This window comes from Rhodovulum viride (genome assembly GCF_003265965.1).
GTDB lineage: Bacteria > Pseudomonadota > Alphaproteobacteria > Rhodobacterales > Rhodobacteraceae > Rhodovulum > Rhodovulum kholense.
This window is the reverse complement of record NZ_MUAV01000006.1, coordinates 1-56,018: the sequence shown is the minus strand read 5'-3', so window position 1 is coordinate 56,018 and position 56,018 is coordinate 1. Positions and strand designations below refer to the sequence as shown.

The window sequence follows — 56,018 nt, the reverse complement described above, 5'->3', positions numbered from 1 at the left end:
CGCCTTTCACAATCAGGCGGGGTTCATCGCGGGGCTGCTGGTGGTCCGGCCCGACGGCGTCTGAGACGGCCGGTCAGGCGTACAGGTCCGCCCAGCGCCTCAGGAAATCCTGCTGAAGCGCGCGCGAGCGCGAGATCCAGGCCTTGCCGCCTGGCGGGCGTTCCATCTCTTCAGGGCCGAGCCGCGCGCGGCGCTCCTCGTCGGCCGAGAACATCGCGAAAGCCATCTGCCGCCCGCCGGGCGCCCCGATATAGCCCGCCAGCGCCGAGACGAAATTCAGCGTGCCGGTCTTGGCCGACACCTCGACCGGATGCCCGGTCTGCGGCCGTCCCGCGTCGTCGCGGATCGGAATGTCCTTCAGAAGCGGCCGCAGCCGCCCTTCGGGCGCGGCGATGGCCAGCGTGCGGACCAGTTCCATCGGCGACAGCCGCGAGGCATCGCCCAGCCCCGAATGATCGACGAACCGCGCCTTTTGCGCGCCCATCCGGGTCTGCATCCACTCGGTCATCGCCTGCCCGGACTCGGCCAGGCTTTGCGGGCGGGCACCGCGCGCGATGGTCGAGGCCAGCCCCACCGCCTCGGCGGTGACATTGGTCGAGTATTTCAGCATCTCGCGCAGGATCTCGGCCAGAGGCGCGCTGTCGATTCGGCCCAGCTGGGTGCCGGCGGGTGCACCGGCCACCTCCTGCGGCGTGTCGAGCACGATGCCATGCGAGCGCGCCAGCGTCTGGAACACCTCGGCACAGTAAAGCGCCGGACGGCGCACCGGCAGCCAGCGCGCGCCCTCGGCCCCAAGCGCGCCCTGGGCCACGGTCCATTCGTCGATGCCCCCGTTCGAGGCATAGGTGTAGACCGGCGTCGCCCGGTCGACGACATGAATGCGCGCCACACCGACCTGGGGCGCATAGCGCCGGGCGCGGGCATCCATCGTCACCGCATAACCGCCCGCCGCGCGGTGCCATTCGAAATGGACCCGGTTGAAGTTGAGGTTCAGCCCCGAAATCGCCGGGTTGTAGCCGACCTGCGGCGGCTGGCCCGGATCGATCGCGGGCAGCCCCGGCAGCGCCCCCGCATGGTAGAGGAACCGCCCCCGCACCTCGGTCACCCCGGCGGCCTTCAGCTGGGCGGCCAGATCGCCCAGAAGGTCGGTATCGAGCGTCGGATCGCCGCCCCCCGCCAGCACCAGATCGCCCTCGAGCCGCCCGCCGGTCACCGGCCCCGTCGCGATCAGCCGCGTGGTAAAGCGAAACTCGGGCCCGAGCGCATCCAGCGCATAAAGCGCCGTGACCGATTTCGCGACCGAGGCCGGGGGCAAGCCCAGAAGTGGCTTGTGCGCCTCCAGCAGCGTGCCTGTCCCGACATCGACAAGGGCGAAGGCGAACTTGCCGGAAAGCCCCGCCGCCTCGATCAGCTGCGCCGCATCGGCCACCCGGCCGCGCAATTCCGGACGTGGCCGCGGCACCGGCGAACGGTCGAGCGGCGCGCCCAGCGCCGAAGCGGCGGGCCCCGCCATGAGACCGGCCAGAAAGAGCCGTCGCGAAAGCTGTGAGAGGGGCGTCGTCATGCGCGGGAGTGAACCAGACCGGCCCGGTTCGGGCAAGGTGGGAAAGGGTTAATCGCCACAACCTCCATGCCTAGCCGCGCCAGTCGCCGCGCGCCCGGATCTCGGAGGACGACAGATCGACCATCGGCATGTTCAGATAGCACCAGGCCGGGGGCTGCCGGTCTGCCAGGCAAGGCGCACGATCGGCCGACAGCCGATAGCGGGCATGGGTGATCGCGGCGCGCGACCGGCGCGCCGCCACCCCCTGCCCCGGCCGGGCCAGCACGCCCACCGGCACGTTGTCGAGGATCCAGCGCCAGCGGTCCCAGCGGTGAAAGTCGATCAGGTTGTCGGCCCCCATCAGCCAGACGAACCGCACCCCGGGATAAAGCGCCATCAGCCGTTTCAGCGTCTGGGCGGTGTAGCGGGTGCCGATCCGGGCCTCCAGATCGGTGATCTCGACCCGCGGGTGATCCATCACCGCCCGTGCCGCCGCGATCCGCCGCGCCATCGGGGCCGGGCCTTCGGACTTCAGCGGATTGCCCGGCGAGACCAGCCACCAGACCCGGTCCAGCCGGAACCGTTTCAGGGCAATGCGCGTGATATGCGCATGCCCCTCATGGGCCGGATCGAAAGACCCGCCCAGAAGCCCGATCCGCATCCCGGCCCGCGCCGTCGGAAGCCCCGCCCGCATTCGCCCGTCCCACCGCCTCATTCGACACAGGGCCGCACGTTAACCTGCCCGTCATTGCCCTTGTCCAGCGGAATCGCTATGTGCAGACACAACTCTTTCCCCTTCTGCACGAGGCGTTCGCGATGGCTTCCTACCAATATGTCTACCACATGGACGGCGTGTCCAAGACCTATCCGGGCGGCAAGAAGTGCTTTGAGAACATCCGCCTGAACTTCCTGCCCGGGGTCAAGATCGGGGTCGTGGGCGTCAACGGCGCCGGCAAATCGACGCTTCTGCGGATCATGGCGGGCTGGGACAAGGACTTCTCGGGCGAGGCCTGGGCGGCCAAGGGCGCCCGCGTCGGCTATCTGCCGCAGGAACCCGAACTCGACCCCGCGCTGACCGTGCGCGAGAACGTCATGCTGGGCGTGGCCGGGAAGAAGGCCAAGATCGACCGGTTCAACGAGATCGCCATGCAGGTCGCCGAGGATTACTCGGACGAGCTGATGGAAGAGATGACGACCCTGCAGGACCAGATCGACGCCGAGAACCTGTGGGATCTCGACAGCCAGATCGACGTCGCGATGGAGGCCCTGCGCTGCCCGCCCGACGATGCGCCGGTCGAAACCCTTTCGGGCGGCGAAAAGCGCCGGGTGGCGCTGTGCAAGCTGCTGCTGGAAGCGCCCGACATGCTGCTGCTGGACGAACCCACCAACCACCTCGACGCCGAGACCATCGCCTGGCTGCAACAGCACCTGATCGAGTACAAGGGCACGATCCTGATCGTCACCCACGACCGCTATTTCCTCGACGACATCACCGGCTGGATCCTCGAACTCGACCGCGGCCGGGGCATTCCCTACGAGGGCAACTATTCGAGCTGGCTGGAACAGAAGGCCAAGCGGCTGGAACAGGAAGCGCGCGAGGACAAGGCCAAGCAGAAACAGCTGGAACGCGAACTGGACTGGATCCGCGCCGGCCAGAAGGCGCGGCAGGCGAAATCCAAGGCCCGGATCCAGGCCTATGAGGAACTGGCCGGCCAGTCCGAACGCGAAAAGCTGGGCCGCGCGCAGATCATCATTCCGAACGGGCCCCGTCTGGGCGGCAAGGTGATCGAGATCGAGGGGCTGAAGAAGGGCTATGGCGACCGGCTGCTGATCGAGGATCTCAGCCTCGCCCTGCCCCCGGGCGGCATCGTCGGCGTGATCGGCCCGAACGGCGCCGGGAAATCGACCCTGTTTCGCATGCTGACGGGCCAGGAAACGCCCGACGCAGGCGCCATCACCTTCGGCGACACCGTCAAGCTGAGCTACGTCGACCAGTCCCGCGACGCGCTCGACCCCAACAAGACGGTCTGGGAAGAAATTTCCGACGGGCTCGACATCGTGGTTCTGGGCGATGCCGAGGTGAACAGCCGCGCCTATTGTTCGTCCTTCAACTTCAAGGGCGGCGACCAGCAGAAGAAGGTGGGGCTGCTGTCGGGCGGCGAGCGCAACCGCGTCCACATGGCCAAGCTGCTGAAATCGGGCGGCAACGTGCTGCTCTTGGACGAACCGACCAACGATCTGGACGTCGAGACCCTGCAGGCGCTGGAAGCGGCGCTTGAGGATTTCGCGGGCTGCGCGGTCATCATCAGCCACGACCGCTTCTTCCTCGACCGGCTCTGCACCCACATCCTGGCCTTCGAGGGCGAGGCCCATGTGGAATGGTTCGAGGGCAACTTCGAGGCCTACGAGGAAGACAAGATCCGCCGTCTGGGCCCGGACTCGGTCGAGCCGAAGCGGGTGAAGTACAAGAAGTTCGCGCGGTAAATCAGGAAAACGCAGCCTGCGTCTAAGCCAACAGCTTAGGCGCAGGTTTCGAACCAGCTACCATTTTCCTCTCTGAAACGGGGAGTATAGTCGCGCATCTCATCGCGTTCTATCGTGTCTTGGATCTTTGCGATCAGTTCCGCCCGCGCTTCCTCGGGCAAAAGACGGAACACGAACAGGAAACGCAGCAGCCTGTCGACCGGTCCTGAGATGCGGCTCTCCCCCTTTTCGTATCGTGCCACGGTCTGGCCATCGATGCCGAGGAGCTTCCCCAGTTCGCTCTGCGTCATGTTCATCTCGACCCTGAGAAAGCGAAAATCGCGCGAACTCAGCGTCTTCTTCATCGAAATGATCCGAAGAGCGATGGCTTCGTGCAGATTGTCGATGTTGTCTATCGAGATGCCTGGCCCGTAGTCTGTCTCCTCACGCACGAAACCATTCAGGAGAATGACATCGTCCAGTCCGGAAATCTTGTAGACATAGGGTTGAGCGTCCCGCGCTTTCCCATCGATAAAAAACTCAGAAGTCATCTCATATCTTCCCATTGCACGGTTATGATGACCAAACGGTCGCGAGCCAGAACCGCAGTGACAACTCCCACATCACGCTTTCCAGGCACACTGCCGGTGACCTTCACGACCCAGTCGCCTACCCGTTTTCCATTCTGCACCTCGCCTGACAGCATCCCGCTTCGGAGCACCTTGAACATCATGGTGCTGGTAATGTCTCTTTGCACCATGCGCTCCTCGGCATGGCAGGTGATCGTCACGTTCGCCGAGTCGGCAGCCAAGAAGCGAACTTTTTCCCGCAGAACTTCCGGCCTAGGTGGCCGCAAATCCTCCGGTCCCTTTTCAAGATTCGCCATGCCACCCCCTTTGACCTATCAATATGATAGTTGCAAGCGACTAATATTTCAATATTTCTGCGTTCGCCTGGCCCCTGCGGGCTACGCACAGCCGCTAAACAGGCGACGGAAAAGCGCGAAACCCTTTGAAAGGTCAAACACGCGGAATCCCGGAACTGTTTGAGATACCTTGCGCTTTCGTCTGACATCGAGGTAGGCACGAGGACATTGGTACGCCGCACTACCGCAAGCAAGAGGCCCCCATGACCGACCCCGCCGCCGAGGCCAAGCGTATCGTCGAGGCCTATCTCGAACGCTCGATGATCCCCGATCCCGAAGGCGCCGCCGCCTTTCTGGCCGAGGATTTCCGGATGAGCTTCACCGGCGGACGGAAATTCGGCGGGCCGGCCGACAGCGCGGGCTTCAACGGCAAGCGCTACGGATGGGTCAAGAAACGGTTCCTTCGGACCGATGCCGTCACCGATCCCGAAACCGGCGAGGTCCGGGTCTACAATACCGGCCATCTCTATGGCGAATGGCCCGACGGCACGCCCTTCGACGGCAACCGCTATATCGACATCTTCACCGTCCGGGACGGCAAGATCGTCTCGACCGACGTCTGGAACGACAGCGCCGAGATCCTGCTGGACCGCGCGGGGCTGGCCGAGGCGCCGCTGTGAGCCTGAAGGTCCACGGCCGCTACGACTACAGCCCGATCACCGACCGGCCCGATTTCACCTGGCCCGGGGCCAAGCGGCTTGCGGTCTATCTGGGCGTGAACCTCGAACATTTCGCCTTTGGCGAGGGGCTCGGGGCAGAGCTGGCGCCCGGCGGGCCGCAGCCCGACATCCTGAATTATGCCTGGCGCGACTATGGCAACCGGGTGGGCGCCTGGCGGCTGATCGAGATGCTCGACGCGCTCGGCCTGCCCGCGACCGTGCTGGCCAATTCGGCGATGTGCGACCACGCGCCCGAATTGATGGCCGCCCATCGCGCCCGGGGCGACGAGATCGCGGGCCATGGGCGCAGCAACAGCGAACGGCAGGGCACCATGGACGAGGCCGCCGAGCGGGCGATGATCCGCGAGGCGACAGAGACGCTCGCCCGCGCGGAGGGCAAGGCGCCGAGGGGCTGGCTCAGCCCCTGGATTTCCGAAAGCCCGGTCACGCCGGACCTGCTGGCCGAAGCGGGCTATGCCTATACGCTGAACTGGTGCATGGACGATCAGCCGGTCTGGATGCGCACCGCCCATGGGCCGCTGCTGGCAGTGCCCTATCCGCAGGAACTGAACGACATTCCCGCCATTGTCGGCCGCAAGGACAGCGCCGAAACCTTCGCCCGGATGATCGTCGACAATTTCGACGAGATGCTGGAGCAGTCGGCGCACCAGTCGCTGGTGATGGGGATCGCGCTGCACCCTTATATCATGGGCCAGCCCTGCCGGCTGAGGGCGTTGCGCGGAGCGCTGGCGCATATCGCCGGGCATCGCGACCGCATCTGGATCACCACCGCAGGCGCCATCTGCGACAGCTTCGCCGTCCAACGCCCCGCCTGACCCATGCGCGCAGCCCCGGCGGGTCTTCGCCCATGGCGCCGTCGCAACCGGGCAACGCTGGCGGGATAAGGCGGCCCGGGGTCAGGAGCCCCCTTGTGGCCGGCTCGAACCCGCCCCATTGAGGGGGCGCACAGAAGACCCAACGTGGAGCGGCACACATGGCCCAGGCAATCATCTCGGAAGACCTGACGATCGAGGGCGATCTCGTCGCCAAGGACAGCGCCGTGATCGTCAATGGCCGGGTCAAGGGCAACATCGCCGCCAAGGCGATCGAGATCAGCGCGACCGGACAGGTCACGGGCTCGCTCTCGGCCGAGACCGTCACCATCAGCGGCGAAATCTCGGGCCGGGTCACCTGCACCGACCTGGCGCTGTCGGCCACGGCGCGGGTTCAGGCCGACCTGACGGCCGAAAGCCTGACCTCGAGCAAGGGCGCGCGGGTTTCGGGCCGGGTCGAGATCACCGGCCGCTGACGCGCAACCTGAACGTCCGGGCGGGTCGTCAGGCCGCGATCGCGGACAGGGCGGGCAGCACCGGCTCGTCGAAACTGAGAAGCCCCAGCATCAGCGTCGCCTGCGCGTGCAGCGTGTCGCGCATATCCTCGACCGCGTCATGCGACCCGGGATGTTCCGACAGAAGCCGCAGATTGGACGACAAGGCCCGCGAGATGGGCTCGCCCGCGTGGCGCCGGGCCGCGATGTCGGCCTGCCAGTCGAGCGTGCGCAACATGTGGACATTGGCCCCCAGAATAAGCTCCAGCGCCCGGGGCGGGGCGGCGGCGTGGCGCAGGCTGCCGGCATGGGGCGTCAGCGCGCCATAGGCCAGAAGTCCCGGTGCCGACAGGATTTCCTCCAGCCGGAACAGATCCTGACGCGCCTCGGCCTCGAGATACCGGCCCGCAAGGCAGACCGGGCGCCCGTCCTCGCCCATGACCACCAGCGCCTCGGCCGGATGCCCGGTGAGCGAGCGTCGCCCGAAAGAGATGAACCGCTTGACGATACCGATGCACTCGCCCACCCGGGCGTCGTGCGCCCTGGGAAACAGATCGGCCAGCAAGGCACTTGCGCGCGCGCTGACCAGTCCGCGCGTCCATGCAAAAGGCACGGGCGCAATTTCTGCGACCTGGGTCATTTCACGTCCTGCTCGATTTTTTATCTGTTATGCAATTCAGGATAGAATTGCTTTAAATTTTCGAGCAAGCAGAAATTTCACGTCCGCGGGATAGACCGAAAGGTGTTGCAGCGGCGCCGCCCCGGCCGAACCGGGGCGGCCCGCCCGATGCCCGGCCTTGCGGCCTGTGGGCCTCAGAGGGCTTCGGGGTCGCGGGCGACCAGGATCGGCCGCGTCAGGTCGGACAGCCGCACGCGCTGCTGCCCGTCGGCGTCGAAATTGCCGGGGTCGAGCCAGGTCTCGTAGGCGGCTTTCAGCGCCGGCCATTCCGCGTCGATGGCGGCGAACCAGGCGGTGTCGCGGTTCCGCCCCTTGACCACCGTCGCCTGCCGGAAGACGCCCTCGTAGCTCAGCCCGTAGCGTTCCGCTGCCCGCCGCGAGGCCCGGTTCAGCGCATTGCATTTCCATTCGAGCCGCCGGTAGCCCAGCGCGAAGGCATGGCCGATCAGCAGCGTGACCGCCTCGGTCGCGGCTGGGCGCCGTTGCAGAGGGGCCGAGAAATTCACATGGCCGATCTCGATCGACCCGGCCTCGGGCGCGATCCTCAGATAACTGAGCACGCCCAGCGCCCGGCCCGACACCGCCTCGCGCACCGCGAAGAACAGCGGGTCCGGGCCCGAGGCGGCCTGCGCGATCCAGTCGGCCAGCGCGGCTTCGTCCGGGAAGGGGCCGTAAGGCAGATAGGTCCAGATCGAGGCATCGGCCTGATTGGCGGCGTGCAGCTCGGCGGCATGGTCGCGCGAGAGCGGCTCGAGCCGACAATAGCGTCCCGAAAGGCTGTCATGGGCGGGCCGGGGCGGCGGCGTCCAGCGGGCAAGCGGTGCGCCGAGGGGCAGGTTCTGGGTCATGGCAGGATCCTTTGCGCTTGCCTCCGGTCTAGCCCGGGCCCCGCGCGGGCAAAAGCCCGGAAACCGCCCCGGCTTTGGGACAGCCCGGCCCGAGTCCCGCCCCATTCGCCCGTTATCGAATTGGTAACGATTGACGACCTAGGATGAAGCATGATGATCGCACGTCTCAAGACGCTGATCGACCAGACCATCTTCTGGGGCGGCGCCACGTCCTTCACCGTGGCCGTCATCGGCACTCTCTGGCCGCTCTGATCCCCCCTGACGGCCGGACCCAAGTCTGAACGCACCACTCACGAAAAAGAAAAGGCCCCGGCAGAAACGCCAGGGCCTTTTCGATCGGCCCCGAGGGGCCTCACTCCTGCGGGATCACACGCAGAGAGAGGTCGCGAAGCTGGTCGTTGCTGGGCTCGGACGGCGCTCCCATCATCAGGTCCTCGGCGCGCTGGTTCATCGGGAACATGATGACCTCGCGGATGTTCAGCTCGTCCGCCAGCAGCATCACGATCCGGTCGATCCCGGCCGCGCAGCCGCCGTGGGGCGGCGGGCCGTAGCGGAAGGCGTTGACAAGGCTCGGGAAGCGCTTGCGCACCTCGTCCTCGGCATAGCCCGCCAGCGCGAAGGCCTTGAACATGATGTCCAGCCGGTGGTTCCGGATCGCGCCCGACACCAGTTCATAGCCGTTGCAGGCCAGGTCGTACTGATAGCCCCGCACCTTGAGCGGGTCGCCCTCCAGCGCCTCGATCCCGCCTTGCGGCATCGAGAAGGGGTTATGCTCGAAGTCGATGGCGCCGGTTTCGGCATCCTGCTCGTACATCGGGAAATCGACGATCCAGCAGAAGGCGAACCGGTCCTTGTCGGTCAGGCCCAGTTCGTCGCCGATGACGGTGCGCGCCTTGCCCGCGACGGTCTGGAAGGCCGAGGGCTTGCCGCCGAGGAAGAAGGCGGCGTCGCCCACGCCAAGGCCCAGCTGCTGGCGGATCGCATCGGTCCGCTCGGGGCCGATATTCTTGGCCAGCGGGCCCGCGGCTTCGGTCTGGCCATCGGTCTCGCGCCAGAAGATGTAGCCCATCCCGGGCAGCCCTTCCTTCTGGGCGAAAGCGTTCATCCGGTCGCAGAACTTGCGGCTGCCGCCGGTGGGCGCGGGAATCGCGCGGATCTCGGTGCCGTCCTGTTCCAGCAGTTTCGCGAAGATCGCGAAGCCCGAGCCGCGGAAATGTTCGCTGACGTCCTGCATCCTGATCGGGTTGCGCAGGTCGGGCTTGTCGGTGCCGTACCAGAGCGCCGCATCGGCATAGGAAATCTGCGGCCAGTCGGTATCGACCTTCCGGCCGCCGCCGAACTCCTCGAAGATGCCCGCGATCACCGGCTGGACGGTGTCGAACACGTCCTGCTGCTGCACGAAGCTCATTTCCAGGTCGAGCTGGTAGAAGTCGGTGGGCGAACGGTCGGCGCGCGGGTCCTCGTCGCGGAAACAGGGCGCGATCTGGAAATAGCGGTCGAAGCCCGAGACCATGATCAGCTGCTTGAAGATCTGCGGCGCCTGCGGCAGCGCGTAGAACTTGCCCGGATGCAGCCGCGAGGGCACCAGGAAGTCGCGCGCGCCCTCGGGGCTGGACGCGGTGATGATCGGCGTCTGGAATTCGCGGAAGCCCTTGTCCCACATCCGCCGCCGGATCGAGGCCACCACGTCCGAGCGCAGCGTCATGTTCGCCTGCATGCTCTCGCGGCGCAGGTCGAGATAGCGGTACCGCAGCCGGGTTTCCTCGGGGTAGTCCTGATCGCCGAACACCATCAGCGGCAGTTCCTCGGCCTGGCCCAGAACCTCCAGCTCGCGCACGAAGACCTCGACCTCGCCGGTCGGGATCTTGGCGTTCACAAGGCTTTCGTCGCGCGCCTTCACCACCCCGTCGATGCGGATGCACCATTCGGACCGCACCTTCTCGACATCGGCGAAAGCCGGGCTGTCGGGATCGGCCAGAACCTGGGTGATGCCGTAATGGTCGCGCAGGTCGATGAACAGGATACCGCCGTGATCTCGCACCCGATGGACCCAGCCCGACAGGCGCACGGTCTCGCCCACATGGGACTTGTTCAGGTCGGCGCAGGTATGGCTGCGATAGGCGTGCATCGGACGGTCCTCGGGGCTCGTGTCTCGGTTCGGGCCGATACACCCCCGATGGCCCCCGAAGTCAAGGGGAGCCGAGACGCAGCCGCCCCGCAGCCGCCGCTTTGTCCGCCCCGAAGCTCTCTGGCCAGCCCCCGGGCCTCGACGTCCGCCTCACGCCGCGCCGCCGCGCAGCGCGGTCCCCGTGAAAGCGCAAAGCGCCCGGCCGGATGGCCGGGCGCTTTGCCGTGTGACAGGCCCGATCTAGGGGCGCGCGATCTCGAACCGGCAAACGGCGCCGCCGCTGGCCGAACAGGTCAGTTCGCGGGTGCGCAGGCGCCGGTCGACGAGGGTCTGGAACAGCCGGTCGAACACCGCCTCATGCCAGACGCAGATCGGGTGCGGCGCGGTCTCGCCCCGGATCAGCGGGTTGTCGGTCAGCTCGAAGACCAGCGGCCGGGTCGACACGACCCGGAAGGCCCCCGACCCCGCGAAGGTCCAGCTGTGCTTGGCGATGGCTTTGGCCAGAACGGGCGCGGCCAGCGCGGGCGGCAGCAGCTTCAGCACCCGCTGTGCCATCGGCGGAATGCGATGGGCCAGGATATAGTCCCCGGTCCGCGCCCCGGCCTCGCGCAGCAACTCGGGCGCGCGGCCGGGCAGACGCTGGCGCAGCGCGCGGTGCATGGCCCCCGCCGGGCCCTCATCCATCAGCCCGGCATCGGACGGAGGGGCCGACAGCCCCGCCGCCCCGAGCATCTCGTCGCGCAGCGCGCCCCCGCCCGCCGCCTCCAGCACAGGCAGAAGCTGGAGCACGGCATTCGGTCCGATCCGGCCGGGACGGCCGGACAGGTCGTCCTTCATCTCAGACTTCTTCCATCTGCTGATCGCCGCCGCCGCAGGCCTTCACCTGCGAGGGATCGTCGGCGGGCATCTTGAAGCTCGTGTCCTTGGACTTGCGCCGGGCCGCGGCCTGGGCCGCGCGGTCGGCGTTAGATTCCCAGTCCTCGATCTGCGCGGCGGCAGGTTTGCGGGACATGTCGAAGTCGAAATGCACCTTGTCCTTCGATTGCGGACCCCAGTAGTTGTTCTTGCCAAGGTCATAGAAGGACCGGCCCACGCCCGCCTTGAGGAACGCCTTGAGGCAGCCCAGCAGATACCGGCGGCGGAAGCCGTTGCCGCGCCACGGGTAGTGGAACAGCGCCTTGCGCATGTAGAACCGGCGGTAGTTGTGCATCACCCGGTCCAGAAGCTGGGCACGGTCCATCGCCTCGGGCTTCATGATCGGGTTCACGAAGTTGTAGCGGCTGTAATCGAAGACCTCGACCTTGTTGTGCAGCTCCTGGAAGAGCGGCGTGAAGGGCCAGGGCGTGTACATCGCCCAGTTGGCGAGGTCAGGCTGCCAGTCCCAGCAGAGCTGGAAGGTCTCTTCCAGGGTTTCCTCGGTCTCGTTGTCCATGCCGACGATGAACTGGGCCTCGGTCAGGATGTCGGCCTCGCGCAGAAGCTGGATCGCGCGCTTGTTGTCCTCGACCCGGGTTTCCTTGTTGAACTGGTCGAGCTTCAGCTGTGCGGCCGCCTCGGTCCCGAGCGAGATATGGACGAGCCCCGCCTTGCGGTAGAAGGGCAGCAGTTCTTCGTCGCGCAGGATGTCGGTCACGCGGGTGTTGATGCCCCATTTGACCTTGTCGGGCAGGCCGCGGTCGATCAGCTCCTGACAGAAGGCGATGAACTTCTTGCGGTTGATGGTGGGTTCCTCGTCGGCGAGGATGAAGAAGCCCACCTTGTGGTTCACGACCAGATCCTCGATCTCGTCGACGACCTTCTTGGGATCGCGGATGCGGTAATCGCGCCAGAACTTCCATTGCGAGCAGAACGAACAGGTGAACGGGCAGCCCCGCGCCATGTTCGGGATCGCGACCCGGCAGTTCAGCGGGATGTAGATGTATTTCTCCCACTCGAGGATGGTCCAGTCGGGCTTGATCGAATCGACGTCCTTGATGGTGGGCGCGGCGGCCGTCGCCACGATCTCGTCGCCGTCAAGGAAGGCCAGGCCCTTGATCTCGCGCCGGTTCTCGGGCCATTTGCCGTCCCGGATCGCGTTCATCAGCTCGACCACGATCTCTTCGCCCTCGCCGCGCACGATGGCGTCGATCCAGGGCGCCTCCGACAGCACCTGCTTGAACATGAAGGTCGCGTGGATGCCGCCGAGGACACGGATCGCGTCGGGGACCTCTTCCTTGGCGATCTCAAGCAGCCGCTCGGCCGCGTAGATCGAGGGCGTGATCGAGGTCGACGCCACCACGTCGGGCTTCAGCGCCTTCAGCTGCTTGCGGATGTCGTCTTCCGAGATGTTGTTGGTCATCGCGTCGATGAACGTGATGTCGTCATATCCCGCAGTCCGCAGCGACCCGGTCAGATACGCGACCCAGGCCGGAGGCCAGTTGCCTGCGATCTCGGCGCCGCCGGACTTGTAGTTGGGATGAATAAAGACAATGCGCATGGATCGACTCCCCGTGTTTCGCGGGGGAACATGACACATCCCCTGTCAAGCTGACTTGACACAAGTCAAATCGCCGCCACGCGTCTTTCCGGGTCCGGTCTAAAACGGGCGCACCACATTTCCGGAATAGAAAAGGATGCCAAGCCCGCCGATGAACAGGATCCAGCCCGCCACCGCATGCAGCACCACCGCCAGCGGAAAATTCCGGCGCGCCTCATGGGCCCAGGCGAAGACGATTCCGCCCAGAAAGGTCAGGGCCGAGACCACCACGCTCCAGTACATCAGATGGGCAAGCGAGAAGACCGCGGCATTCAGCACGATCGCGTGCCTGAGGTCCGGCAGGATCGGTCCGTAGCGGCGGAAGAAGAGCGCCCGGAAGACGATTTCCTGCGGCAGCGCCGAAAGCGGCGGATAGAATAGCAGAATCGAGCCCAGAAGCGCCGGGTTGGTCCGCACCAGCGCCAGCGCCTCCTGCGGGACCACCAGCATCGTCAAGGGACCGACGATCAGGGTCGTGACCGCCGAAAAGCCCAGCACCAGCCAGGGGTCGATCCGACCGAGTCCGCGGATCAGATCGGACCAGCGGAAGCCTTCGGTGACCTGCAACAGCAAGAGCCCCATGGCGGTCAGGCTCAGCAGCACCGGAAACAGCGCCTGCGGCGGCATCAGCAGCGCCATCCCGAGCGGCGTCAACAGATAGAACACCACGAATTCCCCCCAGAGACGGCCCCGGCTGGGGACGCGGGTTTCAAGGGAAAGATCGAGTGTCCAGGCCATTCCTGTCTCCTTTCGCAAGATCGCGGTCGGCCCCTTGCGCGCCGGGCCGCAGCCGACAGCCGCCCCGCCCGCGATCCCGGCCACAAAAGATAGCGCAGGACCCGGGCGTCACAGGGGCGGCCCTCCGGCAGTATGCAGGCAGATCGTTCACAAATGCGGTAACGCCCCGGAGGTTCCGCAACGCCCGGCAAGACTGCCGCCCGCAGCCGGTTTTCCGCCATTTGCCTGCGCCCGCCGCGCTCTACGGGCGCGCCCCCGCACCCGGTCCGGCCCCGCAAGGACCGGCACGTGCCGAATTTCCCCTCTCCTGCCCTTGCGCCCCAAGGCCGCTTGGCTATAACGCCCAGCAATTTGCGCAAACTGAGGGCGGGACATGCCGAAGAGAACCGATATCAAGTCCATCATGATCATCGGCGCAGGTCCCATCATCATCGGGCAGGCCTGCGAGTTCGATTATTCCGGTGCCCAGGCCTGCAAGGCGCTGCGCGAGGAAGGCTACCGGGTCATCCTGGTCAACTCGAACCCGGCCACGATCATGACCGACCCGGGTCTGGCCGACGCCACCTATATCGAGCCGATCACCCCCGAGGTCGTCGCCAAGATCATCGAGAAGGAGCGCCCCGACGCGCTGCTGCCGACGATGGGCGGGCAGACCGGGCTGAACACCTCGCTCAAGCTGGCCGACATGGGCGTGCTGCACAAATACGGGGTCGAGCTGATCGGCGCCAACCGCGCCGCCATCGAGATGGCCGAGGACCGCAAGCTGTTCCGCGAGGCGATGGACCGGATCGGGCTGGAAAACCCCAAGGCCGTGATCGCCAACACCATGGACGAATGCATGGCCGCGCTGGAACATGTGGGCCTGCCCGCGATCATCCGGCCCGCCTTCACGCTGGGCGGCACCGGCGGCGGCGTCGCCTATAACCGGCAGGAATTCGAGTATTACTGCAAAAGCGGGCTCGACGCCTCGCCGGTCAGCCAGATCCTGATCGACGAAAGCCTGCTGGGCTGGAAGGAATTCGAGATGGAGGTCGTCCGCGACAAGGCGGACAACGCGATCATCGTCTGCGCCATCGAGAATGTCGATCCGATGGGCGTGCATACCGGCGACTCGATCACCGTGGCCCCTGCCCTGACGCTGACCGACAAGGAATACCAGATCATGCGCAACGGCTCGATTGCCGTCCTGCGCGAGATCGGGGTCGAGACCGGCGGGTCGAACGTGCAATGGGCGATCAACCCCGCAGACGGCCGCATGGTGGTGATCGAGATGAACCCGCGGGTGTCGCGGTCCTCGGCGCTGGCCTCGAAGGCCACCGGCTTCCCGATCGCCAAGATCGCTGCGAAACTCGCCGTGGGCTACACGCTGGACGAGCTGGACAACGACATCACCAAGGTCACGCCCGCAAGCTTCGAGCCGACCATCGACTATGTCGTGACCAAGATCCCGCGCTTTGCCTTCGAGAAATTCCCGGGCTCGAAAGCGGAACTGACCACCGCGATGAAATCGGTGGGCGAAGCCATGGCCATCGGCCGTACCATCCACGAATCGCTGCAGAAAGCGCTGGCCTCGCTGGAAACCGGCCTGACCGGCTTCGACGAGATCGAGATCCCCGGCGCGCCCGACCGCGCCCAGATCGTGGCCGCGCTGACCCGGCAGACCCCGGACCGGCTGCGGATCGTGGCCCAGGCGATGCGCCATGGCCTCAGCGACGAGGACATCCACGCCGCGACAAGCTACGACCCCTGGTTCCTCGCCCGCATCCGCGAGATCGTCGATGCCGAGGCCCGGGTCCGCAAGGAGGGCCTGCCGGTCACCGAAGCCGGCCTGCGCCAGCTCAAGATGCTGGGCTTCACCGATGCGCGTCTGGCCAGGCTCAGCGGCCGCGACGAGGATCAGGTGCGCCGCGCCCGCGACAATCTGGGGGTCCATGCGGTCTTCAAGCGGATCGACACCTGCGCCGCCGAATTCGAGGCGCAGACGCCCTACATGTATTCGACCTACGAAACCCCGGTGATGGGCGAGACCGAATGCGAGGCCCGCCCCTCGGGCCGCAAGAAGGTGGTGATCCTCGGCGGCGGCCCGAACCGGATCGGTCAGGGGATCGAGTTCGACTATTGCTGCTGTCATGCCTGCTTCGCGCTGACCGAAGCCGGGTATGAGACCATCATGATCAACTGCAACCCGGAAACCGTCTCGACCGACTATGACACCTCGGACCGGCTTTATTTCGAGCCGCTGACCTTCGAGCATGTGATGGAGATCCTGCGGGTCGAGAAGATGGCGGGCACGCTGCATGGCGTGATCGTGCAGTTCGGCGGGCAGACGCCGCTGAAGCTTGCGAATGCGCTGGAAGAGGCGGGCATCCCGATCCTCGGGACCACGCCCGACGCCATCGACCTGGCCGAAGACCGCGAGCGGTTCCAGGCACTGGTGAATAGGCTCGGCCTCAAGCAACCGAAAAACGCCATCGCCCATTCCGCCAAGGCCGCCCTCGAAGCCGCCGGAGAGATCGGCTATCCGCTGGTGATCCGGCCCTCTTACGTGCTGGGCGGCCGCGCCATGGAGATCGTCCGCGACACGCCCCAGCTGCAACGCTACATCAACGAGGCCGTGGTGGTGTCGGGCAAGTCGCCGGTGCTGCTCGACAGCTATCTTTCCGGCGCGACCGAGGTCGATGTCGATGCGCTGTGCGATGGCGAAAAGGTCCATGTCGCGGGCATCATGGAACATATCGAAGAGGCCGGCGTCCATTCCGGCGACAGTGCCTGCTGTCTGCCGCCGCACCGTCTGTCTGACGACATCCTGGCCGAGCTGAAACGCCAGACCGAGGCGCTGGCGCTGGGGCTCGGCGTCGTCGGGCTGATGAACGTGCAATTCGCGGTCAAGGACGGCGAGATCTACCTGATCGAGGTGAACCCGCGTGCCAGCCGCACGGTGCCCTTCGTGGCCAAGGCGACCGACAGCGCCATCGCCTCGATCGCGGCGCGGCTGATGGCGGGCGAGAAGCTGTCTGCCTTCCCGCTGCGCGCGCCCTACCCGGCCGATACCGACCCCGACACGCCGCTGCCGATGGCCGACCCGATGTCGCTGGCCGATCTGCGGACGCCCTGGTTCTCGGTCAAGGAGGCGGTGATGCCCTTCGCCCGCTTCCCCGGCGTCGACACGCTGCTTGGCCCGGAAATGCGCTCGACCGGCGAGGTCATGGGCTGGGACCGGTCCTTCCCGCGCGCCTTCCTCAAGGCGCAACTCGGCGCCGGATCGGACCTGCCGCGCGAAGGTCAGGTCTTCCTGTCGATCAAGGATGCCGACAAGACGCCCGAGCTGGTCGAAACCGCCCAGATCCTGCTGGCGCTTGGCTTCCGCATTCTCGCAACGCGCGGCACGGCCAGTTTCCTGGCCGAAAGCGGGATCGAGACGACGCTGGTGAACAAGGCCTATGAGGGCGGACGCACCATTGTCGACGTGATGAAGGACGGGCTGGTGCAGCTGGTGATGAACACCACCGAGGGCAACCGCGCGGTCGAGGACAGCCGCTCGATCCGCAACGTGGCGCTGATGGACCGCATCCCCTATTTCACCACCGCCGCGGCCAGCCATGCCGCCGCCCTGGCGATGAAATCGCGTGAAGAAGGCGAAATCGGGGTGCGCAGCCTGCAAGGCTGACGCGCCCCGCGCCCGCGCAAACGGACCCTCGGTCGACTTCGCGCTCGACCGAGGCCTTGTGCTTTGCCCGGACCGCCCCGGACCGGCGTTTCGGCGCCGGGGCCAGACCTTTTCAGGCAGGCTGTGTGGTCAGGTCTCTCGTCCGCCTCGCGCGGCGGGGGCCGCGGCATCTCACGCTCGCCAGCCACGTTCTGACGGTGGGGGGAATGCGGCGCCGGTCAGGGCACGAGCGCGCATCCGTCGTCAGGCGCCCGCCCCTTCCCTGATGAGCCTGCCATTCGGGTGACACGCGCCACGAGCGCGTCAGGACGGCCCGGCCGCCCCTCCCATGCCCCCAACACAAGAAAAAGGCCGCGCAAGCAACCTTGCACGGCCTTCCTGTCTTTTTCGACCCCAGACCGCCGCCTGCATCAGGCGCGGCCTGTTGGACTGACCGGAGGTCTCGGACCCCGGATCGCGCGGCCTCAGGCCAGCGCGGCCTTGGCTTTCTCGACGATGGCACCGAAGGCTTCGGGCTCGTTCACCGCCAGATCGGCCAGAACCTTGCGGTCGACCTCGATCCCGGCAACGGCCAGCGCGTTGATGAAGCGCGAATAGGTCAGCGACTCGTCATGGGCGCGAACGGCCGCGTTGATCCGCTGGATCCACAGCGCGCGGAAGTTGCGCTTGCGCTGCTTGCGGTCGCGGGTCGCGTACTGGTTGGCCTTGTCGACGGCCTGGGTGGCGGTGCGGAAGGCATTGCCGCGGCGGCCGTAATAGCCTTTCGCAGCCTTGATGACCTTCTTGTGACGGGCGTGGGTGGTGGTGCCGCCTTTGACTCGGGACATGGATCAGGCCTCCGTTAGCGCGAATAGGGCATGTAGGACTTGGCGAGCTTCTCGTCCGGAGCCGAGAGCATCGTCGTCCCGCGCGCGTCGCGGATGAACTTGGTGGTCCGCTTGATCATGCCGTGGCGTTTGCCGGCCTGACCCGCCTTGACCCGGCCGGTGGCCGTGACCTTGAAGCGCTTCTTGGCGCTCGACTTGGTTTTCATCTTGGGCATTTCCGTCTCCTTTCGGGCGGTGAAGGCGCGACTCGGCATGCCACAACGGCCGGTCGCACCAGGTGAGTGGCGAGCGTATAGAAAGCCCGGGGCCTGCATGCAAGGAGAAATCGCCTCGGGTCCTGTCGCGATGGACGACCCGGGCCACCACATCGGGCCCCCTCTCCGGCGTGTCGCCGCGAGGGGGCTCGCCGCCGATCATCACCGGACTGGCCGCGGCGCGCAGTCGTCGGCCACGGCTGCGAAAAGCGCCGGAATCGCCATCGGTCCGATGGCAATCCCGATCACGAAAAAGGGGGCGGATCGCCTGCCGGCTTGGAACAGCTCCGCGCCCCGGGACCACGCCCGGGGCCGGTTTTCGGGGGCCAAGTGTTCCGCGCGCCGGTGAACCGGCCCTATTCGGGCTCCAGATTGAAGATCAGCCGCTCTTCGCAGGGCGCCACCCGCAGGATGTTGGTCGATCCGGGGATGTTGAAGGGCAGACCGGCGATCACGATGATCTTGTCCTCGCCCTCGCCATAGCCGCCCGCCCGCGCCGCGCGGGCGGCGCTGACCACGGCCATTTTGAACCGCTCGACCTTCTCGTTGTAATAGCAGTTGATGCCCCAGCTGAGGCACAGCCGCCGCCCCGTCGCCGGAAACGGGGTCAGCGCCAGGATCGGCACGCGCGGCCGTTCGCGCGAGGTCTTGAGCGCGGTCGTCCCGGATTCGGTAAAGCAGCAGATCGCCTTGATGTCGGTCGTCTCGGCGATCTCGCGCGCGGCGGACACGATGCCGTCGGCCACGGTCGAACGTTCGGCCTGGCGGCTGGCCTCGATCACCGAACGGTAGGTCGGGTCGCTTTCGACCTCGACCGCGACATTGTCCATCATCGTCACCGCCTCGACCGGGTAGCGCCCGGCGGCGGATTCGGCCGACAGCATCACCGCGTCCGCCCCCTCGTAAATCGCCGAGGCCACGTCGGACACCTCGGCCCGGGTCGGCATCGGGCTTTCGATCATCGATTCCAGCATCTGCGTCGCCACGATCACCGGCTTGGCCGCCGCCCGGCAGGAGCGCACCAGACGTTTCTGGATCGGCGGCACGCTTTGCACCGGCAACTCGACCCCCAGATCGCCGCGGGCGACCATGATGCCGTCCGAGACCGCAAGGATCGCGTCGAAGGCCTTCACCGCCGCGGGCTTCTCGATCTTCGACAGGATCGCGGCGCGCGTGCCCACGATCTCGCGCGCCTCGATCACATCCTCGGGCCGCTGAACGAAGCTGAGCGCGACCCAGTCGACGCCGAGATCCAGCGCGAAATGCAGATCGTCGCGGTCCTTTTCCGACAGCGCCGCCAGCGGCAACACCACATCGGGCACGTTCACGCCCTTGCGGTTCGAGATGGTGCCGCCGACGATCACTTCGCAATCGGCGAAGTCGGGGCCATGGTCCTTCACCCGAAGCCGCAGCTTGCCGTCATTGACCAGAAGCGTCGCGCCGGGTTCCAGCGCGTCGAAGATTTCCTTGTGGGGCAGTTGCACCCGATGCGCCTCGCCCGGGGTCGGGTCGAGATCGAAGCGAAAGATCTGTCCGTCTTCCAGTTCGGCCGCGCCGTTGGCGAACTGCCCGCAGCGCAGCTTGGGCCCCTGCAGGTCGGCGAGGATCGCGATCGGGCGGCCGGTATCCGCCTCGATCTGGCGGATCGTCGCGTGGCGCTGCGCGATTTCCTCGTGGCTCCCATGGCTCATGTTCAGCCGGAACACATCGGCCCCGGCCTCGAACAGCGCCCGGATCGTCGGGTAGTCGTTCGAGGACGGCCCCAGCGTGGCCACGATCTTGAGGTTGCGTAGACGTCTCATCCTGCCCTATCTGTCTTCAGATGACCCATGCGCAGTATGCGCCGGTGTACAATCTCTCCTTCTAGGCCGAAGCCCTCGGCGAGACAACTGGCACCTGTGTAAGGGTCTGCGCAAAAGGATGTGACGCGAAAAGGTGACATGTCGATGAACGACCGGCCATTCGAGACCGTGGGCGAGGCGCGCGGCGGACGCTGGCTGGTCACCTGCGATCATGCCACCAACATCGTGCCGCCCTGCGTGAACGGCGGCAGCCTCGGGATCTCGCCGGCCGACATGGTCCGCCACATCGCCTGGGACCCGGGCGCCGCCGGCGTGGCCCGGGCGGTGGCCGAGGCGCTCGATGCGCCGCTGGTGCTCAGCCGCTTCTCGCGGCTGGTGATCGACCCGAACCGGGGCGAGGACGACCCGACCCTGGTGATGCGGGTCTATGACGGCACCGTGATCCCCGCGAACCGCGCCATCGCCGAGGCCGAGATCGACCGCCGCATCCGGACCTTCTGGCGGCCCTATCACACCGAGGTCGCGCGGCTTGCGGCGCGGCGGCCCGATACGGTCCTGCTGGCCATCCACAGCTTCACGCCGCAACTGAAGGGGCGTCCGCCCCGGCCCTGGCAGATCGGCATCCTGCATGCCGCCGACGACCGGCTGGCCCGGCCGCTGATCGCGCGGCTGCGCGCCGAGCCCGATCTTTGCGTGGGCGAGAACGAGCCCTATGGCGGCCATCTGCCGGGCGATTCCGTCGACCGCCATGCCGAGGCCTTCGGCCGGCCGAACGTGCTGATCGAGCTGCGCAACGACGTCATCGCCTTGCCCGCCGATCAGGCCGCCTGGGGCGCGCGGCTGGCCCCGATCCTGACGGCCGCACTGGCCGAGACCGGCGCCTGAACGCCGCCCGCCCACCGCAAAGGGAGCCCCCCATGGACGACGCCACCCGCACCGAAATCGAGGCCGCCGCCTTCCGGCGGCTCCGGCGCCACCTGATGGAGGACCGGCCCGAGGTCCAGAACATCGACCTGATGACCCTGGCCGGGTTCTGCCGCAACTGCCTGTCGCGCTGGATGGCCGAGGCCGCCGCCGAGCGCGGCGTCGCACTGACCGAGGCCGAGGCGCGCGAGGCCTTCTATGGCATGCCCTATGCCGAGTGGAAGGCCGCCCATCAGACCGAGGCGAGCCCCGAACAGAAGGCGGCCTTCGACAGAGCCTTCGCCGCCAATGTCGGCCCGCGCAAGGACTGACCCGCCCGGCCCCGGACGCGGCGGTCGCCCCTGTCGTCCCCCGTGTCCCTGGCCCACGGCTGCCGGTCAGCGGACCTCGTTGCCAGAGGCAACGCAAGAAAGCGGTCGCATTCGCCCCCCGGATCGGGAGTAGACTGCGCCGCGACTCATGACACCGCCTTGCCGGGCGCGCCTCTTCGGGCGCGGGCCGTCCATTGGTGCCGCGACCCGAGACCGACGGAGGCAGACGATGACCCCAACCAGCGGCCCGATGCTGCAATTCACCCCGAAGCTTCTGACCGTTCTGGCCGAGGGCTACGGGCTGCGCGTCTTCCGCGCCGATCTGGTGGCCGGGCTGACCGTGGCGGTGGTGGCGCTGCCCCTGTCGCTGGCCATCGCCATCGCCTCGGGCGTGCCGCCGGATCGCGGCCTGATCACCGCCATCGTCGGCGGCTTTCTGGTCTCGGCGCTGGGGGGCAGCCGGTTCCAGATCGGCGGCCCGGCGGGGGCCTTCATCGTGCTGGTGCTGGCGACGGTCCAGCGCCACGGGCTGGACGGGCTGGCGCTTGCGACCTTCCTGTCGGGGATCTTCCTTGCCCTGGCCGGCGCGCTCCGGCTGGGGAGTTTCGTCAAGTTCATCCCCTACCCCGTCACCGTGGGCTTCACCGCCGGGATCGGCGTCATCATCCTCGCCAGCCAGATGCGACCGTTTCTGGGGCTGACCCTCGACGGCCCCGAACCCGGCCCCTTCCTCGAAAAGATTCCCGCGCTCTGGGCCGCGCTGCCGACGCTGAGCCTTCTGGATCTGGCGATGGGGATCGGCACCTTCGGTTTCATCCTCGTCCAGCGCCGCCATGCGCCGCGCTTTCCGGGCATGCTGATGGCGATCGCTCTGGCGGGGCTGACGGTGTGGCTGTTCAAGCTGCCGGTGCCCACCATCGGCAGCGCCTATGGCGGCATCGCCTCCGGCCTGCCCGCGCCGCATCTGCCGCCGCTGGGGCTCGACAAGATCCGCGCCGTCCTGCCCGACGCGCTGGCCTTCACCCTTCTGGGCGCGATTGAGTCGCTTCTGTCGGCCGTTGTCGCGGATTCGATGACCGGGCGGCGGCACCGGTCGAACGCGGAACTGATCGGACAGGGCGCGGCCAACATGGCCTCGGCCTGTTTCGGAGGCTTTTGCGTCACCGGCACCATCGCCCGGACCGCCACCAATGTGCGGGCGGGCGCCCATGGGCCGGTCGCGGGCATGATCCATGCGCTGGCGCTTCTGGGCATGGTGCTGCTGCTGGCGCCGCTCGCCTCGGCCATTCCGCTGGCGGCGCTGGCGGGGGTGCTGGTCTCGGTCTCGCTGCACATGATCGACCTTCGCGCGATCCGGACGCTCGCGCGCACCGCCCGGGCCGAGGTCGTGGTGCTGCTGGCAACGCTCGCGATGACCGTGCTGCGCGACCTGACAGAGGCCATCGTGACCGGCCTTGCGCTGGGTGCGCTGGTCTTCCTGCACCGGCTGGCCCAGATGAGCGGGGTCGACGCGATGCTGGACGAGACCGACACCGAAAGCCGCCCCGAGGATCGCGGCCAGAGCCGCCAGACCGTGGTGCTGCGCCTGACCGGAGCCTATTTCTTCGGCTCGGCCCCGGTGATCGAAAGCGTGCTCGACCGGATCGCGGCACGGCCGCGCCACCTGATCCTCGACATGGCCGATGTGCCGCTGCTGGACATGACCGGCGCGCACAGCCTGACGGGCTTCGTGCGCAAGGCACTCGATCAGGGGATGGCGGTGACGCTGGCGGGCACACGGCCGCCGCATATGACGATGCTGCAGGCGGCGGGCCTGCCCGCGGAGACCCGGACCGCACCCGATGTGTCGGCCGCCCGGGCTGCGGCCTGACCCCTCGGGGCCAAACGCTCAGCGGTTGGCGCGCGCCAGCAGCCCGACCGCGACGAGCCCCACCAGACAGACCAGAAGCGCCGCGGGCGAGGCGTCGCCGAGGTTCTCGAGGCTCGCCTTGTCATAGACCCGCGTCGCCAGCGTGTTGTAGTTGAAGGGCCGCAGCAGCAGCGTCGCCGGAAGCTCCTTGACGCAATCGACGAAGACCAGAAGCAGCGCGGTGCCGATCGAGGTCCGGATCAGCGGCAGGTACACCGATGTCAGCGTGCCGCGCGCGGTCCGGCCCAGCGACCGCGCGGCCATCGGCAGGCTGGGCGCGATCCGCCCCATCGCGGCATCGGCCGCACCCTGCGCAATGGCGAAGAAACGCACCCCATAGGCATAGACGATGGCAAAGGCCGACCCGGTCATCAAAAGCCCCGGATCGGCGCCGAAGAGCCAGAGCCAGCCATCGGCCAGCGCATTGTCGGCCGCGGCCATCGGGATCAAGAGCCCGACCCCCAGCACAGCGCCGGGCGCCGCATAGCCGATGGTGGTGACCGGCAACAGAATCCGGGGCAGCGTCCGGCCGGTCAGCCGCACGCCATAGACCAGGAAAAGCCCTGCCGCGACGGTCAGCACGGCGGCGATGCCGCCCACCGTCAGCGTGTGCAGCAGCGCCCGGATCAGCCCGGGATCGGCCCAGCCCTCGGCATTGGCCAACGCGTGGCTGAGGATCACCCCGACCGGCAGCGCGAAACCGAACGCGACCGGCAGCGCGCAGGCCAGCGTCGCGGCCCATCCGGCGACACCTTCCAGCCGCACCGGGACCAGCGGGCGGTGATGCCGGCCGAGCGCATGAAACCGCAGGTTCCGGCGGCTGACCTTCTCCAGCGCGACCAGGGCCAGGATCACCGCGAGGATCACCCCCGCGATCTGCGCGGCGCCCCCGGCATTGCCCCCCTCGAGCCAGACCGAGAAGATCCCGGCGGTCAGGGTCTGCACCGCGAAATATTCGACCACGCCGAAATCGTTCACCGTCTCCATCATCGCGATGGCCGCGCCCGCGGCGATGGCGGGTCGCGCCAGCGGCAGGCCGACCCGCCAGAACAGCCCGACCGGCCCCGCCCCCAGTGCCCGCGCCACCTCATAGGCCGCGCCCGACTGTTCGCGGAAGGCCGCGCGGGCCAGCAGATAGACGTAGGGATAAAGCGCCGCCGACAGCACCAGCACGGCCGCGCCGCGCGACCGGATCTCGGGGAACCAGTAATCCCGCGCGGTCTGCCAGCCGAACAGCGACCGCAGCCCGGTCTGCACCGGCCCCGCATATTCCAGGAAATCGACCAGCGCATAGGCGCCCACATAGGCCGGGATCGCCAGCGGCAGCAGCAGCAGCCATTCCAGCCAGCGCGCGCCCGGAAAGCGGTACATCGACACCAGCCAGGCCGCGCCCGCCCCCACCGCCGAGGCCAGCAGGGCGACCCCGCCCATCATCGCCAGCGTGTTGGTCAGATAGCGCGGCAGCGTGGTCGCGATCAGATGCGGCCAGATGTTCTCGTCGGGGGTCAGCGCCAGAACGACCACCGACAGGATCGGCAGCAACACCAGCGCCGCGATCGCCAGCGCCCCGACCGACCAGGGATCGGGCCGCAGCCGGAGCGGCCGCCGCCGGTTAACTTGAGTGATTTGGTCAGCCATGATGCCGTGGGTAGCGCAAAGCGAAATTTCTGTCCAGAATAGGACGCGCGGGTCTGCCAGAAGGGTCAGGCCTCGAAAGGCCCGCCCTAGCCCCGGCATCGCCCGGGGAAAAACCGCCAGAAGGCAGGGACAAGAAGGCAGGTGCAGGATGGATGTCGTCTTTCACATCGGGGCGCATTGCACGGATGACGACCTGCTGGTGCGCAGCCTGATCCGCAACCGCGAGACCCTGGCCGCACATGGCGTGGCGGTGCCCGATCCGCAAAGCTATCGCCCGGTGCTGCGCGAGATTCTGGTGGCGCTGCGCGGCGCGCCCGCCTCGGACGAGATGCAGACCGCGATGCTGCAGGCCGCACTCGATGGAAAGACGGCCAAGCGGCTGGTGCTGACCAACCCCTCGTTCCTGTGCATGCCGCAGAAGGCGCTGGCGCAGCACATGCTGTATCCGATGGCGGGGGAAAAGGCGCATTGGCTGGCCCAGCTCTTTCCCGGCGCCCGCCAGTCGTTCCTGTTCGGGCTGCGCAATCCGGCGACCTTCGTTCCGGCGCTGTTCGCCCTGTCGAAAGAGCGCGACTTCGCGGCCTTCATCGCGGGCGCGGACCCGGTGCGGCTCTCGTGGAAGGACACCGTCCAGCGCATCCGCAATGCCCTGCCCGGGGCCGAGCTGACGGTCTGGTGCAACGAGGACACGCCGCTGATCTGGCCCGATCTGATGCAGGTCGCGGCAGGCGACGGGGCAACGGACCTTGCCGGGGGCGACGCGGTTCTTGCCAAGGTCATGACCCCGGCCGGTCTTGCGCGGCTCAACGGGTTCCTGGCCGACAGTCCGGCGCTCGACCCGGCGGCCCGGCGGCGGGCGGCCGCGGCCTTTCTCGACAAATACGCGATCCCCGAGGCGGTGGAGGAGGAGATCGACCTGCCGGGCTGGACCGGCGAGCTGATCGAGACGCTGACCGACCGCTATGCCGAAGACATCGCCGCCATCGCCGCGATGCCCGGCATCCGCTTTCTCGCCGCCTGATCCCGGGACGCCCGCCCCAAAAGGGGCGGCGCGCGGTCAGGCCATGCCCAGCGCTTCCTTGTAAAGTTCGAGGATCGCCTCTTCCTCGGCGATGTCGTCCTTGTCGCGCTTGCGCAGCGAAATCACCTTGCGCATCACCTTGGTGTCGTAGCCGCGCGCCTTGGCCTCGGCCATCACCTCTTTCTGCTGGTCCGCGAGGTCCTTCTTCTCGGCCTCGAGCCGCTCGAACCGTTCGATGAACTGCCGCAGCTCGCCAGCGGTGACGCGGTACGTGCTGTCGGCAGAGCGGGTGTCGTCCTGCTCGTCCTCGATCTCCATCGGGTCCTTGTCCTTCTGTCTGCTCGGGCTGTCTGCCCCGGCTGTCTGCCCGGGGTCCTGACGTAGCGAAGCGCCCCCTCTGCCGCAAGACCCTTGCGCGCCGGAAGAGGTTGGACTAGGCGCGGGTGCGCCAAGCCAAGGAGGAGGATGCGATGGACGCGTTGATCTGGGCCGGAGCGGCCGTGTCGGTGATGGGGCTGGCCGGTATCGTCTGGTGCATCCGCAACATGCTGAGCGCCCGCGGCGCGAACCTGCCCGAGCCCGAGATGCGCGCCCGGCTGCAAAAGGCGGTGGCCCAGAACATGGCCGCGCTCGCGCTGTCGGCCGTCGGGCTGATGATGGTCGTCATCGGCATCATGCTGGGCTGAGCGCGCCCCGGCCCGGTGCCTCGGACCGTGACAGCGCGTGGCCCATCTTGATCGCCTCGGCGATCAGCGGATCAAGATCCCACAGCCCTCCCTGCGGCCGCTCGGCCGCCATGTCGCGCAGGGTCTTGCGCAGCGACAGGAGCCCGGCCTCGTCGGCCGCCCGCATCGGCCCGCCGCGCCAGCGCGCGACGCCCAGCCCATGGACCGCCGCAAGGTCCAGATCGGCGGCCCGGCGCACGACCCCGCGGCCCAGCATCGCCGCCCCGGCCTGCACCATCCCGGCCAGCACGCGCGCCTGGATCGCGGCCTGGGAAAAGCTGCGCGGCGGGACCGCGCCCAGCACCTCGCGGGCTGCGGCGGCGATCTCGGCCACCTGCGGATCGGGTTCGGCCGCGCCCCCGGGGCCGTACCGATAATACCCGCGCCCGGCCAGGTAGCCGTCGCGCCCCTCGCGCACCAATTGGCCCAGAATCAGCGTCGGCCGCGCCTCGGGATCGTCGCCGCCGGGCTGGCGTCGGCGCAGCGCCAGCAGCATCGGCAGGCCAACGCGGTCGGCCATGCGGTACGGCCCGTGGGCCATGCCCCAGTCCTGCATCGCGGCATCGACTTCGGCCGGGGCGGCCCCGGCCTCGACCGTCGCATCGGCCGCATCGAGCGCCCCCAGCAACAGCCCCAGCGACGGGCTTTCGGCCTCGGAGACCAGAACCAGCCGTTCCAGCCGCCGCGCCAGGTCGGACAGCACGGCTGTCGCGCGCGGGCCGGTGCGGGGCGAGCGCACGATCTCGGCCAGGCGGGTGCCCGGCACCGCGTCGGGCAGATGAAACCAGAGCGTGTCGGCCTCGCGCCCCGCCGGAGCCCCCAGCGCCGAGGGGCTCGCCAGCACCCCGGTCGCGGCCAGCACCGCCCCCGGTGCGGCCGTGCGCGCAAGATCGGGGAAGCGCGCCTGCCGGTCGCTCATCCGTCCGCCCCCGGCCTCGATCAAGAGGTCGCAGCCCGACAGTGCGGCGGGTCCGACCCCGCCCGACAGCCGCGACCGATAGCGGACCCGCGTGGCCTCGTCCCAGCCCGCCGCCGTCCGCGCCGCATCCAGAAGCGACTCGACCTCGGCGATGGCGCGGTCCAGCGCGGCGGCATCGGGGGCACCCAGACGGACCGACGGCCCGGTCGCCAGAAGCGCCGCCCCCAGCGCGGCCGCCCCCGGCCCCCAGCCCCAAAGCCCGATCCGCCGGGGCGGGACGCCGGGATCGACCACCTCCCGCATCCCGGCCCGCACCCGCTGCTCGGCCTGCGCCAGATGGCAGAGCGCGCGATGCGCGGCGCTGTCGCGGCAGTCCTCGACCGCCGCCGCCTCATAGGCCAGCGCCGCCTCGGGGGGCAGCAACGCCGCCGCCTCGACGCAATCGAGAATGGCCCCCCGCGCGCGGACCGGCCCGTCGGGGTCGAGCGCCCCCTTGAGACGTTGCACCGCCGCCTGGAGGGACCGGAAATCGGGCAGCGGCCGCGACGGTGCGGGCCGGGGTCCCGCATGTTCGGCCAGAAGCCCCAGCGCGAAGCGCAGGCCCGCCGCATCGACATCGCCATCGACCACCGCATCGAAAAGCCCGGCCTGGCGCGCCCGGGCCGACGGCACCGCCCGCCCCGACAGCATCATGTCGAGCGCGGTCGCGGGGTCGGTCAGACGCGGCAGGCGCAGGGTCGTGCCCGCCTGCGGCGGCAGCCCCAGCGCGATGTCGGGCAGGCACAACTCGGCCTCGCGCGCGGCGACGCGGTAATGGCAGGCCAGCGCCAGTTCGCACCCCCCGCCCGAGGCCGGTCCCGGCAAGAGCGCGACCACCGGCACCCCGGCCGCATCGATCAGCGCCGCGATCGCGCCCAGCGTGGCGGCCCGGCCGTCCTCGTCATCGGTATCGGGAAGACCCGCGGAAAACACCGCCCCGCGCGCGGCGATCAAGACCGCGCGGGTGTTGCGGGCCGCGAGCGCCGCGGTCAGCGCGGCCTCCAGCGCGTCGCGCAGCGGGGCGGTCAGGGCGTTGTCGGGCGGTGCGTCCAGCACCAGGCGCACCACGCCCGGAGCCGGATGCTCTGCTGTCACAGGACGCGTCATCGCTCGGTCCCCCGTCCGGCCGGACCCGGCGCACCGACGGCGCGCAGAGGCCCGGGATCATCCCGGGAACATTTGGGACAAGCCTGAGGCGAAACGCAATATCCGGAAGGCGCGCAATCTGCGGTCCGGGCGCGCCCGAGCGTGTCCGGCCTCAGACCGGCATGTCGTCGTAGAGATCGTCGGAATCGTCGTCCTCGAGTTCCTGCTCGAGCCGCAGGATATCCTCGGGGACCGGCAGACCCAGCGCGTGCATCTCGGCGATCTTGCCGCGCAGCTCTTCCTGCAGGACGTGACGGTCCTCGGGCCGCTTCTCGATCTCTTCGAGGATCAGAGCGATCCCTGCCTTGAGTTGTTCGAACGCCATCCGTGTCTCCCTGTCATGCTTCTGCAGGTCTGCGCAGTCTCGCGCGCCGCCCGATCATCCTCGCCCGCCGAGGCCGAGGCAAGGGCCCACGGGCTGTGGCAACCTTTGGTCCTGAGCTGGCGGTTGACCTGGCTGGCCACCGCTCCGCTGGTCAGAAGGCTCTCGATCCGGGCCCGGATCAGGGCGCGGGTTTCTTCGGGGACGGCGTTGTTGGAAAATCCTGGCATACGGCTGGTTCGGCTCGTTTGGCTCATGGGGCGGGTCCTATACAGCGGCCGTTACCGCGCGCAGATGCGACAAAATGGCGTTGCGGGCACCAGATCCAGCCGCTCTGCGGCGATCTCGTCGCCGCAGCGCACGCAAAAACCGTAGCTGCCGTCTTCGATTCGCGCGAGGGCTGCGCGGATCTGCCGGGCCTCGGCCAGGCCGGAACTGCCCATGCCCTGCAGCACCTCGTCTTCCTCGCGCTCGACCGCAAGCTCCCCCCAGTCCTTCGACTGATGGGTGTCGAGCTCGGCCTCGATGTCCTGCAGCCGACCGTCGAGTTCGGCCAGCCGCCTCAGCAACTGGCGCTTTCTGTCGTGAAGCGTCGCCATGGTCCCCCCCGGATGGCCAATCCCATGACTGTGGCATTATGGCAGAATTTGGGCATTGACACATATCAAATGGATCTGAACGCGCATTGAACCTTCCCCGGAAAGCCGCGAATGTGGGGGACGAACGATTCCCCCAAGAAGGAGAAGTCCAGCCATGGCAAAGACTTTCAAAGGCATCGCCCAGGGACTGGACCTGCCGCCCATGGTTTGGCTGTCCGACGATTTCGCGGCGGCGCCACAGCCCGGGATTGAATCGCTCGCGGCACTGGCCGAGGCAGGGTTTCGCTCGATCCTCTGCAACCGGCCGGACGAGGAGGTGGCCCCGTCCGAGAACTCGGCCGCAATGGCCGCGGCGGCCGAGGCGGTCGGGCTGGGGTTCGCGGCGATTCCCGTCAGCCATGCCCCGATCACGCCCGCGATGATCGCGGCCCAGGCCCGCGCGATGGACGATCTGCCCGGCCCCTATTTCGCCTATTGCCGGGCCGGGTTTCGGTCCTCGGTCATCTGGGCGCTGACCCAGGCCGGGCGCCGCCCGACCTCGGAAATCGTGGGGGCCCTGGAACGGGCGGGATTTGCCCTGCCCGGCCTGCGCGTGCAGATCGAAGCGCTGGCCGCAGGCCGCTGAGCCGCGGCCCTCCGGCCAGACTTGGCCGTCCTCGCGCTGCGGCGTGGCCGGTGCCCTGCCTGGGCGCGTCGCCAAACGACCCATTGATTTTCGCCGCAGGCTGGCCCAAACCGCTCGGGCAACGCCCGGAGGACGCCCATGACCCGCATCGACGCCAAATTCGCCGCGCTGAAGGCGGAGAACCGCAAGGCTTTCGTGGCCTATGTGATGGCGGGCGATCCCGATTTCGCGACCTCGCTGGAGATCGTGAAGGGTCTTCCCGGCGCGGGCGTCGACATCATCGAGCTGGGCCTGCCCTTCACCGACCCGATGGCCGACGGCCCGACCATCCAGCTGGCGGGGCAACGCGCGCTCGATGCCGGCCAGACCCTGCAGAAGACGCTGGATCTGGCCCGCGCCTTCCGCGAGGCCGACGACACCACCCCGATCGTGATGATGGGCTATTTCAACCCGATCTATTCGCGCGGGGTCGAGACCTTCCTGACCGATGCGAAGGCCGCCGGGATCGACGGGCTGATCGTCGTGGACCTGCCCCCCGAGGAAGATAGCGAACTTTGCCTGCCCGCGCAGGCCGCCGGTCTGAACTTCATCCGCCTCGCGACGCCCACGACCGATGACAAGCGCCTGCCGAAGGTGCTGCAGAATACCAGCGGGTTCGTCTATTACGTCTCGATCACCGGGATCACCGGCGCTGCCGCGGCCGAGGCCAGCGATGTCGCCCCCGAGGTCGCGCGCATCAAGGCCAAGACCGACCTGCCGGTGATCGTGGGCTTCGGCATCCGCACGCCCGAAACCGCGCGGTCCATCGCCTCGGTCGCCGATGGCGCGGTGGTGGGTTCGGCCATCGTCAAGCTGGTCGAGGAAAAAAAGCCCGTGGCCGAGATCCTTGCCTATGTCAAAGGCCTCGCCGAGGGTGCGCACAGCGCCTGAGGCCCCCAGACGGTGACCCGGGCGCGGCCCCTCGTCCAGAGGCGCCCCGCGGCCGGGACCAGTCCGGCAAGACCGCTGCGCGGAAGGCTCAGGCCTTCATCCGGTAGCCGGTCCGGAACCAGTGCCAGCACAGCGCCATGACCAGCAGGGTCGCGAGCGTGCAGACCCCGAGCCCGAGCCAGGGCGAGCTGTCGGACTGGCCGATGACGCCGTAGCGCACGCCGTCGATCAGGTAGAAGACCGGGTTCACATGGGTCGCGACCTGCATCGCGACCGGCAGCCGCTCGATCGAGTAGAAGGTGCCCGACAGGAAGCTCAGCGGCGTCACGATGAAATTGGTGATCGCCGCCATCTGGTCGAACTTGTTCGACAGGATCGCCGCCATGATCCCCAGCGCCGCCAGGAAGGCCGACCCCAGCAGCACGAAGACCAGCGCCCAGAGCGGATGGGCGATGCCCATGCCCAGCACGGTCAGCATCAACAGCCCCACGGCCACCGCCACCAGCAGCCCCCGCGCCACGCCCCCCGCAGTATAGCCCAGCAACAGCTCGGTCGGCGACAGGGGCGGCATCAGCGTGTCGACGATATTGCCCTGCACCTTCGAGATCAGGATCGACGACGAGGTATTGGCAAAGGCGTTCTGGATCACCGTCATCATCAGGATGCCGGGCGCCAGGAAATGCACGAAGGGCACCCCCATCACCTCGCCCCGCGACGGTCCGATGGCCAGCGAAAAGACGCCGAGAAACAGCCCCGCCGTGGCCAGGGGGGCAGCCAGCGTCTGGGTCCAGACCGCAAGGAACCGCTGGATCTCGCGGGCGCTCAGGGTATAGAGCCCCAGCCAGTTGACCTGCCCGAAACGGCGCACGCCCATACCGGTTGCGTTCATACGTCCTGCCTCCTTGATCTGCCTTGCGCTTGTATCCCCGAAGCGGCCCGGATTAGAATAGGGCCTTGTCGGATTTCTCCAAGGCGTCGGGCGCCGGGGCCAAGGGGCCTAACGCCTGTACTGCCGCGAGCCAAGGGAATGTCATGTCCTGGACGGATGAACGTGTCGAAACGCTGAAACGCATGTGGGCCGAGGGCCAGTCGGCGAGCCAGATCGCCAAGGAGCTGGGCGGCGTGACCCGCAACGCGGTGATCGGCAAGGTGCACCGGCTGGGCCTGTCGAACCGTGCGGGGGCCGCGCCCGCGCGCCCGGCCCCGGAGGCTGCGGCGGCTCCGGCCGCCAAGGACAAGCCTGCGCCCAAACCCGAGGCCGAACAGCCCGCCGCGGCGGCGGCCCCTGCGCCACGGCCCGAACCGGCCCCTGCAAGCCGCCCCGCCGTCGCAAGCCCCGCTCCCGAGGCGCAAAGCGCGGCCCCACCGCCGCCGCCCTCGTCGCGCAAGGCCATCGTGCCCGCAGGCCAGCCGCTGCCGCCGCAGCCCTCGGCCAATGAAATCAGCCCCGAGGCGCTGGCCTCGGTGCGCGAGGTGGAAAAGACCGCCAAGCGGCTGACCCTGATGGAGCTGACCGAGCGTACCTGCAAATGGCCGATCGGCGATCCCGCGACCGACGATTTCTGGTTCTGCGGGCTGCCGGTCCAGCAGGGCAAACCCTATTGCGAGGCCCATGTGGGCGTCGCCTTCCAGCCGATGAGCGCGCGGCGCGACCGCAAGCGCTAGGCGCCGTCTGCGCGCGCCCCCGGGGTCCGGGGGCGCCGCGCGGCCCGGCCGATCAATCCCCGATCAATCCCCGAACAGTTTCCGCAATCCCTTGGACGCCTCTTCGCCCAGCCGACGCCGGGCCGCATCCTCGAGGCTTTCGTCGGTTCCCACGCCCAGTTCCTCGGCCGCGCGGTCGCGCGCCTTCTGTTCCAGCGCCTCGCGCTCCTGCTTCAGCCGCGCCTCGGCCAGAGCCTCGACGTCGAGCCGGACATTCGGCGCGGCCCAGGGGCCGGTGATCCTGAGCGGCACGCTGACGCCGCCGCCTTGGGCCCCCGGCAAAGCGGTCGGCACGATGGTATAGTCGAGCGTCCGCGCCGCAAGGCCCACACGGCCGCTGCCTCTGGCGGTCAGCAGCGGCGCCGAGATGCTGAGATCGGAATTCGACAGAACGCCCCGGTCAATGGTGAAGCTCGCCGAAATCGAGTCGAAGATCGTCCGCGCCCCCGCGCCCATATAGGACGGGTCGAGATTTACCAGCATCCCCGCCAGATCGAGCCCGCGAAACTCGCCCTGCCCGAAGCCAAGCGCCCCGCCCCCCGACAGCGACCCCATCAGCGCCGCCACGGAATTGCCCGAGGCCTGCAGGTCGAGCTGCAGGTCGGCCGAGGTCACCAGCCGGTCGAACCCGGCGAAATCGCTCAGCAACGTTTGGGCCGACACCCCCGCAATATCGAGATCGCCCGCCAGCGACAGGCCGGTCCGGCCATTTGCCACCACACTGCCGGTGACATTGCCCGCATAGGCCTGCAGCTCGTGCAGATCGACCGCCAGCCGCCGGTCTTCCAGCCGCGCGTCAAGCCGCACCGGCCCCAGCCGCACCTTGCCGGCATTGATGGCCTCGGCCTTGAACCCGATTTCGGCATCGAGCGCGCCGAGCCAGCCCACATCGATCGGGGCCGTCGACCAGCCCCCGCCGCTGGCCTTGCCCGATGAACCGCCCCCGCCCGTGGCGGCAGACGACCCGCTGCCGCCCCCGGAAAAAGCCGTCAGGTCGAGGGTTCCGGCCGAAAGCTGCGCCTCCAGATGCGGCCGGGGGGTGGCGGGCGCGAAGGCCAGGTTGCCGGTCAGGGTATTGCCGTCCTGCCGGAGGCTCGCGCGGTCAAGACGGATCGCACCTTCGGGCGTGTAGGCCGCCTGCCCCTCCAACACGAGCCGCTGGCCGACACCGGGCGGCAGATCGGGCGGCGTGGCCCCCGCGGCGGCGAAGATCGCCCGCAGATCCGACAGGTCGGCGTAAAGCTTGCCCTCGGCCGAAAGGGGCGCAAGGTCCAGTTGCCCGTCGAAAGCCAGGCTGGCCCGGCCCAGCGCACTCTCAAGCGTCAGCCGCGTCGGGTCCCCCGCCGCCAGCGCGGCGGCATGGCCCAGCCGCGCCGACAGCCCGATCTCCTGCCCGTTCAGCACCGCCGTCAGCTTGAGATCGGCCGGACCGTCCCGGTCGGGCAGCGCGAGGGTGGCATCGACGCCCGAAAGCTCGGTCCGCGCGCCGCTGGCATGATCGAGATAGACCAGATCGCCATCCGAGATCTCGCCCCGGTCAAGGGTCAGCCCGGCCAGCGGACCGGGGCCCTGGCCCTCGCCCGGCCCGGCCGCATCCGGGGCGGCGTCGGGCGCGGCCGGGTCGGCCGCCGCCTGCGTTCCAGCGGAAAAGTCCCAGTTGACCCGCCCGTCGGCGGCCCGTTCCAGCAAGATGCGCGGCGCCAGCACCGTGACCTCGCGCACCGCGATTTCGCCCCGCAGAAGTGCTGACAGATCGATGCCCACCGCAAGGCCCTCGGCCGACAGCATCGGCCCGGCCTCGGACCAGTCGGCATTGGCCAGCGTGACGGCACCGGTCTCGACCCCGATCTCGGGCCAGAGCGAGGGCCGGACCCCGCCCGCGACCGTCAGGCTGCGCCCGGTGGCTTTCTGCACCTGATCGGCGGCCAGCCGCGCCACCCGGTCCGCGGGCATCAGCAGCACCGCCGCCACCGCCAGCCCGATCAGAACCGCCACTCCCAGAAGACCCCGGATCACCCAGCGCATCATATCCCCCGCCCGACGATGAAACCCATGGCCCAAGCCTAGGCCGCCCGGACGCCCGCAACAACCCGCCCCGGCAGCCTGCGGCTGCTTTCCAGACCACTTCCCAGACTGGGCGCTCTGGCGTATAGGCACGCCCATGTCCCAGCCCAGATCGCCGAACCCGCCCGACCTGCGTCCCGACCTGGCGCCCCGCGCCCGGATCGAGACGCCTGCCCGCCCTGGCCAGCCGACCATCGGCATGGTGTCGCTCGGCTGTCCCAAGGCGCTGGTCGACAGCGAACGCATCCTGACCCGGCTTCGGGCCGAAGGCTATGCGATCTCGCCCGATTACGCGGGCGCCGATGCGGTCATCGTCAATACCTGCGGCTTTCTCGACAGCGCCAAGGCCGAAAGTCTCGAGGCCATCGGCGAGGCGCTGAAGGAGAACGGCCGGGTGATCGTCACCGGCTGTCTGGGGGCCGAGCCCGGCTATATCACCGGCGCGCATCCGACCGTGCTGGCGGTCACTGGGCCGCATCAATACGAACAGGTGCTGGATGCGGTTCATGGCGCGGTGCCGCCCGCGCCCGATCCGTTCGTGGACCTGCTGCCCGCCTCGGGCGTCAGCCTGACCCCGCGCCACTACAGCTATCTGAAGATTTCCGAGGGCTGCAATCACCACTGCCGCTTCTGCATCATCCCCGACATGCGCGGCAGGCTTGCCTCGCGCCCGGCCCATGCGGTCCTCCGCGAGGCCGAGAAGCTGGCCGAAGCCGGGGTCAAGGAGCTCTTGGTCATCAGTCAGGACACCTCGGCCTACGGGGTCGACCTGAAACACGCGACCGAAAAGGGCCACCGGGCGCATATCACCGATCTGGCCCGCGATCTGGGATCGCTCGGGATCTGGGTGCGGCTGCACTACGTCTATCCTTACCCGCATGTGCGCGAGCTGATCCCGCTGATGGCCGAGGGGCTGATCCTGCCCTATCTGGACATTCCGTTCCAGCACGCCCATCCCGACACGCTGAAACGCATGGCCCGGCCCGCGGCGGCGGCGAAGACGCTGGACGAGATCGCCGCCTGGCGCGCGGTCTGTCCCGATCTGGCGCTGCGCTCGACCTTCATCGTCGGCTATCCCGGCGAGACCGAGGCTGAGTTCCAGACCCTGCTGGACTGGCTCGACGAGGCGCAACTGGACCGGGTCGGCTGCTTTCAATACGAAAACGTCGCGGGGGCTGCGGCCAACGACCTGCCCGATCATGTTCCCGCCGAGGTCAAGCAGGACCGCTGGGAGCGGTTCATGGAAAAGGCCCAGGCCATTTCCGAGGCGAAGCTGGCGGCGAAGGTCGGCCAGCGCATCGAGGTCATCGTCGACGAGATCGACGCCGACGGCATCGCCACCTGCCGCACGAAGGCCGATGCCCCCGAAATCGACGGCTGTCTTTTCATCGACGAGGGCGCCGGGGGGCTGGCGCCGGGCGATCTGGTGACGGTCGAGGTCGAAGAGGCGGGCGAATACGACCTCTGGGGTCGTCCGGGGGCCTGAGCCCCCTGCGCGCCCGTCTTCCGCACCTGTCCCGATGAAGACACCAGATCTGCCTTCGGACATGCCAAGCCCCGAGGCGCTTTGGGCGGGACTCTGCGGCCGACCGGCAGCGTGCCCTTCGGGCTATGACCGGGCCTCGATCCCCGCCCAGCGGGCGGACAAGGGCAAGGCCGTGTCGGCCCTCAGGCATTCGAGCGCGAAGATCGAGTTCACGCTGCGCAATCGCACCCCGGCTGTCAGCTCCTCGTAGAACCGGTCGAACGCGGGCATGTCCGCCACGACCACCCGCAGCAGGAAATCATGGGTCCCGGCCAGCCGGTACACATCGCGGACCGCCTCCAGTCTTTCGATGACGGCCAGAAAGCCCACACGCCAGTCCGGGGTATGTTCCACCGCCTCCACCAGAACGAAGACGGTCATCGACAGCCCAAGCGCATCGGGATCCAGCAGCGCCACACGGGCACGGATCACGCCAGCCTCCTCGTGTTTCTGGATGCGCTTCCAGCAGGGGGTCTGCGAGAGCCCGACCTGGTCGGCGATACGGGCAACCGGCACGGTCGCATCGCGCTGGAGGATATCGAGGATCTTCAGGTCGATCCGGTCGAACTTCATCGCGCCTCCTTCCGGCCCGGGACGGCCATAGCTGACGAGTCGATGCGAGCATGCCATATTTATACGTAATGTCTATTATGTTTATCGTCTTTTAGCGGCGAACGCCGCGACGCCTGTGACGCTCGGTGGGTCCGTCGCACGGTTGGCCATGCCTTGGGACGAATGATCCGCAGCCGCACCGGATCGGCGATCCGGGCGCTGAAGGGCTCTCTTGCAAGGTCGCCGTCGACGCCGGGGCATGGATTACCGCCAACGGGGAGGATGCGTCCGGGTGGCTGCCGAGGCAACCCGAAGCCTGCCGCCACCGTGCGCGCAAACCCGTCCTCAAGGCCGGCCGAGTTTCGAAACGGCCATCGGCCGCTTGAGCCCTCGGGTCTCGTCAAGCCGCACATCCCTTCGCTCTGCCGAGCCCACCGCCCGCACGGCCCGGACCATGAGATCGAATCGCCGCCACCTGCCGCTCCGAAGCAAGGCGCCCGGTCCGGCGCGGGCCTCACCTGTCCGCGGTCCTTCCCGGGAGAAGGATCTTCCAAAATCACGACAGAAAAGAGCGAGTTTCTTTCCTTGTTATTCACGATTATTCCTGTCGTTATTATGGGGTCAGGCGGCGCCGGCGGCGCGACCGCGCGGCTTCATCCCCCGCGACAGGCGCTCTGCCCCGCTGGCCTGACACCAGAATTCGACAGGGACCAGCAGAGGACCGGACATGTTTCGAACCATAGAAATCGGTGCACGAAGACGTGCCCGGGGCGCTGTCCGCCGCCGTTCCGGCGACGGCCGGACCGAACGCAATGCGCGTCCGGTGCAAGTCGCAAGCCTTCGGGCCGAGCGGCGCACCAGCCGTCTGAAAGGCATCCTGCGGGCCGCCGCCATCGGTCTGGCCGTCGGCGGGCCGCTTCCGGCCATGGCGCAGGAGACTGTCGAGATCCTCAACGTGTCCTACGACCCGACCCGGGAATTCTACCGCGCCTACAACGATCTTTTCAGCGCCTGGTGGATCGCGCAGGGCCACGCGCCGGTCACCCTCCGGCAGTCGCACGGCGGCGCGGGCGCGCAGGCCCGGGCCGTGATCGACGGGCTCGAGGCAACGGTGGTGACGCTGGCGCTGTCCGCGGATATCGACCAGATCGCCGAGCGCACGGGCCGCATCCCGGCCGACTGGCAATCGCGCCTGCCGCACAACTCCTCGCCCTATACCTCGACCATCGTGTTCCTCGTGCGCGAGGGCAATCCGCGCGGCATCAAGGATTGGGACGACCTCGTCGCCGACGGGGTGCAGGTCATCACGCCCAACCCCAAGACTTCGGGCGGCGCGCGCTGGAACTTCCTCGCGGCCTGGGCCTATGCCGAGCGCAACGGCCTCGATCCGCGCGACTTCGTCTGCGCGCTTTATCGCAACGTGCCGGTGCTGGATACCGGCGCGCGCGGATCGACCACGACCTTCACCCAGCGCGGGATCGGCGACGTGCTGCTGGCCTGGGAGAACGAGGCCTTCCTCGCCCTTGAAAGCCTTGGCGACGACGCCTTCGATATCGTGGTGCCCTCGGTCTCGATCCTTGCCGAGCCGCCGGTGACGCTGGTCGACGGCAACATCACGTCGGACGCCCAGCGCGAGGTGGCGGAGGCCTATCTCGGCCATCTCTACAGCCCCGAGGCACAGGCTCTGGCGCTGCACCACTACTACCGCGCCTGGGACCTGTCGCAGGCCGCGCCCGAAGATGTCGCGCGCTTCCCCGATCTCGATCTTGTCACCATCGCCGATTTTGGCGGCTGGCCCGTGGTGCAGCCGAAATATTTCGGCGAAGGCGGCATCTTCGACCAGATCTACGAGGACTGAGCCATGAAAGCGGCCCTTCTCCGCGCGCCCTCTCCCCTTCCGGGGTTTGGGCTGAGCTTCGGGATCGCGCTTGCGATGCTGTCCATCGTGGTCCTGCTTCCCATCGGCGCGCTGCTGGGCCGGGGCCTCATGATCGGCCCGGCAGAGTTGTGGGGGATGGTGAACACGCACCGGGTCTGGTCGGCGCTGGCGCTGTCGTTTCGCGCAGCGGTGATCGCGTCGCTTTTCAACCTCGTCTTCGGGCTGGTGTTGGCCTGGGTGCTGGTGCGCTACCGTTTCTGGGGCCGCCGCCTCATCGACGCTGCGGTGGATCTGCCCTTCGCGCTGCCGACCGCGGTGGCGGGCATCGCGCTGACGGCGCTTTACACCCCGAACGGCCCCTTCGGACAGGCGCTGGCGCCGTTCGGCCTGCGGATCGCCTATACCGAGACCGGCATCTGGCTGGCGCTCGTCTTCATCGGCCTGCCCTTCGTGGTGCGCACCGTCCAGCCGGTGATCGAGGAACTGGACCCCGATATCGAGGAGGCCAGCGCCACGCTGGGCGCCCGCCGGAGCCACACCCTGCGCCGGGTGATCCTGCCGACGCTGACGCCCGCGCTGCTGACCGGCTTCGCCCTCGCGCTGGCGCGGTCGGTGGGCGAATACGGCTCGGTCATCTTCATCGCGGGCAACATTCCCGGCCTGACCGAGATCGCTCCGCTGCTGATCGTGATCCGGCTCGAGGAATACAATTACGACGCCGCCGCGGCGATCGGGATCGCGATGCTGCTGATCTCGTTCGCCATGCTGCTGGCCATCAACGCAATCCAGATCTGGAGCAGACGGAGGATCGGCCTTGTCTGACATCGTCCTTTCGCGACCCGTCCCGGTCACGACCGAACCGCCGCTGGCCCGCGCGCTTCTGGTGGGCCTCGCCATCCTCTTCGTGGCACTCTTTCTCTTCGCGCCGCTTGCGACGGTCTTCGCCGAGGCGCTGGCCCAGGGCTGGCGCGGCATGATCGCGGCGCTTTCGCTGCCCGATGCGCAGGCGGCGATCCGCATGACCCTGAGCATCGCCGTCATCGCGGTGCCGCTGAACGCCGCCTTCGGCATCGCGGCCGCCTGGGCCATCGCCAAGTTCGACTTCCGCGGCAAGGCTTTCCTGATCACCCTGATCGATCTTCCGTTCTCGGTCTCTCCGGTCGTGGCGGGCCTGATGCTGGTGCTGCTTTTCGGGGCGAACTCGTCGCTGGGCGTCTGGCTGATGGCCCATGACATCCGCATCGTCTTCGCCTTCCCGGCGATCCTGCTGGCCACGCTCTTCGTGACCTTCCCCTTCGTCGCGCGCGAACTGATCCCGGTGATGATCGAGCAGGGCCGCACCGAGGAGGAAGCCGCGCTGACGCTGGGCGCGTCGGGCTGGCGCACCTTCTTCACCGTGACGCTGCCCAACATCCGCTGGGCGCTGCTTTACGGCGTGCTGCTGTGCAACGCGCGTGCCATGGGCGAGTTCGGCGCGGTCGCCGTCGTCTCCGGCAAGATCCGCGGCGAGACGGCGACGATGCCCACCATGGTCGAGATGTTCTTCAACGAATACCTCTCGGTCGCGGCCTTCACGCTGGCCTCGGTGCTGGCGATGCTGGCGCTTCTGACCCTGCTGCTGAAATCCCTGCTCGAATGGCGCCATGCGGACCTGCTGGCGGCCACGCGGCGTCATTGAGAAAGGACGGCCCATGAATATCGAACTCGAGGAACTCGCGAAGGAATTCGGCACCGAACGGGCGCTGCATCCGGTGTCGCTGTTCATCCCGTCAGGCGCGCTCATCGCGCTGCTCGGGCCGTCGGGATCGGGCAAGACGACGCTTCTGCGCATCCTCGCGGGGCTTGAATTTCCCACCTCGGGCCGCGTGCGGTTCGACGGGGCGGACGCGACCGGGCTTTCGGTCCAGGATCGGCGCGCGGGCTTCGTCTTCCAGCACTACGCGCTTTTCCGGCACATGACCGTGTTCGAGAACGTGGCCTATGGCCTGCGCGCGCGGCCGCGCAGGGAACGCCCCACCGAGGCCGAGATCGGCCGCCGCGTGAACCGGCTGCTGGACCTGATCCAGTTGCCCGACATCGGCGCCCGCTATCCAAACCAGCTTTCGGGCGGGCAGCGGCAACGTGTGGCACTGGCGCGCGCGCTGGCGATCGAGCCGCGGATGCTGCTGCTGGACGAACCCTTCGGCGCGCTCGATGCCAGGGTGCGCAAGGAACTGCGCCAGGGGCTGCGCGAAATCCATGACAATACCGGCCTGACAACCGTTTTCGTGACCCATGATCAGGAAGAGGCAATGGAACTTGCCGATCTCGTCGTCGTCATGTCGATGGGCCGCATCGAACAGGTGGGCAAGCCCGCCGAGATCCGCGCAAGACCCGCAACTGAATTCGTGCGAACTTTCACCGCGGTCTGACCAAGGGCCCGAGCCGGTCCGCCGGGAACCGCCCCTCTCTGGCGGTCGCCGGCGGGCCGCGCGCCCGGGCCCTGCACACGGCTGGCCGCAGATCGCGTCCGCCTCGTTGCCCTTGCGCGGGTTCGGGCGCACTTCGCGCGCGGGCCGTGGAACGCTCCCGGCGCCCGCCTCCCCCTGACCCAGGAGGCGAAGGCGGCGTCCCGCAGGACCGCCCGCGCAGCGCGTCCGGCCCTGGCGGCGCGGCGCGAAGGACGGTTTCCAAAGGCGGATCTTCCGGCTAAGACCGCGGCGAGTGCCGCAAGGCCGCCGGGACCGGCCAGGAGGTTCGCCCCGCGACCGGACGCGTGTCTCGCCCCTGTCCTGAACCGTTTCGAGCCCGACCTCCGACCGTGACCCCTGCCGCTCGCCTGCAAGCCACCCTCGATCTTCTGAGTGACATCGACAGCGCCGCGCGCCCTGCCGATGCTGTCGTATCCGCCTGGGTCCGCTCGCGGCGCCATATCGGCGACAGGGACCGGGGGGCGATCATCGAGCTGCTGCAGACGCTTCTGCGCCATCATGCACGGCTTGGGTGGTGGCTTGCGAAACAGGGGCGCGACGCCACGCCCCGCGACCGGCTGCTGGCCTGGCTCGTGCTTGGCGAGGGCAGGACGCCCGAACGGATCAGACGCCTTTTCAATGGCGCGAAAGCCGCGCCCGCCGCCCTGACCGAGCGCGAACAGGCGTTCCTGACCCGGCTGCGGGGCTGCACCATCGTTCATCCGGCCATGCCGGACGAGGTGCGCCTTGAATGCCCGGCCTGGGCGGAGGCGGCGCTTCGGCGGCGCTTCGGGGCGGCCTTCGAGGCCGAGATGGCGGCCCTTCTGACCCCCTCCCCGCTCGATCTGCGGGTCAATCCGATCCGATCGACGCGCGAGGCCGTGCTTGGCGGACTGAAGGATCTTGGCCTTCGGCCCGAGGTCTCAAGGCTTGCGCCCTATGGCATCCGTTTGAACGAACGCCTGTCGCTTGCCCGCCTCGACGGGCTCAGGACCGGCGCGATCGAGATCCAGGACGAGGGCTCGCAACTGGTCGCCCTGCTGGTCGATGCCCGGCCCGGAGAGCGCGTGGCCGATTTCTGCGCCGGAGCCGGTGGCAAGACCCTGGCGATTGCGGCCCAGATGGCCAACAAGGGCCGCCTTGTCGCCTGCGATGTCAGCGAGGGGCGCCTGAAGCGCTGTGCCGAACGGGTCCGGCGCGCGGGCTTCCAGAATACCGAAACCCGTCTGCTGACCAGCGAAACCGACCGGTGGGTCAAGCGCCAGAAAGGCAGCTTCGATCGCGTCCTGGTCGACGCACCCTGCAGCGGCACAGGCACCTGGCGGCGCAATCCCGATGCTCGCTGGCGGTCGCCGGAGGAACACGGGCTGGACGGTCTCGTGGCGCTGCAAGGCCGGATCCTCGCGAGTGCCGCGCGGCTGGTGAAGCCCGGTGGACGGCTGGTCTATGCGACCTGCTCGATGCTGGCCGAGGAGAACGAAAACCGGGTGGCCGCCTTCCTCTCGGCGCATCCCGGGTTTCGCGTCGTGCCGCCCCGCGAGGCCGCGCCCGGGCTGGCGGCAGCGGTCGAGGGCGCATACCTGTCGCTGACCCCCGCGCGCCACGATACCGACGGCTTCTTCGCCGCCGTCCTGCAGCGCGAGGATCCGGCGCCGGCCGCGGAAGGCGAAAACGGTCCGCCCCCCGGCGCCTGAGCGCGCGGCCTATTTCCGGGGCAGCGGCACGCCCTTGGTGGTGAAGGCCTGCCCCCTGAAGCCGCCGCGCGCGGGACGTTTCTTCGCGCCCATCTTTCCGGTTCCGAGCGGCTGAGTGGCGGGCACAAGCTGGTCCGGGCGCGGCCCGATGAGGTCCGCACGCCCCATGGCTCTCAGCGCCTCGCGCAGAAGCGGCCAGTTCTCGGGGTCGTGATAGCGCAAAAAGGCCTTGTGCAGGCGGCGCTGGCGCCCGCCGCGCACGGTCTCGACCCGTTCGGAGGCGCCCCGGCGCACGGCTTTCAGCGTGTTGATGCCGGTATGGTACATGGCCGAGGCCGTGGCCATGGGCGAGGGCAGGAAGGTCTGAACCTGATCCGCGCGATAGCGGTTCTTCTTCAGCCAGAGCGCGAGGTTCAGCATGTCCTCGTCGGTGGTGCCGGGATGGGCCGCGATGAAATAGGGAATGAGGTAATACTTCTTGCCCGCTTCCCTGGCGGCGGCATCGAACATCTCCTTGAAGCGGTCATAGGTGCCGATGCCGGGCTTCATCATCAGCTCGAGAGGCCCGCGCTCGGTATGTTCGGGCGCGATCTTCAGATAGCCGCCGACATGATGGGTGACGAGTTCCCTGATATAGTCCGGGCTCCGGACGGCCAGGTCATAGCGCACGCCGGAGGCGACCATCACCTTCTTGACGCCCTCGACCTCGCGGACCTTGCGGTACAGCCGGATCAGGTCGTCATGCGAGGTATCGAGATTGGGGCAGATCTCGGGATAGACGCAGGACGGCAGGCGGCAGGCGGCCTCGACCTTCGGGTCCTTGCAGGCCATCCGGTACATGTTGGCGGTCGGCCCGCCGATATCCGAGATCACGCCGGAAAAGCCCGGGGTCTTGTCGCGGATATGCTCGATCTCGCGCAGGATCGAGGCCTCGGACCGGCTCTGGATCTTGCGGCCCTCATGCTCGGTGATCGAGCAGAAGGTGCAGCCGCCGAAACAGCCGCGCATCACCGTGACCGAGAACTTGATCATGTCCCAGGCGGGGATCTTGGCATCGCCATAGGACGGATGCGGCGCGCGCGCGTAAGGCAGGTCATAGACCGCATCCATTTCCGCACTGGTCAGCGGGATGGGCGGCGGATTGAGCCAGAGATCGCGGTCGCCATGGCGCTGGACAAGCGGGCGGGCATTGCCGGGATTGGCCTCGCGGTGCAGCACGCGCGACGCCCGCGCATAGGCCTCGCGGTCGCTTGCGACCTCGTCGAAGGAGGGCAGCCGGATGACGGTGTCGCCGGACTTGCGGCTGGCGCCCTCGTCGGCAGAGGCAAGATCGTCGGCCCGCAACTCCGTATATTCCGCAGGCACCGGGCGGAACAGGGCAACGCCCCGGATCGCGTCGAGATCGCGGGCCGCCTCGCCGGCCGCCAGCCGGTGCGCGACCTCGACGACGGCGCGCTCGGCATTGCCGTAAAGCAGCAGGTCGGCCTTGGCATCGGCCAGGATCGACCGGCGCACCTTGTCGGACCAGTAGTCGTAATGGGCGATGCGCCGCAACGAGGCTTCGATGCCGCCCAGTACCACCGGCACGTCCTTGTAGGCCTCGCGGCAGCGCTGCGTGTAGACGATGGTACAGCGGTCCGGCCGCTTTCCGCCCTCGCCGCCCGCCGTATAGGCGTCGTCATGGCGCAGCCTGCGGTCCGAGGTATAGCGGTTGACCATCGAATCGAGATTGCCGCCGGTGACGCCGAAGAAGAGCCGCGGGCGCCCCAGCGCCCTGAACGGCTCGGCCGATTGCCAGTCGGGCTGCGAGATGATGCCGACGCGGTATCCCTGGGCCTCGAGCAGGCGCCCGATGATCGCCATGCCGAAGCTCGGATGATCCACATAGGCGTCGCCGGTCACGACAATGACATCGCATTCGTCCCAGCCAAGCGCCGCCATCTCGGCCCGGCTCATCGGCAGGAACGGCGCGGCAGGCCCGCCGGAAGAGGGTCGGCGCGACGGCGGGAAAAGCGGAGGAACAGAGCTGCGCATGATCTTCGCCTATAGTCCGGGTGCCGCGAGACTGCAATTCAACTCGCCTTGGGCGCAGGGTCGACCCGCCCCGCGCCGGAGCCGCTGTGGCGGGCCTGATCCCGTCATGCCCGAACGTTGGCGCACACCTTTCCGGCCCCTCGAAAAACCCTGCCAGGTCTCGCGAGCGCCTGCCTTGCCCGAGAAGTTCCAGCCAGCACCGCAACACCCGTTCGGCGCAGGAGCCGCCCCGCCCTCACTTGCAGATCGGCAGTTCCGGCGGCGCGAGTTTCGGCAGGGAGGCGCGCCAGTCGTCGATGATCGGCCCGAGCGTCTCTTTCGGCCAGAACCGGGGCGCGCGGATGGTTTGCAGGCAGGTGTCATTCCAGTAGAGGCCGGCGCGCGACAGGGATCTGCCGACCGTCACCGCGGCCGCGACGGCGTCGATATCGCCCGATTCCGGATAGATATAAAGCGTGGTCGGGTTGTCCTCGACCAGCGCGAGAATCTCTTTGGACGCGGTCTCCGACCAGGTGGTGCAGCCATTGCTGCGGCCGCCGGTATAGTTGACCAGCTTGCCATAGGGCACATAGCCCTCCGTGTCGGCATGGGGGCTGTCCGGGTTCTTGAACCGGCACTGCCATCTCACCAGAACGGCCGGATGTCCGCCGATGGCCCGTTCCCGGGCATTCGCCGTCTCGCCTTCCCCGTCGAAAAGCAGGAACGTGCGGAAGAAGGGTTCGCGCCGGTTCGCGGCGCCGACATAGCCCTTGAAGGAGGTCCGGGTTTCGGCGGTCACATAAGAACCGCCCGCGGTCAGCTTGGACCCTTCGGCATTGCTGAAATGCCTTGCGCAGTCGCGGCCGTTCGAGAAATCCGCACGCTGCAGCTTGCGCCCGTTGCCATGTCCCGACGAGACCGCGCGAAAGGATCTTTGCGCCTCGCAGATGACGTAGAACCGGCGCCCGGGCGTGCCGTCGCGCGCGGTGCTCGGGCGGGTTGCGTCCATGGCTAGGTAGCAGGGATTGCGCACCGTGCCCTGCTGCAGTTTCTCGTGGTAGAGCCTGCGCGCCCTGTCCAGAACCACCGGGGCGATCTGGCCCTCGCCGGTGCCCAGATGCGCGTGCAGCCAGGCCGGAACCTCCGGGGCCCCGGCGCGCGCCGGGGCCGCGCCGCCCAGCGCGGCCCCGACCCCGGCCGCAAGGGCGAAACAAAGCGCAGTGAACCGCAATGTGCGCGTCTCCTTCTGACCATCGTCCACACCAGTATAGCACAGCTTCGCGATCCGCGGGGATCGGCACCGGCACCGGCGGACAGGACCGTCGCCCGCCCCCGGTCTTGCGGCCGGGCGCCCGAAACTCGCTCCCGCCCGGTCCCGCGGTCCGAGGCGAACCCGATAAGATTGAATCGGTTCTTTTGTCGCAGTTTGGACCGAGTTTACGACTGTTGTGCGATGGGAATGAAGGGGGAACGACGAAATGAGGGAGCGATGCGCCAAATGGCGAACTCCGTTCTGGCGCCGATCCGTTCGGCATTGACCAAGCATCCCAGCCCCGAGGATGCCGCAAGCGTCGTCCACGGGACGCCGGTCGGCGCGCTGGTCACCGCGTTCAACGCCATCGCCTTCGCCGCCAATTCCTATCAGGACGGCAACGCGGTCTTCCTGGCGTTCTGGCTGCCCGCGGTTCTGGTTTTGTGCCTGACAATGACCCGGAAGTCGCGCAAAGCCGCCAGACACAGGGTGTCGCGGGTCTCTCCGCGCGCGGCCCGCATCCTTGCCCGCACATCCGCCCTGCTTGCCCTGCCCTGGGCCGCGCTGGTGGTCTATGTCTTCGCCGCCCACGGTCCGGGCGAACCGATGATCGTCATGCTGGTCTGCGTCGGCATGCTGTCGGGCGGGGCCTTCATGCTGCACCGGGCCTTCGTCGCGGCGCTGTGCTACATGCTGACAATTCTCGTGCCGGTGATCTTTTCCCTCCATTTCGGGGGCTGGGATCAGGCCTGGTCGGTGACCGCCTTTGCCGCAGCCTACGGCGTTTTCCTCGCCTATTTCGCCTTCACGGCAGGCGAAACCGCGCGGCAGCGCGACGACTCCGTTGCAGCCCTGTCGGATGCCGTGGCACGCCTGAAAAGGGCGCATGACGAGAATTTCCTGCTGGCCAATGTCGACGACGTGACCGGGCTGGTCAACCGCAAGGCCTTCAACGACCGGCTGCGTGAGGCGGTCGACAGACAGAAGGCGGGCGGATGCAGTTTCTCGCTGCTTCTGATGGACCTCGACCGTTTCAAGAACGTGAACGATCTTTTCGGGCATGGCGTGGGCGACGAGCTTCTGGCCGAGGTGTCGCGACGGCTGCGGGCCAACCTGTCCGAAGGGGATCTGATCGGCCGACTGGGGGGCGACGAATTCTGCATCCTGCTGCCCGGCGCCACGGACGAGGCCGCGATCCAGTCGATTGCGGGACGTCTGCTCAGGGTTCTGCATGGTCCGGCCCGGCTCACCGGGGGCGTGGTCTATCCCGGCGCGTCCTTCGGCGCGGCGATCTGTCCCGACGATGCCGCCGATCCGGTCGACCTGCTTCTTCGGGCCGACCTTGCCCTCAACCACGCGAAGGAAACCGGGCGCGGCCAGTGCGTCACCTTCAACGATCAGCTCCGTCAGCAGCTGATCGCCAGCGACGAGATCGAGGCGGGCCTGCGCATCGCGCTTCGGGAAGACCGGCTGAGCATTGCCTATCAGCCCAAGATCTCGCTGCGTGACGGACAGGCCGTCGGTGCCGAGGCGCTGGTCCGCTGGAAAACCGCCGGGGGCGAGAACATACCGCCCGACCGTTTTCTGTCCATCGCCGCCGAACGGGGCGTTTTGCCCGATCTTTCGCGCCACATCGCCGAAATGATCGCCGGGCATATCCTGACCTGGCGCCGGGCGGCGCTGAGCCCGGGCAAGATCGCGTTGAACATTCATCCCGACGACCTGAAATCGCCCGAACTGCTCATGTCCACCATCGCGATGTTCGAGGCGCAGGGGATCGACGGCAACGACCTTCTGCTGGAAATCACCGAGGGCTGTTTCATCGGCCGCGGCACGGACATGGCGGCCATGGTACTGGATTCGCTAGCGGATCGGGGCTATGAGCTGTCGCTTGACGATTTCGGCACCGGCCACGCCTCGCTGTCGCATCTCAAGAAGATCCCGGTCAGCGAGGTGAAGATCGACCGCAGCTTTGTCGCGGGTCTCGCGGTCCGGCGCGATGACCGGGCCATTGTCGCGGCGATTGCCGAAATCACCAAGGGCATGGGGATCCGGTCGGTCGCCGAAGGGGTCGAGCACGACACCCAGCGCGCGATCCTGACAGAGATGGGCATCGACCTCGGCCAGGGCCATCTGTGGTCGAGGCCCATCACCGCCGAGCAATACGCAAGCTTTCTGGGCAAGGACGGCGTGAAACGGCGCGCGTGAGCCGGTCTTGCCACCACGCCCCCGATGCCGGAAGACCGCGGGGGTCAGCAGACCCGGAGCCATTGGGGCCGCCCGAAGGCCACCGCAATCTGCTCAGGACGCAGGGACGGCTGCTTCCGCCCGCCTGACGGTCGCGTGAGGGGCGGGTCGTGGACCGCTTTGGCAGATGGGGCCGGCGCCGGAACGCCGCCTCCCGCAGCTGGGCCTCTATTCGGCCGGGGCGCCGCTGAATTTCCGTATCTCGCCGGTTTTCAGACGGGCGAAATAGGAATTCACCTCCCTGCGCACGATCGGCATCAGCACGTAAAGCGCAGCGATGTTCACCACCGCCATCGAGAAGATCGCCGCGTCCGAGAAATCGATCACCGGTCCCAGGCTGGCCGACGCCCCGATCACGACGAAGATGCAGAAGATGACCTTGAACGTCAGTTCCTGCACCTTGCCCTCGCCGAAGAGGTAAGTGAACGCCTTGAGCCCGTAATAGGACCAGGAAATCATCGTGGAGAAGGCAAACAGCACCACCGCCAGCACCAGCACCACCGGAAACCAGGAAAAGACCGAGGCGAAGGCAGCCGAGGTCAGGGTCACCCCCGACGTGCCGCCGACGGTCTGGATGGCCCCGTCCTGAACGATGTAGCGGCCGGTGTCGGGGTCGATCATCAGTTGCCGCGTGATGATGATGACCAGCGCCGTCATGGTGCAGATCACGACCGTATCGACGAAGGGCTCCAGCAAAGAGACCACGCCCTCGGTCGTGGGTTCCTTGGTCCGCACCGCCGAATGCGCGATCGCGGCCGAGCCCACGCCCGCCTCGTTCGAGAAGGCCGCGCGCCGGAAGCCCTGGATCAGCGCGCCGACCAGCCCGCCCGCCACGCCAAGACCGGTGAAGGCCCCGGCAAAGATCTGGCCGAAGGCCCAGCCGATCTGGTCATAGTTCGCAGCAAGGATCACCAGGGCGGCGCCGACGTAAAGCAGGCCCATGAAGGGCACGACCTTTTCGGTGACCCGGGCAATCGACTTGATGCCGCCGACGATGACGGCGAAGACGATGGCGGCAAAGACGATGCCGGTGATCCAGCCCGGATAGTCTCCGACAAGGCCGGAAATCTGCGCATGGGCCTGATTGGCCTGGAACATGTTGCCGGCCCCGAACGAGGCCAGGATGCAGAAGACCGAGAACAGCACCGCAAGGATGCCGCCGCCCTTCCGGCCGCGCTCGGCAAAGCCCTTCTTCATGTAATACATCGGCCCGCCCGACACCGTCCCGTCGGGGTATTCGTTGCGGTATTTGACCGCCAGCGTGCATTCGGTGAACTTCGACGCCATGCCCAGAAGACCGGCAAGGATCATCCAGAACGTGGCCCCGGGCCCGCCGATGCCGACGGCGACCGCCACGCCCGCGATATTGCCAAGCCCGACCGTGCCCGAAAGCGCCGTGGCAAGCGCCTGGAAATGGCTGACCTCTCCGGCATCGTTCGGATCGGAATAGTCGCCCCGGACCAGCGCAATGGCGTGAAAGAAGGCACGCACCTGGATCAGTCGGAAATACCAGGTGAAGATCGAGGCGGCCACGACAAGCCAAAGCACGATCCAGGGAAAGCCGGTGAACGGGATCGGCGCGAAGATCAGCGCCACGAAGGGGCCGGTAACCGTGGCAAAGGCCTCGTTCACCCGGGCGTCGATGGTTGCGGCCTCCTGGGCAAGGCTCATCGCCGGGATCGTCGTCGCGGCCAGCAGGGCGGGGATGAATGTCGATCTGGTCATCTCGGATCTCCTCAGCCGACGACGGTGACGGGGATGGTCGAATGCATCGCGAGGTTCACGCTCGACGACCCGAAAAGCCGCTGGCTGAACCCGCCTTTCGAGGCACGCCCGATCACGATCAGGTCCGCGCCGTTTTCCTCGGCCAGCCGGTGCAGCGTGTCCGCGACATCGCCGTGATGGACGAGCCCCGAGGCCGTGAACCCGGCCTTTGCGAGCGCCGCCACGGCCGGATCGACGATGCGCTCCTGCGCCGCCGCGACCTCTTCCAGCCGGCGCTTGTGCCGCTCCGCATTTTCCTCGGCTGTCTGAAAGGAATAGGGCGACCATTCGATGACATAGGCAACAAGCAGGACCGCGTCCTCCATCGCCGCAGCCAGTCGCTTTGCATGATCGAGCGCCCTTGTGCCCGTCTCATGCCCATCCAATCCCACGAGAATCTTCATTGGGTCGGCCCTCCGCTGTCGGTTTCTCTTGATCGTTTTGGTTTGCGCATGTCCCGAAACGGTAGGCTGGATCATCACGAAACCGAAACGATTTGTTAAAGAATCTTGATGCATCCGCCGCCACCTGCGGGAAATGCGGTCAAACCGGGCAGGCGCCGGCCCTGTCGGCACGGGGATGCAGGGCTGAACGGATCAGGGGTTTGCCCGGCACGCGGCCCGGGCCGGCCGCGGTCGGTCCCGCCGGAACGGCACGCTCCTTCGGACCGGAACAGGACAACGCGCCACGAAATTGACTTTGCGTCACCTTGGGCGCATCATTCGGACATTTCGCGGCCGCGTTTCTTTTCAGTTCGTTCGAGTCCGCCTCACCGTTCGAGGCCTTTTGGACCCAAATTCGTTTTCCCAGGGAGGTGCCCATGCCAGGCCCCGCAATGCATCACATGATCGCCGACCGTCTGAAGGCCGCCATTCAAAGCGGGCGCGGGCTCGGCGAGGGTCCGGGACCGGACGAGGTCCAGAAGCTGCAGGACCTTCTGGCCGATCCGAAGAACCTGCCCTACCTCTTTTTCGGCTGCCACGGGCCGGACCCGTTCTTCTTCAACACCAAGGATCTGAACCCGACGGTCGGCAAGCTGGTCGAGGTCTACAACGACGTCGGCGACTTCATCGACGACTTCAAGGAGGCCTTGCTTTCGGTCGTGCCGCAGCCGGTCCTGGACGCGCTCGAGGCCTTCGACGAGGCCGTGGACGAGGTGATCGAGGATTCCGCGCTGCTGAGCGAGCTGGAACAGACCTTCAACGACATCAACAACGTCCTGACCGGGCTTCAGGCGACGCTGACCGAGGCGCTGAAGGCCTTCGTGTCCGACTTCAACCTCTTCGACCTGATCTCGCACCCCTATCGCGACGGCGCCGCGGAGGGCGAGTGGTGGTGGTTCGACGCCATGCATTACCGCAAGACCGGGCGCATGGCCGAAGAGCTGCTGAACTCGACCCGCGACATGTCCTCGCCGCATCACCTCTACGCGCTTGGCTACCTGACCCATGTGGGCGCCGACACGGTCGGCCATGCCTATGTCAACCTCTGGTCCGGCGGCCCCTACCGCAGCCAGTCCCAGCGCCACAAGACGGGCGAGAATTTCCAGGATGTCTTCAACCTGCTGAACGTCACCGGACAGGACTGGAACCGCTCGAAAATCCATGCGCTGTGCAACTTCAACTTCACCGGCACGATCTCGGACGAGGAACCCGAGGGCGACCCGAAGCTGCCCCCCGATTTCGCGGCCTTCCTCGCCGAGGCGATGAACAAGGTCTATCAGGAGGATGGCGACCCCGACCCGGATTATGCCAGCCGGATCACCGCCTCGGATGTCGATGACACCTATCGGCTCTGGTACCGGTTCATGAAGAGCTTCACCGACACCGGCACCCTGCCCGCGCCGGTTGCCTATTCGCTGACCGCCGAGCTGCGCGAGGTCTGGGAAAAGACGACGGACAATCTTGATGAGGTCGGCGATTTTCTCGAGGACGCCACGGATACCGCGTCGGATTTTGGGATCCTCTCGATCTTCATCCTGCTGGCTGCGCTGGTCATCGCCGCGGTGATGGCGGCGGCGGCGCTGGCCGACGGCATTGCGGGCGCCGTCGTCACACTGGGCACAGCGACGATCCGCTATGCCGCCTGCCTGATCTACGAACAGGTCTACAACGCCTTCATGATGTTCCGCCTGTCGCTGGCGCTGAACGGGCTCGGCTTCCCGATGATCGAGCATCTGACCGACCCGCGGCTGCGCCAGTTCGTGACGCCCTCGATGCCGGACCCGACCGGGACCGTCGCCGCCAACGTCGCGGGGCGCGAACCTTTGCTGCGCTTCTCGGCCGATTTCCTCGGCGACCCGCTGGCGGCGATCTTCAACCAGGAACGCCACCTGATCTATCCGTTGACCGATGGCGAGAAATCCGCGGTTCAGCCCGCGCCCGCCAGCTATTTCACGCAATTCGCCACCCATTACGCCTTCGGGCGCATCCCGCTGGACGACGATCTGGTGACGCAACTGGCCGCGATGCAGGATGCAGGCGGCGATCCCGACGAGGCCGCGCTGCTGGCGCTTCTGGGTAAGCGCACGCTGGGCAACGGGCTCGACTTCAGCGGCCATCTTTACGGGCGCTGGTTCCGCGGGCTCAGGATCCCGGATTTCAACCTCGACAGCGACCGCGGCTACGGCTTCCTGTGCTGGCGGCAGAAAGGCGACAGCCCGAACGAGCCGACCCGGCTGATCACCAATATCGACCAGGCCGATCCCCGAACGGTGAGCCTGACGATCCTGCCCTGACCCATTCTTCCGTGCGCGCAATGGCGCCCCGAGACGGAGACCGACCATGACCGAGACCCTGAAGGTTGCCCGCGACTACCTGGCCGAGCTCAGGAAGCGGCGCGATGCCTATGCCCCCGACACCCTCAAGACGCTGCAGGACCAGTTTCGCCGCAAAGAGCGCAAGCCGCCCGGCGTGTTCCATGACAGCTCGTTCCTCGTGATCCGGTCCTTCGACGGCGATACCGGGGCGCGGCCGTTTTCGGGGATCACCTTCTGGCATTCGCCCGACCTGACGCTGTCGCCGATTACCAATCTGGGCGCCGCGACGACCCAGCTTCAGGCGGGCGATACCTACGTGATCCGCACCGCGCTGCAGAACCGGGGCGACCTGCCGGTGCCCGCCGCGAAGGTCGAGCATTTCCTTGTCGATCCGACCATCGGCTTTTCCACCCGGTTCGCCGAGAACCTGACGCGGGGCGCGGTGCCGCAGGCCTTCGTGCCGGCGCTGGGGGCTGCCGAAACCCGGTTCGTCTGGACCGTTCCGCCCGGCCAGTCGGGTCACAAATGCCTGTTCGCGCGGGTCTTCTCGTTCTCGCCACTGGATCTGCCGGTCGACGATGACGCGCTCGATCCCCGGCTCGACCGCCATGTCGCCCAGCAGAACCTCAACATCCTCGGGCAGGCGCAGGCGTTCAATTTCAACCTCGTTCACCGGGCCAATGCGCGGATCGACCTGGCGATCCGGGCCTTGCAACCGACCGAGCTGATGGCCCTGCGGCATCCCGCGCTGGCCGGGATCGCGCCCTTCCCGGATATCCCCAAGCGCGGATGGGCGGACCTGACCGGGCTGAGGCTTCGCAAGGGCGGGGGCGAGGTCAAGGCCGAACCGATGCCCGAGGGCCTGCGGCTGTCAATCACCGGGCGCGGCATATCGCTGGACGACCAGAAGCAACTGGGCGCCGAGATGCGCGCGGTGCTGAGGGCGATCGACGCGGGCAAGACCAAGGCCTCGGCCCATCGCGATCTCTTCGCGCGGTTCCGCGAGATGACGCGCGAGGCCAGGCAAACCCGGCTGTCGCTCCGGACCCCGCGGCTGAGCATCCCGAAGGGCCAGGCCATCGGCTTCGAGGTGATCGGGATCGATCAGGTCGCGGGCGACGGGCCGATGGGCGGGCTGACGCTGGTCGTGACCGGCTGACCCATCCGGGCCCGCCTCAAGGCGGCCCGGGCCTTGCCGGATTGCCCGATGCCAGCAGGTCCTGCCTGCGGAACACCAGTTCGGGCAGGATCGTCTCCCATTCGTCGCGGCGGATACAGGTCTGGAAGGCCTCGTCGTTGTCGGTCTTGCGCCAGCGTATGACCGCCCCGCCCCTTCCCGAAACCGTGCCGGTTCCCTCGGGCGGCGCCCAGGTCCTGGCCATGCAGCCCAGCACCCGGCCCTGCCCGTCGAGGATCCTCCATTTCCCGCCTTGCAGGTGCAGCGTGACCGGATCGCCGACCTTGGCCGCGGCGATGGCGCCAAGGGTCGCGTTCCCGTCGCGCAGACGCCCGTCACAGGACAGATTGACCGAGGTCAGATCCGGCACCTGATACTGGTCGGCCATCAGCACCACCAGGGGCGAGATCACCACCGTCAGCGCGCCGGTCTTCTCGTAAAGGCTGAGCGCCGAGACCTGATAGCACACGGATTTGCCGGTGCCAGTGGGCAGGATGCCAAGGACATTCGCATGCCGCATCACCTCGGCCACGATGGGCTGTTGCAAGGGTGTGCCGTCGCAGTCCACCGGCTGGGGCCGGAAGCCGTCAAAGCCGAACCACGACCTCAGCGCCGCGACCGGGTCGTTCTTCGTGGCGTACCAAGCGCAGGCGTCGTCGCCACAGCTTATGTCGCACAGGATGAGGCCCGCCTGCGGAAAGCTCGCCCGCACCCAGGGCGGCATCACCGACTCTCCGCCCGCGACCGCGATCCAGGCCAGCGCATAGGCCATCGACCAGCCCGCTTTCGGGTCCGAGAGCGTGTCCAACACCGGCCCGACCCGCGCGCCGCAGACCTGTCCGGCCAACAGGGTCTCGATGGCGGCGAAGGCAGTGGCGCGATCCAGCCGGGGGCGCGCCGCCAGCAGATGTTCGATATCAGGGCGCAGGATATTATGGCCGATGACATGCGCGGATTTGCCCAGCGCCTTTTCGAGCTGGTCGAGCCCCCGGGCGACCGGCCCTTTCGGCGCCACGACGCGGGTCCGTCGCCAAACCGGACCGCGGCCAGATCGAAGATCCGGGCCGTCTTGGGATCAACTTCCAGATCGACCGACAAACACCGCTCTAGCAGGGGCGTCTTGTCCTCTGTCCGCGATCTCTTGAAACTCGGATACGCCATCGGGCCCGAAAAATAACAGGTTATGTAATAAAGTTAGCTGCCACATCCCGCGAGATTGCAGACGCGCTTCCTGAACTGCCCCGGGTCTGTGGCGTCGTCAGCCCTTGAGGAGTGCGACGGGGGTTCGCCCCTTCAGGACTGATTGCGGGAGCTGGGTGTTGCAGAGGTGGACGTAGCGCAGGAGGGTCTGCTCGAGGTCCTCGCCACTCTGGAAGAGATGGCTCTGCGGGACATCCTCGTTCCTGCCGTTGAACCGCTCGACCATGCCGTTCGTCTGCGACCGCATCGGCGGCGC

Annotated in this window: 48 protein-coding genes and 2 pseudogenes (1 of these 50 running past the window's edge); 23 read left to right on the top strand and 27 right to left on the bottom strand. The window is 67.7% G+C overall.

Annotated features, from left to right (window positions below; all coding sequences use genetic code 11):
- Window positions 1–64, top strand: the end of a protein-coding gene (locus tag BYZ73_RS06515; protein WP_220086799.1) for a hypothetical protein. 317 nt of this gene lie to the left of the window's left edge; only the last 64 of its 381 coding nucleotides appear in the window; its start codon lies beyond the left edge, outside the window; the stop codon is at window positions 62–64.
- A 9-nt stretch (window positions 65–73) separates the two neighbouring features.
- Here BYZ73_RS06515 and dacB read toward each other — a convergent pair whose 3' ends face one another.
- Complete coding sequence (dacB, locus tag BYZ73_RS06510; protein WP_112315341.1) at window positions 74–1,564, bottom strand: D-alanyl-D-alanine carboxypeptidase/D-alanyl-D-alanine endopeptidase; 1,491 nt, start codon at window positions 1,562–1,564, stop codon at window positions 74–76.
- A 70-nt stretch (window positions 1,565–1,634) separates the two neighbouring features.
- Window positions 1,635–2,237 carry a nicotinate-nucleotide adenylyltransferase gene (locus tag BYZ73_RS06505; RefSeq protein WP_112315340.1) on the bottom strand — a complete coding sequence of 201 codons (603 nt, stop codon included), beginning with the start codon at window positions 2,235–2,237 and terminating at the stop codon, window positions 1,635–1,637.
- Window positions 2,238–2,359: 122 nt separating this feature from the next.
- On the opposite strand from BYZ73_RS06505, the gene ettA reads away from it, so the two are divergent.
- Window positions 2,360–4,027, top strand: coding sequence for an energy-dependent translational throttle protein EttA (ettA, locus tag BYZ73_RS06500; RefSeq protein ID WP_108025072.1), 1,668 nt, complete (start codon window positions 2,360–2,362; stop codon window positions 4,025–4,027).
- Window positions 4,028–4,062: 35 nt separating this feature from the next.
- On the opposite strand, the gene BYZ73_RS23525 is transcribed toward ettA, so the two are convergent.
- Both BYZ73_RS23525 and BYZ73_RS06490 read right to left on the bottom strand, forming a co-directional pair.
- On the bottom strand, window positions 4,063–4,557 hold the full coding sequence (locus BYZ73_RS23525; protein WP_220086798.1) for a helix-turn-helix domain-containing protein: 495 nt from the start codon (window positions 4,555–4,557) through the stop codon (window positions 4,063–4,065).
- Window positions 4,554–4,892 (bottom strand): DUF4258 domain-containing protein, encoded by a 339-nt coding sequence (locus tag BYZ73_RS06490; protein ID WP_112315339.1) that lies wholly within the window; start codon window positions 4,890–4,892, stop codon window positions 4,554–4,556. Before BYZ73_RS06490 ends, BYZ73_RS23525 begins: the two co-directional genes overlap by 4 nt.
- Before the next feature lie 242 nt (window positions 4,893–5,134).
- Between BYZ73_RS06490 and BYZ73_RS06485 the strand changes: the two genes are divergently transcribed.
- From BYZ73_RS06485 to BYZ73_RS06475, 3 genes are all read left to right on the top strand, one after another.
- Entirely contained in the window at window positions 5,135–5,551 is a 417-nt protein-coding gene (locus tag BYZ73_RS06485) for a nuclear transport factor 2 family protein (RefSeq protein WP_112315338.1), read from the top strand.
- Entirely contained in the window at window positions 5,548–6,426 is an 879-nt protein-coding gene (locus BYZ73_RS06480) for a polysaccharide deacetylase family protein (protein WP_112315337.1), read from the top strand. Before BYZ73_RS06485 ends, BYZ73_RS06480 begins: the two co-directional genes overlap by 4 nt.
- A gap of 158 nt (window positions 6,427–6,584) precedes the next feature.
- Window positions 6,585–6,899 (top strand): bactofilin family protein, encoded by a 315-nt coding sequence (locus BYZ73_RS06475; RefSeq protein WP_075785030.1) that lies wholly within the window; start codon window positions 6,585–6,587, stop codon window positions 6,897–6,899.
- A 28-nt stretch (window positions 6,900–6,927) separates the two neighbouring features.
- Here BYZ73_RS06475 and BYZ73_RS06470 read toward each other — a convergent pair whose 3' ends face one another.
- The 6 genes from BYZ73_RS06470 to BYZ73_RS06445 all read right to left on the bottom strand — a co-directional run bounded on the left by BYZ73_RS06470 (window position 6,928) and on the right by BYZ73_RS06445 (window position 13,825).
- The gene (locus tag BYZ73_RS06470; RefSeq protein ID WP_108024676.1) at window positions 6,928–7,557 is read right to left on the bottom strand and encodes a hypothetical protein; all 630 of its coding nucleotides are present in this window, start codon (window positions 7,555–7,557) and stop codon (window positions 6,928–6,930) included.
- 173 nt (window positions 7,558–7,730) lie between these two features.
- Window positions 7,731–8,444 (bottom strand): GNAT family N-acetyltransferase, encoded by a 714-nt coding sequence (locus BYZ73_RS06465; protein WP_112315336.1) that lies wholly within the window; start codon window positions 8,442–8,444, stop codon window positions 7,731–7,733.
- Between the two features lie 352 nt (window positions 8,445–8,796).
- On the bottom strand, window positions 8,797–10,572 hold the full coding sequence (aspS, locus tag BYZ73_RS06460; RefSeq protein WP_112315335.1) for an aspartate--tRNA ligase: 1,776 nt from the start codon (window positions 10,570–10,572) through the stop codon (window positions 8,797–8,799).
- Window positions 10,573–10,812: 240 nt separating this feature from the next.
- The gene (gene bchJ / locus BYZ73_RS06455) at window positions 10,813–11,409 is read right to left on the bottom strand and encodes a bacteriochlorophyll 4-vinyl reductase (RefSeq protein WP_108024670.1); all 597 of its coding nucleotides are present in this window, start codon (window positions 11,407–11,409) and stop codon (window positions 10,813–10,815) included.
- Window position 11,410: 1 nt separating this feature from the next.
- Window positions 11,411–13,048 (bottom strand): magnesium-protoporphyrin IX monomethyl ester anaerobic oxidative cyclase, encoded by a 1,638-nt coding sequence (gene bchE, locus BYZ73_RS06450; protein WP_108024668.1) that lies wholly within the window; start codon window positions 13,046–13,048, stop codon window positions 11,411–11,413.
- A gap of 99 nt (window positions 13,049–13,147) precedes the next feature.
- Window positions 13,148–13,825 carry a CPBP family intramembrane glutamic endopeptidase gene (locus BYZ73_RS06445; RefSeq protein WP_108024666.1) on the bottom strand — a complete coding sequence of 226 codons (678 nt, stop codon included), beginning with the start codon at window positions 13,823–13,825 and terminating at the stop codon, window positions 13,148–13,150.
- Between the two features lie 373 nt (window positions 13,826–14,198).
- Between BYZ73_RS06445 and carB the strand changes: the two genes are divergently transcribed.
- Entirely contained in the window at window positions 14,199–17,492 is a 3,294-nt protein-coding gene (carB, locus tag BYZ73_RS06440; protein ID WP_112315334.1) for a carbamoyl-phosphate synthase large subunit, read from the top strand.
- Window positions 17,493–17,956: 464 nt separating this feature from the next.
- Here the strand turns inward: carB and rplT are convergent, their stop codons facing one another.
- The 3 genes from rplT to pyk all read right to left on the bottom strand — a co-directional run bounded on the left by rplT (window position 17,957) and on the right by pyk (window position 20,375).
- Window positions 17,957–18,319: a 50S ribosomal protein L20 gene (gene rplT / locus BYZ73_RS06435; RefSeq protein ID WP_042460507.1), complete on the bottom strand. Its 363-nt coding sequence runs from the start codon at window positions 18,317–18,319 to the stop codon at window positions 17,957–17,959.
- A gap of 14 nt (window positions 18,320–18,333) precedes the next feature.
- Window positions 18,334–18,534 (bottom strand): 50S ribosomal protein L35, encoded by a 201-nt coding sequence (rpmI, locus tag BYZ73_RS06430; RefSeq protein ID WP_075785022.1) that lies wholly within the window; start codon window positions 18,532–18,534, stop codon window positions 18,334–18,336.
- A 395-nt stretch (window positions 18,535–18,929) separates the two neighbouring features.
- A complete protein-coding gene (pyk, locus tag BYZ73_RS06420; RefSeq protein WP_075785021.1) occupies window positions 18,930–20,375 on the bottom strand; it encodes a pyruvate kinase in 1,446 nt (481 codons plus the stop codon).
- 144 nt (window positions 20,376–20,519) lie between these two features.
- On the opposite strand from pyk, the gene BYZ73_RS06415 reads away from it, so the two are divergent.
- The 3 genes from BYZ73_RS06415 to BYZ73_RS06405 all read left to right on the top strand — a co-directional run bounded on the left by BYZ73_RS06415 (window position 20,520) and on the right by BYZ73_RS06405 (window position 23,480).
- A complete protein-coding gene (locus BYZ73_RS06415) occupies window positions 20,520–21,260 on the top strand; it encodes an N-formylglutamate amidohydrolase (protein WP_245943067.1) in 741 nt (246 codons plus the stop codon).
- Window positions 21,261–21,292: 32 nt separating this feature from the next.
- Window positions 21,293–21,610 carry a DUF1244 domain-containing protein gene (locus tag BYZ73_RS06410; RefSeq protein WP_112315331.1) on the top strand — a complete coding sequence of 106 codons (318 nt, stop codon included), beginning with the start codon at window positions 21,293–21,295 and terminating at the stop codon, window positions 21,608–21,610.
- Window positions 21,611–21,839: 229 nt separating this feature from the next.
- A complete protein-coding gene (locus tag BYZ73_RS06405; RefSeq protein WP_112315330.1) occupies window positions 21,840–23,480 on the top strand; it encodes a SulP family inorganic anion transporter in 1,641 nt (546 codons plus the stop codon).
- Between the two features lie 18 nt (window positions 23,481–23,498).
- Here BYZ73_RS06405 and BYZ73_RS06400 read toward each other — a convergent pair whose 3' ends face one another.
- Window positions 23,499–25,157: an ABC transporter permease gene (locus BYZ73_RS06400; protein WP_112315329.1), complete on the bottom strand. Its 1,659-nt coding sequence runs from the start codon at window positions 25,155–25,157 to the stop codon at window positions 23,499–23,501.
- Between the two features lie 148 nt (window positions 25,158–25,305).
- On the opposite strand from BYZ73_RS06400, the gene BYZ73_RS06395 reads away from it, so the two are divergent.
- Window positions 25,306–26,178 (top strand): hypothetical protein, encoded by an 873-nt coding sequence (locus BYZ73_RS06395; RefSeq protein ID WP_112315328.1) that lies wholly within the window; start codon window positions 25,306–25,308, stop codon window positions 26,176–26,178.
- Between the two features lie 36 nt (window positions 26,179–26,214).
- On the opposite strand, the gene BYZ73_RS06390 is transcribed toward BYZ73_RS06395, so the two are convergent.
- Window positions 26,215–26,496 (bottom strand): DUF2312 domain-containing protein, encoded by a 282-nt coding sequence (locus BYZ73_RS06390; protein WP_075785071.1) that lies wholly within the window; start codon window positions 26,494–26,496, stop codon window positions 26,215–26,217.
- Between the two features lie 152 nt (window positions 26,497–26,648).
- Between BYZ73_RS06390 and BYZ73_RS06385 the strand changes: the two genes are divergently transcribed.
- The gene (locus tag BYZ73_RS06385; protein WP_075785070.1) at window positions 26,649–26,864 is read left to right on the top strand and encodes a hypothetical protein; all 216 of its coding nucleotides are present in this window, start codon (window positions 26,649–26,651) and stop codon (window positions 26,862–26,864) included.
- On the opposite strand, the gene BYZ73_RS06380 is transcribed toward BYZ73_RS06385, so the two are convergent.
- The 3 genes from BYZ73_RS06380 to BYZ73_RS06370 all read right to left on the bottom strand — a co-directional run bounded on the left by BYZ73_RS06380 (window position 26,851) and on the right by BYZ73_RS06370 (window position 29,928).
- Window positions 26,851–28,968 carry an enoyl-CoA hydratase/isomerase family protein gene (locus BYZ73_RS06380; protein WP_112315327.1) on the bottom strand — a complete coding sequence of 706 codons (2,118 nt, stop codon included), beginning with the start codon at window positions 28,966–28,968 and terminating at the stop codon, window positions 26,851–26,853. The genes BYZ73_RS06385 and BYZ73_RS06380 overlap by 14 nt on opposite strands.
- Window positions 28,969–29,119: 151 nt before the next feature.
- The gene (locus BYZ73_RS06375) at window positions 29,120–29,332 is read right to left on the bottom strand and encodes a hypothetical protein (protein ID WP_075785068.1); all 213 of its coding nucleotides are present in this window, start codon (window positions 29,330–29,332) and stop codon (window positions 29,120–29,122) included.
- A 278-nt stretch (window positions 29,333–29,610) separates the two neighbouring features.
- A complete protein-coding gene (locus BYZ73_RS06370) occupies window positions 29,611–29,928 on the bottom strand; it encodes a TraR/DksA family transcriptional regulator (RefSeq protein ID WP_108024647.1) in 318 nt (105 codons plus the stop codon).
- A 154-nt stretch (window positions 29,929–30,082) separates the two neighbouring features.
- Here BYZ73_RS06370 and BYZ73_RS06365 point away from each other — a divergent pair, with 154 nt between their 5' ends.
- Both BYZ73_RS06365 and trpA read left to right on the top strand, forming a co-directional pair.
- On the top strand, window positions 30,083–30,553 hold the full coding sequence (locus BYZ73_RS06365) for a protein tyrosine phosphatase family protein (protein ID WP_245895521.1): 471 nt from the start codon (window positions 30,083–30,085) through the stop codon (window positions 30,551–30,553).
- A 138-nt stretch (window positions 30,554–30,691) separates the two neighbouring features.
- Window positions 30,692–31,483, top strand: a complete 792-nt coding sequence (gene trpA / locus BYZ73_RS06360) for a tryptophan synthase subunit alpha (RefSeq protein ID WP_112315326.1) — start codon at window positions 30,692–30,694, stop codon at window positions 31,481–31,483.
- An 88-nt stretch (window positions 31,484–31,571) separates the two neighbouring features.
- On the opposite strand, the gene BYZ73_RS06355 is transcribed toward trpA, so the two are convergent.
- Window positions 31,572–32,372 carry an ABC transporter permease gene (locus tag BYZ73_RS06355; RefSeq protein WP_245943066.1) on the bottom strand — a complete coding sequence of 267 codons (801 nt, stop codon included), beginning with the start codon at window positions 32,370–32,372 and terminating at the stop codon, window positions 31,572–31,574.
- A 143-nt stretch (window positions 32,373–32,515) separates the two neighbouring features.
- Between BYZ73_RS06355 and BYZ73_RS06350 the strand changes: the two genes are divergently transcribed.
- Window positions 32,516–33,148, top strand: coding sequence for a GcrA family cell cycle regulator (locus BYZ73_RS06350; RefSeq protein ID WP_112315324.1), 633 nt, complete (start codon window positions 32,516–32,518; stop codon window positions 33,146–33,148).
- A 63-nt stretch (window positions 33,149–33,211) separates the two neighbouring features.
- Here BYZ73_RS06350 and BYZ73_RS06345 read toward each other — a convergent pair whose 3' ends face one another.
- Complete coding sequence (locus BYZ73_RS06345) at window positions 33,212–35,212, bottom strand: AsmA family protein (RefSeq protein WP_181497981.1); 2,001 nt, start codon at window positions 35,210–35,212, stop codon at window positions 33,212–33,214.
- 136 nt (window positions 35,213–35,348) lie between these two features.
- Between BYZ73_RS06345 and rimO the strand changes: the two genes are divergently transcribed.
- Window positions 35,349–36,737: a 30S ribosomal protein S12 methylthiotransferase RimO gene (gene rimO, locus BYZ73_RS06340; RefSeq protein WP_108024637.1), complete on the top strand. Its 1,389-nt coding sequence runs from the start codon at window positions 35,349–35,351 to the stop codon at window positions 36,735–36,737.
- A 123-nt stretch (window positions 36,738–36,860) separates the two neighbouring features.
- On the opposite strand, the gene BYZ73_RS06335 is transcribed toward rimO, so the two are convergent.
- Entirely contained in the window at window positions 36,861–37,349 is a 489-nt protein-coding gene (locus tag BYZ73_RS06335) for an Lrp/AsnC family transcriptional regulator (protein ID WP_112315322.1), read from the bottom strand.
- A 904-nt stretch (window positions 37,350–38,253) separates the two neighbouring features.
- Here BYZ73_RS06335 and BYZ73_RS06330 point away from each other — a divergent pair.
- The 5 genes from BYZ73_RS06330 to BYZ73_RS06310 all read left to right on the top strand — a co-directional run bounded on the left by BYZ73_RS06330 (window position 38,254) and on the right by BYZ73_RS06310 (window position 43,351).
- Window positions 38,254–39,186: a sulfate ABC transporter substrate-binding protein gene (locus BYZ73_RS06330; RefSeq protein ID WP_112315452.1), complete on the top strand. Its 933-nt coding sequence runs from the start codon at window positions 38,254–38,256 to the stop codon at window positions 39,184–39,186.
- A 3-nt stretch (window positions 39,187–39,189) separates the two neighbouring features.
- A complete protein-coding gene (cysT, locus tag BYZ73_RS06325; protein ID WP_112315321.1) occupies window positions 39,190–40,029 on the top strand; it encodes a sulfate ABC transporter permease subunit CysT in 840 nt (279 codons plus the stop codon).
- Window positions 40,022–40,885, top strand: a complete 864-nt coding sequence (gene cysW / locus BYZ73_RS06320) for a sulfate ABC transporter permease subunit CysW (protein ID WP_112315320.1) — start codon at window positions 40,022–40,024, stop codon at window positions 40,883–40,885. Before cysT ends, cysW begins: the two co-directional genes overlap by 8 nt.
- Before the next feature lie 13 nt (window positions 40,886–40,898).
- The gene (locus tag BYZ73_RS06315) at window positions 40,899–41,618 is read left to right on the top strand and encodes a sulfate/molybdate ABC transporter ATP-binding protein (RefSeq protein ID WP_112315319.1); all 720 of its coding nucleotides are present in this window, start codon (window positions 40,899–40,901) and stop codon (window positions 41,616–41,618) included.
- 389 nt (window positions 41,619–42,007) lie between these two features.
- Complete coding sequence (locus BYZ73_RS06310) at window positions 42,008–43,351, top strand: RsmB/NOP family class I SAM-dependent RNA methyltransferase (protein ID WP_112315318.1); 1,344 nt, start codon at window positions 42,008–42,010, stop codon at window positions 43,349–43,351.
- A 9-nt stretch (window positions 43,352–43,360) separates the two neighbouring features.
- Here the strand turns inward: BYZ73_RS06310 and BYZ73_RS06305 are convergent, their stop codons facing one another.
- Together BYZ73_RS06305 and BYZ73_RS06300 are read right to left on the bottom strand one after the other, a co-directional pair.
- Window positions 43,361–45,385 (bottom strand): YgiQ family radical SAM protein, encoded by a 2,025-nt coding sequence (locus tag BYZ73_RS06305; RefSeq protein ID WP_112315317.1) that lies wholly within the window; start codon window positions 45,383–45,385, stop codon window positions 43,361–43,363.
- Window positions 45,386–45,620: 235 nt separating this feature from the next.
- Window positions 45,621–46,595 carry a murein L,D-transpeptidase catalytic domain family protein gene (locus tag BYZ73_RS06300; protein WP_245943065.1) on the bottom strand — a complete coding sequence of 325 codons (975 nt, stop codon included), beginning with the start codon at window positions 46,593–46,595 and terminating at the stop codon, window positions 45,621–45,623.
- Between the two features lie 267 nt (window positions 46,596–46,862).
- On the opposite strand from BYZ73_RS06300, the gene BYZ73_RS06295 reads away from it, so the two are divergent.
- Complete coding sequence (locus BYZ73_RS06295) at window positions 46,863–48,824, top strand: putative bifunctional diguanylate cyclase/phosphodiesterase (protein ID WP_108024620.1); 1,962 nt, start codon at window positions 46,863–46,865, stop codon at window positions 48,822–48,824.
- A gap of 207 nt (window positions 48,825–49,031) precedes the next feature.
- Here the strand turns inward: BYZ73_RS06295 and BYZ73_RS06290 are convergent, their stop codons facing one another.
- A complete protein-coding gene (locus BYZ73_RS06290) occupies window positions 49,032–50,588 on the bottom strand; it encodes an alanine/glycine:cation symporter family protein (RefSeq protein WP_112315315.1) in 1,557 nt (518 codons plus the stop codon).
- An 11-nt stretch (window positions 50,589–50,599) separates the two neighbouring features.
- Entirely contained in the window at window positions 50,600–51,031 is a 432-nt protein-coding gene (locus BYZ73_RS06285) for a universal stress protein (protein ID WP_112315314.1), read from the bottom strand.
- A gap of 416 nt (window positions 51,032–51,447) precedes the next feature.
- Between BYZ73_RS06285 and BYZ73_RS06280 the strand changes: the two genes are divergently transcribed.
- Both BYZ73_RS06280 and BYZ73_RS06275 read left to right on the top strand, forming a co-directional pair.
- Window positions 51,448–53,364 carry a zinc dependent phospholipase C family protein gene (locus tag BYZ73_RS06280; protein ID WP_146746260.1) on the top strand — a complete coding sequence of 639 codons (1,917 nt, stop codon included), beginning with the start codon at window positions 51,448–51,450 and terminating at the stop codon, window positions 53,362–53,364.
- A 46-nt stretch (window positions 53,365–53,410) separates the two neighbouring features.
- Window positions 53,411–54,544, top strand: coding sequence for a hypothetical protein (locus BYZ73_RS06275; protein WP_112315312.1), 1,134 nt, complete (start codon window positions 53,411–53,413; stop codon window positions 54,542–54,544).
- A gap of 388 nt (window positions 54,545–54,932) precedes the next feature.
- On the opposite strand, the pseudogene BYZ73_RS06270 reads toward BYZ73_RS06275, so the two are convergent.
- Together BYZ73_RS06270 and BYZ73_RS06265 are read right to left on the bottom strand one after the other, a co-directional pair.
- Window positions 54,933–55,612, bottom strand: a pseudogene (locus BYZ73_RS06270) (DEAD/DEAH box helicase); the annotation flags it as partial.
- Window positions 55,613–55,826: 214 nt separating this feature from the next.
- Window positions 55,827–56,018 (bottom strand): annotated as a pseudogene (locus BYZ73_RS06265) (integrase core domain-containing protein); the annotation flags it as partial.

Coding starts and splice junctions, on each gene's coding strand:
- dacB (WP_112315341.1), bottom strand. CDS start 1,564: ATGACGACGCCCCTCTCACAGCTTTCGCGACGGCTCTTTCTGGCCGGT.
- BYZ73_RS06505 (WP_112315340.1), bottom strand. CDS start 2,237: ATGCGGGCGGGGCTTCCGACGGCGCGGGCCGGGATGCGGATCGGGCTT.
- ettA (WP_108025072.1), top strand. CDS start 2,360: ATGGCTTCCTACCAATATGTCTACCACATGGACGGCGTGTCCAAGACC.
- BYZ73_RS23525 (WP_220086798.1), bottom strand. CDS start 4,557: ATGACTTCTGAGTTTTTTATCGATGGGAAAGCGCGGGACGCTCAACCC.
- BYZ73_RS06490 (WP_112315339.1), bottom strand. CDS start 4,892: ATGGCGAATCTTGAAAAGGGACCGGAGGATTTGCGGCCACCTAGGCCG.
- BYZ73_RS06485 (WP_112315338.1), top strand. CDS start 5,135: ATGACCGACCCCGCCGCCGAGGCCAAGCGTATCGTCGAGGCCTATCTC.
- BYZ73_RS06475 (WP_075785030.1), top strand. CDS start 6,585: ATGGCCCAGGCAATCATCTCGGAAGACCTGACGATCGAGGGCGATCTC.
- BYZ73_RS06470 (WP_108024676.1), bottom strand. CDS start 7,557: ATGACCCAGGTCGCAGAAATTGCGCCCGTGCCTTTTGCATGGACGCGC.
- BYZ73_RS06465 (WP_112315336.1), bottom strand. CDS start 8,444: ATGACCCAGAACCTGCCCCTCGGCGCACCGCTTGCCCGCTGGACGCCG.
- aspS (WP_112315335.1), bottom strand. CDS start 10,572: ATGCACGCCTATCGCAGCCATACCTGCGCCGACCTGAACAAGTCCCAT.
- bchJ (WP_108024670.1), bottom strand. CDS start 11,409: ATGAAGGACGACCTGTCCGGCCGTCCCGGCCGGATCGGACCGAATGCC.
- bchE (WP_108024668.1), bottom strand. CDS start 13,048: ATGCGCATTGTCTTTATTCATCCCAACTACAAGTCCGGCGGCGCCGAG.
- BYZ73_RS06445 (WP_108024666.1), bottom strand. CDS start 13,825: ATGGCCTGGACACTCGATCTTTCCCTTGAAACCCGCGTCCCCAGCCGG.
- carB (WP_112315334.1), top strand. CDS start 14,199: ATGCCGAAGAGAACCGATATCAAGTCCATCATGATCATCGGCGCAGGT.
- rplT (WP_042460507.1), bottom strand. CDS start 18,319: ATGTCCCGAGTCAAAGGCGGCACCACCACCCACGCCCGTCACAAGAAG.
- rpmI (WP_075785022.1), bottom strand. CDS start 18,534: ATGCCCAAGATGAAAACCAAGTCGAGCGCCAAGAAGCGCTTCAAGGTC.
- pyk (WP_075785021.1), bottom strand. CDS start 20,375: ATGAGACGTCTACGCAACCTCAAGATCGTGGCCACGCTGGGGCCGTCC.
- BYZ73_RS06415 (WP_245943067.1), top strand. CDS start 20,520: ATGAACGACCGGCCATTCGAGACCGTGGGCGAGGCGCGCGGCGGACGC.
- BYZ73_RS06410 (WP_112315331.1), top strand. CDS start 21,293: ATGGACGACGCCACCCGCACCGAAATCGAGGCCGCCGCCTTCCGGCGG.
- BYZ73_RS06405 (WP_112315330.1), top strand. CDS start 21,840: ATGACCCCAACCAGCGGCCCGATGCTGCAATTCACCCCGAAGCTTCTG.
- BYZ73_RS06400 (WP_112315329.1), bottom strand. CDS start 25,157: ATGGCTGACCAAATCACTCAAGTTAACCGGCGGCGGCCGCTCCGGCTG.
- BYZ73_RS06395 (WP_112315328.1), top strand. CDS start 25,306: ATGGATGTCGTCTTTCACATCGGGGCGCATTGCACGGATGACGACCTG.
- BYZ73_RS06390 (WP_075785071.1), bottom strand. CDS start 26,496: ATGGAGATCGAGGACGAGCAGGACGACACCCGCTCTGCCGACAGCACG.
- BYZ73_RS06385 (WP_075785070.1), top strand. CDS start 26,649: ATGGACGCGTTGATCTGGGCCGGAGCGGCCGTGTCGGTGATGGGGCTG.
- BYZ73_RS06380 (WP_112315327.1), bottom strand. CDS start 28,968: ATGACGCGTCCTGTGACAGCAGAGCATCCGGCTCCGGGCGTGGTGCGC.
- BYZ73_RS06375 (WP_075785068.1), bottom strand. CDS start 29,332: ATGGCGTTCGAACAACTCAAGGCAGGGATCGCTCTGATCCTCGAAGAG.
- BYZ73_RS06370 (WP_108024647.1), bottom strand. CDS start 29,928: ATGGCGACGCTTCACGACAGAAAGCGCCAGTTGCTGAGGCGGCTGGCC.
- BYZ73_RS06365 (WP_245895521.1), top strand. CDS start 30,083: ATGGCAAAGACTTTCAAAGGCATCGCCCAGGGACTGGACCTGCCGCCC.
- trpA (WP_112315326.1), top strand. CDS start 30,692: ATGACCCGCATCGACGCCAAATTCGCCGCGCTGAAGGCGGAGAACCGC.
- BYZ73_RS06355 (WP_245943066.1), bottom strand. CDS start 32,372: ATGAACGCAACCGGTATGGGCGTGCGCCGTTTCGGGCAGGTCAACTGG.
- BYZ73_RS06350 (WP_112315324.1), top strand. CDS start 32,516: ATGTCCTGGACGGATGAACGTGTCGAAACGCTGAAACGCATGTGGGCC.
- BYZ73_RS06345 (WP_181497981.1), bottom strand. CDS start 35,212: ATGCGCTGGGTGATCCGGGGTCTTCTGGGAGTGGCGGTTCTGATCGGG.
- rimO (WP_108024637.1), top strand. CDS start 35,349: ATGTCCCAGCCCAGATCGCCGAACCCGCCCGACCTGCGTCCCGACCTG.
- BYZ73_RS06335 (WP_112315322.1), bottom strand. CDS start 37,349: ATGAAGTTCGACCGGATCGACCTGAAGATCCTCGATATCCTCCAGCGC.
- BYZ73_RS06330 (WP_112315452.1), top strand. CDS start 38,254: ATGGCGCAGGAGACTGTCGAGATCCTCAACGTGTCCTACGACCCGACC.
- cysT (WP_112315321.1), top strand. CDS start 39,190: ATGAAAGCGGCCCTTCTCCGCGCGCCCTCTCCCCTTCCGGGGTTTGGG.
- BYZ73_RS06315 (WP_112315319.1), top strand. CDS start 40,899: ATGAATATCGAACTCGAGGAACTCGCGAAGGAATTCGGCACCGAACGG.
- BYZ73_RS06305 (WP_112315317.1), bottom strand. CDS start 45,385: ATGCGCAGCTCTGTTCCTCCGCTTTTCCCGCCGTCGCGCCGACCCTCT.
- BYZ73_RS06295 (WP_108024620.1), top strand. CDS start 46,863: ATGGCGAACTCCGTTCTGGCGCCGATCCGTTCGGCATTGACCAAGCAT.
- BYZ73_RS06290 (WP_112315315.1), bottom strand. CDS start 50,588: ATGACCAGATCGACATTCATCCCCGCCCTGCTGGCCGCGACGACGATC.
- BYZ73_RS06285 (WP_112315314.1), bottom strand. CDS start 51,031: ATGAAGATTCTCGTGGGATTGGATGGGCATGAGACGGGCACAAGGGCG.
- BYZ73_RS06280 (WP_146746260.1), top strand. CDS start 51,448: ATGCCAGGCCCCGCAATGCATCACATGATCGCCGACCGTCTGAAGGCC.
- BYZ73_RS06275 (WP_112315312.1), top strand. CDS start 53,411: ATGACCGAGACCCTGAAGGTTGCCCGCGACTACCTGGCCGAGCTCAGG.